This is a genomic window from Pseudocitrobacter vendiensis, from assembly GCF_943590815.1.
GTDB classification, from domain to species: Bacteria; Pseudomonadota; Gammaproteobacteria; order Enterobacterales; family Enterobacteriaceae; genus Pseudocitrobacter; species Pseudocitrobacter vendiensis.
Genome location: NZ_CALSBS010000035.1, coordinates 1 through 41,871, shown reverse-complemented (window position 1 = coordinate 41,871; position 41,871 = coordinate 1). Strand labels below are relative to the sequence as shown.

40 protein-coding genes, 1 tRNA gene, 1 pseudogene and 1 CRISPR repeat array are annotated in these 41,871 nt (G+C 51.8%); of the genes and pseudogenes, 7 read left to right on the top strand and 35 right to left on the bottom strand.

Translation table 11 applies throughout. The features are described 5' to 3' along the window. Positions 1-831: 831 nt before the first annotated feature. Positions 832-1,398: a helix-turn-helix domain-containing protein gene (locus tag NMC31_RS23170; protein ID WP_016239675.1), complete on the top strand. Its 567-nt coding sequence runs from the start codon at positions 832-834 to the stop codon at positions 1,396-1,398. An 89-nt stretch (positions 1,399-1,487) separates the two neighbouring features. Here NMC31_RS23170 and NMC31_RS23165 read toward each other — a convergent pair whose 3' ends face one another. Continuing rightward, on the bottom strand, positions 1,488-2,063 hold the full coding sequence (locus NMC31_RS23165) for a hypothetical protein (protein ID WP_253899222.1): 576 nt from the start codon (positions 2,061-2,063) through the stop codon (positions 1,488-1,490). 11 nt (positions 2,064-2,074) lie between these two features. Continuing rightward, positions 2,075-3,529: a tyrosine-type recombinase/integrase gene (locus NMC31_RS23160; protein WP_001530776.1), complete on the bottom strand. Its 1,455-nt coding sequence runs from the start codon at positions 3,527-3,529 to the stop codon at positions 2,075-2,077. Positions 3,530-3,688: 159 nt separating this feature from the next. Between NMC31_RS23160 and mutS the strand changes: the two genes are divergently transcribed. Both mutS and pphB read left to right on the top strand, forming a co-directional pair. Then, a complete protein-coding gene (gene mutS, locus NMC31_RS23155; protein WP_253899224.1) occupies positions 3,689-6,256 on the top strand; it encodes a DNA mismatch repair protein MutS in 2,568 nt (855 codons plus the stop codon). Between the two features lie 104 nt (positions 6,257-6,360). Further along, positions 6,361-7,017, top strand: a complete 657-nt coding sequence (gene pphB, locus NMC31_RS23150) for a protein-serine/threonine phosphatase (RefSeq protein ID WP_253899221.1) — start codon at positions 6,361-6,363, stop codon at positions 7,015-7,017. 42 nt (positions 7,018-7,059) lie between these two features. On the opposite strand, the gene NMC31_RS23145 is transcribed toward pphB, so the two are convergent. Genes NMC31_RS23145 through NMC31_RS23135 form a run of 3 tightly spaced genes read right to left on the bottom strand, consistent with a single transcriptional unit; the run spans position 7,060 to position 9,327 of the window. Then, complete coding sequence (locus NMC31_RS23145; protein ID WP_000562982.1) at positions 7,060-7,296, bottom strand: non-oxidative hydroxyarylic acid decarboxylases subunit D; 237 nt, start codon at positions 7,294-7,296, stop codon at positions 7,060-7,062. Between the two features lie 10 nt (positions 7,297-7,306). After that, complete coding sequence (locus tag NMC31_RS23140; RefSeq protein ID WP_253899220.1) at positions 7,307-8,734, bottom strand: non-oxidative hydroxyarylic acid decarboxylases subunit C; 1,428 nt, start codon at positions 8,732-8,734, stop codon at positions 7,307-7,309. After that, complete coding sequence (locus tag NMC31_RS23135) at positions 8,734-9,327, bottom strand: non-oxidative hydroxyarylic acid decarboxylases subunit B (RefSeq protein ID WP_253899219.1); 594 nt, start codon at positions 9,325-9,327, stop codon at positions 8,734-8,736. The genes NMC31_RS23140 and NMC31_RS23135 overlap by 1 nt, the downstream gene beginning before the upstream one ends. Positions 9,328-9,497: 170 nt before the next feature. Here NMC31_RS23135 and NMC31_RS23130 point away from each other — a divergent pair, with 170 nt between their 5' ends. Further along, positions 9,498-9,902 carry a MarR family winged helix-turn-helix transcriptional regulator gene (locus NMC31_RS23130; protein ID WP_149463412.1) on the top strand — a complete coding sequence of 135 codons (405 nt, stop codon included), beginning with the start codon at positions 9,498-9,500 and terminating at the stop codon, positions 9,900-9,902. 60 nt (positions 9,903-9,962) lie between these two features. Here the strand turns inward: NMC31_RS23130 and rpoS are convergent, their stop codons facing one another. The 13 genes from rpoS to cysG form a co-directional block, all read right to left on the bottom strand. Next, positions 9,963-10,955: an RNA polymerase sigma factor RpoS gene (gene rpoS / locus NMC31_RS23125; protein WP_015963258.1), complete on the bottom strand. Its 993-nt coding sequence runs from the start codon at positions 10,953-10,955 to the stop codon at positions 9,963-9,965. A 106-nt stretch (positions 10,956-11,061) separates the two neighbouring features. After that, the gene (nlpD, locus tag NMC31_RS23120; RefSeq protein ID WP_253899218.1) at positions 11,062-12,219 is read right to left on the bottom strand and encodes a murein hydrolase activator NlpD; all 1,158 of its coding nucleotides are present in this window, start codon (positions 12,217-12,219) and stop codon (positions 11,062-11,064) included. Positions 12,220-12,344: 125 nt separating this feature from the next. After that, positions 12,345-12,971 carry a protein-L-isoaspartate(D-aspartate) O-methyltransferase gene (locus NMC31_RS23115; protein ID WP_015963256.1) on the bottom strand — a complete coding sequence of 209 codons (627 nt, stop codon included), beginning with the start codon at positions 12,969-12,971 and terminating at the stop codon, positions 12,345-12,347. Then, positions 12,965-13,726 carry a 5'/3'-nucleotidase SurE gene (gene surE, locus NMC31_RS23110; protein ID WP_253899217.1) on the bottom strand — a complete coding sequence of 254 codons (762 nt, stop codon included), beginning with the start codon at positions 13,724-13,726 and terminating at the stop codon, positions 12,965-12,967. Before surE ends, NMC31_RS23115 begins: the two co-directional genes overlap by 7 nt. Further along, complete coding sequence (gene truD, locus NMC31_RS23105) at positions 13,707-14,756, bottom strand: tRNA pseudouridine(13) synthase TruD (protein WP_253899216.1); 1,050 nt, start codon at positions 14,754-14,756, stop codon at positions 13,707-13,709. Before truD ends, surE begins: the two co-directional genes overlap by 20 nt. Continuing rightward, complete coding sequence (ispF, locus tag NMC31_RS23100; RefSeq protein ID WP_015963253.1) at positions 14,753-15,232, bottom strand: 2-C-methyl-D-erythritol 2,4-cyclodiphosphate synthase; 480 nt, start codon at positions 15,230-15,232, stop codon at positions 14,753-14,755. The genes truD and ispF overlap by 4 nt, the downstream gene beginning before the upstream one ends. After that, the gene (gene ispD, locus NMC31_RS23095; RefSeq protein WP_253899215.1) at positions 15,232-15,942 is read right to left on the bottom strand and encodes a 2-C-methyl-D-erythritol 4-phosphate cytidylyltransferase; all 711 of its coding nucleotides are present in this window, start codon (positions 15,940-15,942) and stop codon (positions 15,232-15,234) included. Before ispD ends, ispF begins: the two co-directional genes overlap by 1 nt. 24 nt (positions 15,943-15,966) lie before the next feature. After that, the gene (gene ftsB, locus NMC31_RS23090) at positions 15,967-16,278 is read right to left on the bottom strand and encodes a cell division protein FtsB (protein WP_015963251.1); all 312 of its coding nucleotides are present in this window, start codon (positions 16,276-16,278) and stop codon (positions 15,967-15,969) included. Positions 16,279-16,441: 163 nt separating this feature from the next. Next, complete coding sequence (locus tag NMC31_RS23085; RefSeq protein WP_253899214.1) at positions 16,442-16,768, bottom strand: DUF3561 family protein; 327 nt, start codon at positions 16,766-16,768, stop codon at positions 16,442-16,444. A 43-nt stretch (positions 16,769-16,811) separates the two neighbouring features. Next, complete coding sequence (gene cysC / locus NMC31_RS23080) at positions 16,812-17,417, bottom strand: adenylyl-sulfate kinase (protein ID WP_149463406.1); 606 nt, start codon at positions 17,415-17,417, stop codon at positions 16,812-16,814. Continuing rightward, a complete protein-coding gene (gene cysN / locus NMC31_RS23075; RefSeq protein WP_253899213.1) occupies positions 17,417-18,844 on the bottom strand; it encodes a sulfate adenylyltransferase subunit CysN in 1,428 nt (475 codons plus the stop codon). Before cysN ends, cysC begins: the two co-directional genes overlap by 1 nt. 9 nt (positions 18,845-18,853) lie before the next feature. Further along, complete coding sequence (gene cysD, locus NMC31_RS23070; RefSeq protein ID WP_015963247.1) at positions 18,854-19,762, bottom strand: sulfate adenylyltransferase subunit CysD; 909 nt, start codon at positions 19,760-19,762, stop codon at positions 18,854-18,856. A gap of 9 nt (positions 19,763-19,771) precedes the next feature. Beyond that, positions 19,772-21,178, bottom strand: coding sequence for a siroheme synthase CysG (gene cysG / locus NMC31_RS23065; protein ID WP_253899223.1), 1,407 nt, complete (start codon positions 21,176-21,178; stop codon positions 19,772-19,774). Positions 21,179-21,426: 248 nt separating this feature from the next. Between cysG and NMC31_RS23060 the strand changes: the two genes are divergently transcribed. Beyond that, positions 21,427-22,470: an aminopeptidase gene (locus NMC31_RS23060; RefSeq protein WP_253899212.1), complete on the top strand. Its 1,044-nt coding sequence runs from the start codon at positions 21,427-21,429 to the stop codon at positions 22,468-22,470. A 134-nt stretch (positions 22,471-22,604) separates the two neighbouring features. Further along, positions 22,605-22,679: transfer RNA gene (locus tag NMC31_RS23055), tRNA-OTHER, on the top strand. A gap of 150 nt (positions 22,680-22,829) precedes the next feature. Further along, positions 22,830-24,567: direct repeats of the CRISPR family, unit length 29 nt; unit sequence CGGTTTATCCCCGCTGGCGCGGGGAACAC. Between the two features lie 96 nt (positions 24,568-24,663). Here NMC31_RS23055 and cas2e read toward each other — a convergent pair. The 12 genes and pseudogenes from cas2e to cysJ all read right to left on the bottom strand — a co-directional run bounded on the left by cas2e (position 24,664) and on the right by cysJ (position 38,580). After that, the gene (gene cas2e, locus NMC31_RS23050) at positions 24,664-24,957 is read right to left on the bottom strand and encodes a type I-E CRISPR-associated endoribonuclease Cas2e (protein ID WP_000063171.1); all 294 of its coding nucleotides are present in this window, start codon (positions 24,955-24,957) and stop codon (positions 24,664-24,666) included. After that, positions 24,954-25,877, bottom strand: a complete 924-nt coding sequence (gene cas1e, locus NMC31_RS23045; RefSeq protein WP_253899211.1) for a type I-E CRISPR-associated endonuclease Cas1e — start codon at positions 25,875-25,877, stop codon at positions 24,954-24,956. The genes cas2e and cas1e overlap by 4 nt, the downstream gene beginning before the upstream one ends. Further along, a complete protein-coding gene (cas6e, locus tag NMC31_RS23040; RefSeq protein WP_253899210.1) occupies positions 25,874-26,524 on the bottom strand; it encodes a type I-E CRISPR-associated protein Cas6/Cse3/CasE in 651 nt (216 codons plus the stop codon). The genes cas1e and cas6e overlap by 4 nt, the downstream gene beginning before the upstream one ends. Further along, positions 26,506-27,252 carry a type I-E CRISPR-associated protein Cas5/CasD gene (gene cas5e, locus NMC31_RS23035; protein WP_052953747.1) on the bottom strand — a complete coding sequence of 249 codons (747 nt, stop codon included), beginning with the start codon at positions 27,250-27,252 and terminating at the stop codon, positions 26,506-26,508. Before cas5e ends, cas6e begins: the two co-directional genes overlap by 19 nt. Positions 27,253-27,262: 10 nt before the next feature. Next, a complete protein-coding gene (cas7e, locus tag NMC31_RS23030) occupies positions 27,263-28,318 on the bottom strand; it encodes a type I-E CRISPR-associated protein Cas7/Cse4/CasC (protein WP_032303665.1) in 1,056 nt (351 codons plus the stop codon). A 14-nt stretch (positions 28,319-28,332) separates the two neighbouring features. Beyond that, entirely contained in the window at positions 28,333-28,869 is a 537-nt protein-coding gene (gene casB, locus NMC31_RS23025; protein WP_000029337.1) for a type I-E CRISPR-associated protein Cse2/CasB, read from the bottom strand. Then, positions 28,866-30,428: a type I-E CRISPR-associated protein Cse1/CasA gene (gene casA, locus NMC31_RS23020; protein ID WP_253899209.1), complete on the bottom strand. Its 1,563-nt coding sequence runs from the start codon at positions 30,426-30,428 to the stop codon at positions 28,866-28,868. Before casA ends, casB begins: the two co-directional genes overlap by 4 nt. 449 nt (positions 30,429-30,877) lie before the next feature. Further along, positions 30,878-33,578, bottom strand: a pseudogene (gene cas3, locus NMC31_RS23015) (CRISPR-associated helicase Cas3'). Between the two features lie 193 nt (positions 33,579-33,771). Next, complete coding sequence (locus tag NMC31_RS23010; RefSeq protein WP_000956460.1) at positions 33,772-33,924, bottom strand: Hok/Gef family protein; 153 nt, start codon at positions 33,922-33,924, stop codon at positions 33,772-33,774. 264 nt (positions 33,925-34,188) lie between these two features. Next, the gene (cysH, locus tag NMC31_RS23005; RefSeq protein WP_253899208.1) at positions 34,189-34,923 is read right to left on the bottom strand and encodes a phosphoadenosine phosphosulfate reductase; all 735 of its coding nucleotides are present in this window, start codon (positions 34,921-34,923) and stop codon (positions 34,189-34,191) included. Positions 34,924-35,059: 136 nt separating this feature from the next. Continuing rightward, complete coding sequence (gene cysI / locus NMC31_RS23000; protein ID WP_001003078.1) at positions 35,060-36,772, bottom strand: assimilatory sulfite reductase (NADPH) hemoprotein subunit; 1,713 nt, start codon at positions 36,770-36,772, stop codon at positions 35,060-35,062. After that, positions 36,772-38,580 (bottom strand): NADPH-dependent assimilatory sulfite reductase flavoprotein subunit, encoded by a 1,809-nt coding sequence (cysJ, locus tag NMC31_RS22995; protein ID WP_253899207.1) that lies wholly within the window; start codon positions 38,578-38,580, stop codon positions 36,772-36,774. The genes cysI and cysJ overlap by 1 nt, the downstream gene beginning before the upstream one ends. A gap of 303 nt (positions 38,581-38,883) precedes the next feature. Between cysJ and queD the strand changes: the two genes are divergently transcribed. After that, on the top strand, positions 38,884-39,249 hold the full coding sequence (gene queD / locus NMC31_RS22990) for a 6-carboxytetrahydropterin synthase QueD (protein ID WP_163446301.1): 366 nt from the start codon (positions 38,884-38,886) through the stop codon (positions 39,247-39,249). A gap of 53 nt (positions 39,250-39,302) precedes the next feature. Here the strand turns inward: queD and queE are convergent, their stop codons facing one another. The 5 genes from queE to NMC31_RS22965 form a co-directional block, all read right to left on the bottom strand. Next, positions 39,303-39,974, bottom strand: a complete 672-nt coding sequence (gene queE / locus NMC31_RS22985; protein WP_253899206.1) for a 7-carboxy-7-deazaguanine synthase QueE — start codon at positions 39,972-39,974, stop codon at positions 39,303-39,305. A gap of 115 nt (positions 39,975-40,089) precedes the next feature. Further along, positions 40,090-40,404: a hypothetical protein gene (locus tag NMC31_RS22980; protein ID WP_253899205.1), complete on the bottom strand. Its 315-nt coding sequence runs from the start codon at positions 40,402-40,404 to the stop codon at positions 40,090-40,092. 22 nt (positions 40,405-40,426) lie between these two features. Beyond that, the gene (locus tag NMC31_RS22975) at positions 40,427-40,762 is read right to left on the bottom strand and encodes a hypothetical protein (protein WP_253899204.1); all 336 of its coding nucleotides are present in this window, start codon (positions 40,760-40,762) and stop codon (positions 40,427-40,429) included. A gap of 4 nt (positions 40,763-40,766) precedes the next feature. Continuing rightward, a complete protein-coding gene (locus tag NMC31_RS22970) occupies positions 40,767-41,558 on the bottom strand; it encodes a DUF4225 domain-containing protein (protein ID WP_253899203.1) in 792 nt (263 codons plus the stop codon). A gap of 12 nt (positions 41,559-41,570) precedes the next feature. Next, the coding region (locus tag NMC31_RS22965) for a hypothetical protein (protein WP_253899202.1) at positions 41,571-41,871 on the bottom strand (301 nt) is incomplete at its 5' end.

The window sequence follows — 41,871 nt, the reverse complement described above, 5'->3', positions numbered from 1 at the left end:
ATTACTATTTCATATTTCAATTATCTGAGTCATTTCCATATTTCAGATAAAAAAACCACAGGAATATTTTTGAGAGCGTGCTACGCACTGGCTTACGCCCCGACTACCGATAAATGTTAATTATTTTTACCAAACCGGTGAAAACCATAATTTTGTTTCCCTGGCAGCGCCGCTGAGTGCCCACAGCACTCACTCGCTGAAGCAGAAAGGGTTTTTCCGAAGGGTCCCGGCGTGAGCCGTACTCAGCAAATGGGCAAATCATGTATCTGTGTTCGCTTTCCCGATCAACTCAGCCTCCTGATTTTTTGCGCGAAGCGTATTTGTAATGACAGTTAACCTCAGGTCTATGAACTCGTGCGCGAAGCGTATTTATACTTACAGAAAATACTGTAGTAATGTTCTGAAGCCCAATGGCGCAACACACAGTTGCGCAGGCTTCACTTAAGAAATGATATTATGTAAGAAAAACAATAATAAAAGTGTTTTCATCAGGTACACCAAGGCCTTGAGTATCGTTCTAATGCAAAACTGTGGTTTCTTATTTCTTTATCACTCTTTTATCTTGCAGAACACAATTGAAAATTAACCAATAAAATCAAATAATTAAACAAACCCTGCCGTTATTAATTTCAGAACCAAAAATCATTAATTACATAACAGGTGATGGTGAAATTTAGCACCCCTTGTTTTAAATTTGATAACCAACCATCTCCCACTAAATAACAACCGTAAAATCTCAAAGTAAATACAATTAAATAATACTACCAACCAAGTTGACAAATAAATTAAATGTGCCATATATGTAATCACAACAATAAAAAAGGAGCCATCATGTCAATCACAAGCGTTGTATTAACTAAAGAACAAAAGTCCATTATTGCAGAAGCATTAGAGGTTATGCCCGAAGATCTGGAAGAAATAAAGATTAAAGCAAATAGCTATAAAAAAACGTCATTCAGAGACGATTTCTCAATGATATTCAAAGGCAATATGGCCACACTCGCCAGGATGGATTTGACGCCCACAGCGTTTAGAATTGTGCTTTATCTCTTCTCAGTAATTGATTATGGAAATATTATCCCTGATTTTTCACAGTCACGTATAGCCAAAGATCTTGGGCTGAATAAATCAAATGTCTCACGCGCATTCAAAGAGTTATTTGAGAGAAAAATACTTATTCGTGACGCCATAGATAACCAAGTATACCTTAATTCAAACTTGTGTGTTAAAGGAATCCCTCGTCGTTTCAATGAAGATCTGATGGATAAATTTAGAAAGTCCAGACTGGAGACAGAAGACTTTGCCAATTCGTTTAACTTTTATCGTGCAGGGAGTAAAACAAAGCCGGTTAAAAATCCCAAAAGAAGATATCCTACAGACGGCATTCCATTTGATTAAAATAATAAATAATGCTGTTGAACAATTTATACTTCCGCAAATGACTATTTCCCAATATAAATTCAATTTTATATTGGGAATGAAATTAATCATAAAATATCATTAAGTATATGACGTTCTTGTTCAATTTCACATGATTTAACCATCCCACTTAGTACACTAACAAAAACGTCATTCCATTTCTGGCGCTCTCTCGAAGCATGCCAGTTCTCAAACAACACTTTCTCAAGAGAGATCCAAATAACTTCTGCGCGAGAGGTATTTAATAGCTCCTTGAATACTTCGTCAGATACAGTAAGGGCATGAGAATAAATTTTATTATCAATAGTCCAGAAAGGCTCTGGCTTGGTAAAATCAGCCAAAGAAGCAAAAGCCAACCCACGGGCCTGTGCTGCTTCCATTGTGCTGTTCACTTTATGATTATCCCGCCAGGTTTTTAAATCACCCAACAGATAATTTACGCGTTGATTTCTTGCTTTGCTATCTTCAGCCTGGTATTGGATATAAGCAGGGCCATTACCAGTCTGGCGATAACGAGCCAATGTTTTGACACTTACACCAAGGTAAAGGGCCGAAACTTCAGCACTCAGGGTTGCATCATCTGGCATACTACCAAATAGCCGCCATACTTCAGCATATTCCCTTAAAGTATCGATTGCACTCATTCCCTGTCCCCCTAATTTGTTGGCAATGGTTGATATTTCGCCGAAGCCAAAAGTGTATTATACAACTCAGGTACTGTCATCAGCATATGAAGCTCAATCCGTTGAAGTGCCTCAAAAACTCGCTCGTTATCAGGCTCAGCATATCTTTCAGTAGGGTCCGTGGTATTACGGTGGTTAAGCAATCTTTTCACCACTGCATACGAAGTTAGTTCTTCTGCAACACGGCCAAAAGTTCTTCGCAGATCGTGCATTCCCAGCTTCATTATTCCAGCTTCCTGACAGATATACTCGCGCAAGCTTTTACTGTCAGAATAATGTCCAACCTTGCTTCGTGATGAACGAGCCGGAAAAACCCATTTGCGTTTATCTGCCCGTATTTCGGTATCGTTGACGATATCTCGTCGGTCTTCCAGAATTCGCTTTGTAGCATCACAGATTGGAAGCTCATGGTCGTTACGATTTTTCGTGTCGTAAAAGCGAATAACCCGGTTTTCGAGATCGACATAGCTTGTCGTTCTGACTTCCTCTTCTGTCAGGGCCTCTCGCCAGCACAGTGTTGCTGTCTCTTCTTTCCTGGCTCCTGTCAAAATGGTCAGCAACAGATAATCACAACCCAAACGATTAAAACCTCTCTTATTGTGTAATGCAGCTAGAAACCGTCCCAAAGTATCTTTGGGGGACAATGGATTTCGTACGCCCTTGGCACGATAGCTATCTTCCAGCTCAGATCGTGTTCTGAACTTCTTCTGTACCTTTAAAATTGAAAAAGGATTATAGGACAACGAAGGTTGTCGTTGCTGGGTCTGAGCATTCCCAGCTTCAATCTCGATTGCGTGTTTTACAGCAACATTGGCCCACCTAAAAGTCTGTTCTGCTGCTGTTCTGGCTCTTGAAGCAATCTCGTCAAACTTTCGAAGGATTTCATTACCAGTAAGATCCTTGATTCGAAGGTTTTGCCATTCTTTCAACCGATTCTCAGCTTTGTCTAACACATTGAGAGTGTTTGGTTTAGCAGGTTTGGTTCTGCCAAGTAAGTGACTCCTGTATTGGGCAAAAGCTTCACTCACGGTCAATTCAGCCAGATCGAGTTCCCTTTTAATCTTGTTGGGATTTCTCTTTGTTGCAATCATTGTCTGAACCAACTGCCGAGCTGCCTCACGGGCTTGATCGATACTCGGAAAATCGGACACATTCCCAACCTTTACTTTCAAGACAGAGCTTGGCTTCTTACCCTCACTGACATTACGATCTGAAGAGGCTACTCTTCGCTGGATTACATAGGTTTTTTTCGTCAAACTGACCTTCACACCGAAGCCAACGGGTGAATCTCGATGATCGTCAAAAACTATGTAAGGTTTTTGGTCAGGGTTGGCTTCGAAAACGACTTTTCCAGAGCTACTGAGCTCAGGCTTAACATTAATACTTAACTTGTTGATAATAAAAGCCTGATTGAGAGTTGTTTTCAAAGTATCACCACCATTTGTAACCCAAAGAAGGAGTACAACCAATCTATCACGCTTTGGGCTACAAGTGAGCTACAAATTTATGGATTTATGTGGGTTTAAAGGGGTTTTACCTGGGGCCATATGAGCACTTGAAAGAATTAAAAAATGAGTAAAATCAATATGAATGAAGACATTGATAAGGACTTCTCTAGCCATACCCCCATGATGCAGCAGTATCTCAAGCTGAAAGCCCAGCATCCGGAGATCCTGCTGTTTTACCGTATGGGCGACTTTTACGAGCTGTTCTACGATGACGCCAAACGCGCGTCGCAACTGCTCGATATTTCGCTGACCAAGCGCGGCGCTTCCGCAGGCGAACCTATTCCGATGGCGGGCATTCCGCATCACGCTGTGGAAAACTATCTCGCTAAGCTAGTGAATCAGGGCGAATCGGTCGCCATTTGCGAACAAATTGGCGACCCGGCGACCAGCAAAGGCCCGGTAGAACGCAAGGTTGTGCGTATCGTTACGCCGGGCACGATCAGCGATGAAGCCCTGTTGCAGGAACGCCAGGACAATCTGCTGGCGGCTATCTGGCAGGACAGCAAAGGTTATGGCTACGCGACGCTGGATATCAGCTCCGGGCGTTTTCGTCTGAGTGAACCGGCAGACCGGGAAACGATGGCGGCAGAGCTGCAACGCACCAATCCAGCCGAGCTGCTGTATGCCGAAGATTTCGCCGAGATGGCGCTGATTGAAGGCCGTCGCGGCCTGCGCCGTCGCCCGTTGTGGGAGTTTGAAATCGACACCGCGCGTCAGCAGCTCAACCTGCAATTTGGTACACGCGATCTCATCGGTTTTGGCGTGGAAAACGCGCCGCGCGGCCTGTGCGCTGCGGGCTGCCTGTTGCAGTATGTTAAAGATACCCAGCGCACGTCACTCCCGCATATCCGCTCCATCACCATGGAGCGCCAGCAGGACAGTATCATTATGGATGCGGCCACCCGACGTAATCTGGAGATCACCCAGAATCTGGGCGGGGGCGTTGAAAACACGCTGGCATCTGTGCTCGATTGTACCGTGACGCCGATGGGTAGCCGCATGCTCAAGCGCTGGCTGCATATGCCGGTGCGCGACACCAAAACGCTGACAGAGCGCCAGCAAACTATCGGCGCTTTGCAGGATGCGACCTGCGAACTGCAACCGGTACTGCGTCAGGTGGGCGATCTCGAACGTATTCTGGCGCGCCTTGCGCTGCGTACCGCTCGCCCGCGCGACCTGGCGCGGATGCGTCATGCCTTCCAGCAATTGCCGGAACTGCGTACACAGCTTGAAAGTGTCGATAGTGCTCCGGTTCAAATGCTGCGCGAAAAAATGGGTGAGTTCACCGAACTGCGTGAACTGCTCGAACGCGCGATTATCGATGCACCGCCGGTGCTGGTTCGCGACGGCGGTGTCATCGCGCCAGGCTACAACGAAGAGCTGGATGAGTGGCGCGCGCTGGCCGATGGCGCGACCGACTACCTCGATCGTCTGGAAATTCGTGAACGCGAGCGTACCGGCCTGGATACCCTGAAAGTGGGCTTTAATGCCGTCCACGGTTATTACATTCAGATCAGCCGTGGACAAAGCCATCTGGCGCCAATCAACTACGTACGCCGCCAGACGCTAAAGAATGCTGAACGCTATATCATTCCTGAGCTGAAAGAATACGAAGATAAAGTCCTCACCTCCAAAGGCAAAGCCCTGGCGCTGGAAAAACAGCTTTACGACGAGCTGTTTGACCTGCTGCTGCCGCATCTGGCCGATCTGCAACAGAGCGCCAGCGCCCTGGCAGAGCTTGACGTGCTGGTAAACCTTGCCGAGCGCGCGTATACGCTGAACTACACCTGCCCAACCTTTATCGATAAACCGGGCATTCGCATCACCGAGGGTCGACACCCGGTGGTCGAACAGGTGCTCAACGAGCCGTTTATCGCCAACCCGCTGAATCTTTCACCACAGCGTCGCATGTTAATCATCACCGGTCCGAACATGGGCGGTAAGAGTACCTACATGCGTCAGACGGCGCTGATCGCACTGCTGGCTTACATCGGCAGCTACGTGCCTGCCCAAAGCGTGGAGATTGGCCCGATTGACCGCATCTTTACCCGCGTTGGCGCGGCCGATGATCTGGCGTCCGGGCGCTCAACCTTTATGGTGGAGATGACCGAAACCGCCAACATTTTGCATAACGCTACCGAAAATAGCCTGGTGCTGATGGATGAGATTGGTCGCGGTACGTCAACTTACGACGGCCTGTCGCTGGCGTGGGCATGCGCGGAAAATCTGGCGAATAAAATCAAAGCGTTAACGCTGTTTGCCACCCACTACTTCGAGCTGACTCAACTGCCGGAGAAAATGGAAGGCGTCGCCAACGTGCATCTCGATGCGCTGGAGCACGGCGACACGATCGCTTTTATGCACAGCGTACAGGACGGCGCGGCAAGCAAAAGCTACGGCCTGGCGGTTGCGGCGCTGGCGGGCGTGCCAAAAGAGGTGATCAAACGCGCACGGCAGAAGCTGCGTGAGCTGGAGAGCATTTCGCCGAATGCGGCGGCAACGCAGGTTGACGGCACGCAAATGTCGCTGCTGTCCGTACCAGAAGAAACTTCACCTGCGGTCGAAGCACTGGAAAATCTTGACCCGGATTCACTCACCCCGCGCCAGGCGCTGGAGTGGATTTATCGGTTGAAGAGTCTGGTGTAAACATATTCCCGATAGTCTTTTACTATCGGGAATATTAACGACGACTGACGAATCAAATAAAAATACCCTGTATAATAGGAGCGCTTATTTTACAGGGTAAAACCATGCCATCTACACGCTATCAAAAAATTGATACCAATAACTATCGCCATATATGGGTTATTGGTGACATACATGGCAATTATCAATTATTACAATCTCGCCTACATCAACTCACTTTTTGTCCTGAAACAGACTTACTTATTTCTGTCGGCGATAATATCGATCGTGGGCCGGAGAGTCTTAACGTGCTACGCCTGCTAAACCAGCCCTGGTTTACCTCCGTTAAAGGCAACCACGAAGCGATGGCACTTGATGCCTTCGCGACTGGCGATGGCAATATGTGGTTAGCCAGTGGTGGTGACTGGTTTTTCGATTTAAATGATTCAGAGCAAAAAGAAGCAATAGATCTGTTGCTGAAATTCCATCACCTTCCACATATTATTGAAATCACCAACGACATTATAAAATATGTCATCGTACATGCAGATTATCCTGGTGATGAGTATCAGTTTGGCAAAGAAATAGCGGAGAGAGAACTACTCTGGCCTATTGATCGCGTACTGAAATCGCTCACAGGCGAGTTACAGGAAATAAACGGCGCCGACTGCTTTATCTTCGGACATATGATGTTTGATAACATCCAGAGATTCGCCAACCAGGTTTATATTGATACCGGATCGCCTAAAAGCGGACGGCTGTCGTTTTATAAAATCAAATAACGTAGGCCGGGTAAGGCGTAGCCGCCACCCGGCATTGTGTGCTTAACGCTTACCTTCCGCCAGCAGCGGCGGAATGCTCGGCACCATTGGCGCGTCATCAATATCTTTCTGCGTCATGCGAAATGCTTCCGGGTAATGCTCGCGGCTGGTACGGCGTAGCGGTTCGGTATCGCGCCAGGTATAAAGGCAGTGCTGGCACTGGTAGACCGTCCAGACATCTTTTACCGGCGATTTCGCCATCACTTCAATCTGTTCATCGGCACAACGTGGACAAATCATCCTCTTCTCCTTATTGACGTGCGGCCAGCATAGCGGTCAGTTTTTCAGCCCAGGCTTTGGTTTCCGGTAAGTCCACCACCGGCTGGCTGTAGTGACCACGGTTGTCCGGGGCGACAGGCGTGGTAGCGTCGATAATCAGCTTGTCGGTGATCCCCGCCGGGCTTGAGCCTGGGTCGAGTTCCAGCACGGACATATTTGGCAGTTGCACCAAATCACCTGCCGGGTTCACTTTCGACGAGAGGGCCCACATCACCTGCGGCAGGTTGAACGGGTCAACGTCTTCATCGACCATGATCACCATCTTCACATAACCCAGACCGTGCGGCGTGGTCATCGCACGCAGGCCCACTGCGCGGGCAAAGCCGCCGTAGCGTTTTTTGGTGGAGATAATCGCCAGCAGGCCGTGGGTGTACATGGCGTTTACCGCCTGCACTTCCGGGAACTCGGCTTTCAGTTGCTGATACAGCGGCACGCAGGTGGCTGGCCCCATCAGGTAGTCGATTTCGGTCCACGGCATACCAAGATAGAGCGATTCAAAAATCGGCTTGGTGCGGTAAGAGACTTTATCGATGCGCACCACGGTCATGTTACGCCCGCCGGAGTAGTGGCCGGTAAATTCACCGAACGGCCCTTCGATTTCGCGTTTACGGCTTTCGATCACCCCTTCGAGGATCACTTCCGAGCCCCACGGCACATCAAAACCGGTCAGCGGGGCGGTGGCGATTGGGTACGGGCTTTCACGTAGCGCGCCCGCCATTTCGTATTCCGATTGATCATATTTCAGCGGGGTGGCCCCCATCAGGGTGATGATCGGATCGTTACCCAGGGTGATGGCAATCGGCAAATCTTCCCCACGTTCTTCCGCTTTATGCAGATGCAGGGCGATATCGTGCATCGGCACCGGTTGCAGGCCGAGCTTACGCTTACCCTTCACTTCCATGCGATAGATGCCGACGTTCTGCTTGCCGAAGTTATCCGGATCGAGCGGATCGCGGGAAACCACGCACGCTTTGTCGAGATAGAAACCGCCATCGCCATCGTTTAAACGAAACAGTGGCAGAATATCGAACAGGTTGATCTCGTCGCCATCAACGGTGTTCTGCGCCCAGGCAGGATTGGCGCGGCGCTCCGGGGCAATGGGAAAGTTATCCCAGCGGCGGATAAACTCATCAATCTGTTTTTTAACCGGTGTGTTCGGTGGCAGCCCAAGGGAAATCGCGTGGTTCTGCCAGGAACCGATAGTGTTCATCGCCACGCGCGCATCGGTAAAGCCGCGAATATTATCAAACCACAGCGCCGGTGCGCCGTCGCCGATGCGCCCGGTGGCGTTGGCAGCGGCAGCCAGATCCGGCTCGGCGTTCACCTCTTCGCTGATTTTCAGCAATTGCCCCTGGTCGTCGAGCGCCTGTAAAAAGCTGCGTAAATCATCAAAAGCCATTATGCATTCTCCTGTGAAAATGAGTGTGCCGACGGAAGGCCATTCCAGCGGCGGGCCTTGTCATACTTCAGGCCGAATTGGTCCAGCACGCGAGCGACAATGTGATCGACAATGTCACCCACCGATTCAGGATGGTTATAGAAGGCAGGCATCGGCGGCACCATCGCCACACCCATGCGGGAAAGCGCGAGCATATTTTCCAGATGAATGGTGCTAAGCGGCATTTCACGCGGCACCAGTACCAGCTTGCGCCCCTCTTTGAGCACGACATCCGCCGCGCGCCCTACCAGGCCGTCAGCGTACCCGGCGCGGATGCCCGCCAGCGTTTTCATGCTGCACGGGATAACAATCATGCCATCGGTCTGGAATGAGCCTGATGAGATGGTCGCCGCCTGGTCCGCCGGGCTGTGGCTGAAATCCGCTAATGCGGCAACATCACGCGCGCTGTAGGGCGTTTCCAGTTCGATAGTGGTTTTGGCCCACTTCGACATCACCAGATGTGTCTCAACCTCCGGCATTTCGCGCAACGCCTTCAGCAGCGCGACGCCAAGCGGTGCGCCCGTCGCGCCAGTCATCCCCACAATCAGTCTCATTCATCACCTCAATATTTGTTCGTGTACGAACGTTTTGTATAACCTACGTCAGAATGTCCTTACACACAATATTGTTCGTATACGATCGCACTCAAAGCTAAAAAATGAAGGATTAAAAAAGCGGCGTGTAACGGCTATCATGAGAGAACGTTTTTTATGATGGGGTTTTCATGGAGTTAAGAAACGAAGCATTTCACCTGCTGCGCCAGCTCTTTCAGCAACATACCGCACGCTGGCAGCAAGAATTGCCGGAGCTGACCAAGCCCCAGTACGCCGTCATGCGATCGATTGCCGAACATCCTGGCATTGAGCAGGTTGAACTAACGGAAGTGGCGGTAAGCACTAAGGCGACGCTTGCTGAGATGTTGAGCCGCATGGAGAGCCGCAATCTGGTCCGCCGCGAGCACGATCCCGCCGACAAACGCCGCCGTTTTGTCTTTCTCACCGAGGAAGGCGAAGCGTTACTGAACGCTAAAAAACCCATTGGTAATAACGTCGATCAGGCATTTTTAGCGCGATTAAGCGAGGAAGAGCGCGAACAGTTTACGCGGCTGGTGAGGAAAATGATGGGGTGAATGACCTGCCCAAAAAGAAAAAGGCCAGTCTCTCGACTGGCCTTTTTGACAGATGTTCACTTATTCGCGGAACAGCGCTTCGATATTCAGCCCCTGAGTCTGCAAGATCTCACGCAGACGGCGCAGGCCTTCAACCTGAATCTGACGAACGCGTTCACGAGTCAGGCCAATTTCGCGGCCCACATCTTCAAGCGTTGCAGCTTCATACCCCAGTAAACCGAAACGACGTGCCAGCACTTCACGCTGTTTGGCGTTCAGTTCGAACAGCCATTTGACGATGCTCTGTTTCATGTCATCGTCCTGCGTGGTGTCTTCCGGGCCGTTTTCCTTTTCATCAGCCAGGATGTCCAGCAGCGCTTTTTCAGAGTCTCCGCCCAGCGGCGTGTCGACTGAGGTAATGCGCTCGTTGAGACGCAGCATACGGCTTACGTCATCAACCGGTTTGTCCAGCTGTTCGGCTATCTCTTCTGCGCTTGGCTCGTGGTCCAGTTTATGGGACAACTCACGTGCCGTACGCAAATAGACGTTCAGCTCTTTGACGATGTGAATCGGCAAACGAATCGTACGGGTTTGGTTCATAATCGCCCGTTCAATCGTCTGGCGGATCCACCAGGTCGCGTAGGTTGAAAAGCGGAACCCGCGTTCCGGGTCAAACTTCTCAACAGCGCGGATAAGCCCCAGATTGCCCTCTTCAATGAGATCCAGCAATGCCAGACCACGATTGCCATAACGGCGGGCAATTTTTACCACCAGGCGCAGGTTACTCTCGATCATCCTGCGACGGGAGGCGACGTCTCCACGCAATGCACGACGTGCAAAATAGACTTCTTCTTCGGCTGTTAACAGTGGAGAATAACCGATCTCTCCAAGGTAAAGCTGAGTCGCGTCAAGCACACGCTGTGTGGCACCCTGCGATAACAGCTCTTCCTCAGCCAGGTCGTTATCACTGGGTTCCTCTTCTACTAAGGCTTTCTCATCGAAAACCTCTGCTCCGTTCTCATCAAATTCCGCGTCTTCATTTAAATCATGAACTTTCAGCGTATTCTGACTCATAAGGTGGCTCCTACCCGTGATCCCCAGGCAAAGCACCTTATCACTTCATCTTCAGACGGCGCGTTTCACACCGCCTGAATGACTCCGTGCTTAGTACTCTGCCGAATTATCGCTGCGGCAAATACTGCAGCGGGTTTACGGATTTCCCCTTGTAACGAATTTCAAAATGCAAGCGTGTCGAACTGGTTCCGGTGCTACCCATGGTAGCTATTTTTTGCCCCGCCTTGACCTCTTGTTGTTCCCGGACCAGCATTGTGTCGTTATGGGCGTAGGCGCTCAGGTAATCATCGTTATGTTTGATGATAATTAAGTTACCGTAACCTCGCAGTGCATTACCGGCATACACAACACGACCATCCGCGGTCGCGGTGATAGCCTGTCCTTTGCTACCTGCGATATCGATGCCTTTGTTGCCCCCTTCGGAACCGCCAAAGCCTTCGATGATTTTGCCGTCAGTTGGCCAGCGCCAGGACGAAATTGGCTCGCTGGTTGTCGTACTGCTGGCATTGGGTACGGAAGAGCTCGCAACCGGTGCTGTTACAGGCGCTGTGACTGTCGTCGCAGGCTTGTTATTAGGCAACATCTTGTTAGCACTTTGTTCACCTGAATCCTCAGAATACGTAATTGTTGGTTGCGACGCAACAGCCACGGTTGAATTTTGTGCAGGTTTTGCGACTGCCGTCTGAGAAGTGGTTGCCGCCTGCGTGCTGGCGATTGCAACAGGATTATTGCCGGTGATCGGCTGACCGGATGCGTTACCAACCTGCAGCACCTGACCGACATTCAGCGCGTAAGGCGCGGCGACATTGTTGCGCTGCGCAAGGTCGCGGAAGTCGTTACCAGTGACCCATGCAATATAGAAAAGCGTGTCGCCATGCTTGACGGTGTAGGTGCTTCCGCCCGCGTAACTGCCTTTCGGAATATCGCCGTATTTACGGTTATACACGATATGACCGTTCTGCATTTGCACCGGTTGCTGAGCAACAGGTTGCTGTGTGACCGGCTGAATCTGCGTCGGCTGCGTTTGGACCGGCTGCACCGGTTGGATTTGCGGCGTGGCTGGCACGCTGTTTTGCGCCGTTGCGCCTGCTTTCTGCTGCGGCGTGATGAGCATGCCGGAATTGGTGCTGCTGGAGGTGTTTCCGTTAACAGAGGTTACCGGCGCCGGCGGATTGTCAGAAGACGTACAGCCTGCCAGCCAGAGTGAAACCAGTGATAATGCCGCAACACGGCGTACGGTGATTTTTGGGCTTCCCGCGCTCATTTATCCCCCAGGAATAGTGTTAACTGCCAGTGTGTTAATAACCGTGTCGCGTCCATCGTGGACTCTTACAAAGTCTCCCCACGATACGCTGAATTGTGCCGAAAAACCTAAGAAAAATCCGGGTCTCAGGCCAGTTCTCCTTTGACTAAAGGAACAAAACGCACGGCTTCCACGGTATCAATAATGAATTCGCCTCCCCGCCGATGAACGCGTTTTAAAAACTGATGTTCATCGCCCACGGGTAAAACAAGAATGCCGCCTTCATCCAGCTGCGACATTAGCGCCACCGGAATTTCCGGCGGTGCGGCCGTGACGATAATGGCGTCGAAAGGCGCGCGCGCCTGCCAACCCTGCCAGCCATCGCCATGGCGAGTAGAGATATTATGCAAATCAAGCTGCTTCAGGCGACGTCTTGCGTGCCATTGCAAACTTTTAATGCGTTCAACCGAACACACGCGCTGCACCAGGTGCGCCAGGATTGCGGTCTGATACCCGGAACCGGTGCCGATTTCCAGCACCCGCGATTCCGGCGTCAGCTCCAGCAGTTCGGTCATCCGCGCAACCATATAAGGCTGAGAAATAGTTTGCCCCTGCCCTATCGGTAACGCGACGTTTTCCCAGGCTTTATGTTCAAATGCTTCATCAACAAACTTTTCGCGTGGAACGCGGGCAATGGCATCCAGCACCCGCTCGTCGCGAATGCCCTGTGTGCGAAGTTGTTCCAGAAGCGCCAGTACGCGTCCGCTTACCATTGCGTATCTACTCCCGCCTGTTCCAGCCAACTGCCGACGACCTCACGGGCGCTGTGCGCGGTTAAATCGACATGCAGCGGCGTGACGGAAACATACCCGGCGTCAACCGCGGCAAAATCCGTATCCGGGCCAGCGTCCTGTTTTTCACCCGGAGGGCCAATCCAGTAGAGCGTATTGCCGCGTGGATCCTGCTGAGGAATCACTTTATCCGCCGGATGACGGCTGCCGCAGCGGGTCACTCGAATGCCTTTGATGTGATCGAGCGGTAAGTCCGGCACGTTGACGTTCAGAATACGCCCGGTGCGCAGTGGTTCACGCGCCAGCGCGCGCAGTAACGTACAGGTGACCGCCGCCGCCGTGTCGTAATGCTGCGTGCCGTTCAGCGAAACCGCCAGCGCCGGAAAACCGAGGTGACGCCCCTCCATCGCCGCCGCGACGGTGCCGGAATAGATAACGTCATCGCCCAGATTCGGCCCGGCATTAATACCTGACACGACGATATCAGGACGCGGGCGCATCAGGGCATTGACGCCAAGATAGACACAGTCCGTCGGCGTGCCCATCTGCACGGCGATATCGCCGTTTTCAAACGTAAAAGTACGAAGAGAAGATTCCAGCGTCAGCGAGTTGGATGCGCCACTGCGGTTACGATCGGGTGCAACTACCTGAACCTCGGCAAACTCCCGTAAGGCTCTGGCCAGTGCCTGTATGCCTGGCGCGTGGATCCCGTCATCGTTACTCAGCAATATTCGCATATTCACCTGTTGTATTGATAAGTTCCCTTACCACGCTGGTCGCAAAGCTGCCCGCCGGGAGCCAGAAACGCAACTCGACGGTTACGTCGTCCCACCAGTTCCACTCAAGCTGTTGTGGATAGAGCAGCATCGCGCGCCGCGCGGCCTCTACTTTTTCGCGCACCAGCAGCGACTGGAGCGCGGTTTCTTCTGCAAGCTGAAGTTGTTCAAATGCGAGCGCTTCACGCTGAGTTCCCCAGTCGCCACTCCCCGGCATTGACGCGGTGATCATCAATTCGTGCGCGTCCACTCGCGTTTGCAATTCGGGCATTTCTTCAGGCGTGGCGACAAACCAGCTGCCGCGTCCCGCTAATTGTAGCGCATCGCCATCAACAACTTGATTAAATTCCGGTTTCTGTAAGCGCGCGCTCACCAACTGATTAAACAACGCACTTCGCGCTGCCGACAACCAAAAACTGCGTTTATTGCGATCGCGCACCGGCGCACCGCTTTCGGCCCAGCGTAGCGCGCCTTGCAGGTTGCTGCCGCCAATACCAAAACGCTGAGCACCAAAATAGTTCGGCACACCCTGGGCATTCATCGCCTGCAAGCGGGCGTCAACATCCTCACGATGGCTGACTTCGCGCAGAATAATCGTGAACTGATTGCCTTTCAGCGCGCCTAAACGCAGTTTACGCTTATGTCGCGCATACTCCAGCACCTGACAGCCTTCCAGCTCGAACTTACTTAAATCGGGCATTTCTTTACCCGGCACACGCGCACAAAGCCACTGCTCCGTGACAGCGTGTTTGTCTTTCTGACCGGCAAAACTCACTTCACGGGCATGAATTTTCAGGAATTTTGCCAGCGCGTCAGCCACGAAGCGGGTATTGCAGCCATTTTTAAGGATGCGCACCAGAACGTGTTCGCCTTCGCCGTCAGGCTCAAATCCTAAGTCTTCCACCACCAGGAAATCTTCCGGGTTGGCTTTCAACAGTCCGTTCCCCTGCGGCTTACCGTGCAGGTAAGTCAGGTCATCGAATGCAATCATTTGTTTGCCTTATACAACAGAGCGACCGCTTCGCAGGCGATGCCTTCACCGCGCCCGGTAAAACCGAGTTTTTCAGTGGTGGTCGCTTTTACGTTAACGTCATCCATATGGCAGCCAAGATCTTCAGCGATAAAGACACGCATTTGCGGGATGTGCGGCAGCATTTTCGGTGCCTGCGCAATGATAGTGACATCGACGTTGCTCAGGGTGTAGCCCTTCGCCTGCACGCGTTTCCAGGCTTCGCGCAGCAGTGCGCGGCTGTCTGCGCCTTTGAACGCCGGGTCGGTGTCCGGGAAAAGTTTCCCAATATCGCCCAGTGCCGCCGCGCCAAGCAGGGCATCGGTCAGCGCATGGAGCGCGACGTCGCCGTCCGAGTGGGCGAGCAGCCCTTTCTCGTAAGGGATGCGCACGCCGCCGATAATAATCGGCCCTTCGCCGCCAAACGCGTGTACATCAAAACCGTGTCCAATTCGCATTATGCTTTCTCCTGGTGTCCCGATCGGGTGAGGTAAAATTCTGCCAGCGCCAGATCTTCCGGGCGTGTCACTTTAATATTATCAGCGCGTCCGGCAACCAGCGCCGGATGGAAACCACAATATTCCAGTGCTGATGCTTCATCGGTGATGGTCGCGCCTTCGTTGAGCGCCCGGGTAAGGCAATCGAAGAGTAATTCGCGGGGGAAAAACTGCGGTGTCAGGGCGTGCCACAGATCGTTGCGGTCAACCGTATGGGCGATAGTCGGTTTGCCGGGCTCCGCGCGTTTCATGGTATCGCGCACCGGCGCGGCCAGAATACCGCCAACGCGGCTGGTTTCGCACAGCGCCAACAGACGCGCCAGATCATCATGATGCAGACAAGGGCGTGCAGCATCGTGCACCAGCACCCAGTCGGCATCCCCTGCGGCTTTCAGGCCAGAAAGCACAGAATCGGCACGTTCGGCGCCGCCGTCAACGACGGTGATTTGCGGATGCTGTGCCAGAGAGAGTTGGCTGAAGCGCTCGTCTCCGGGAGAGACGGCGATGATCACCCGCTGGACACGCGCATTTGCCAGCAGCGCATCCACCGAATGTTCGAGAATCGTTTTGTTACCGATTGAGAGATATTGTTTCGGGCAGTCCGTTTGCATGCGGCGACCAAATCCGGCCGCCGGAACCACGGCGCAAACGCCCGGAAAAGTTGCTGCCATGTGTTAACCCTGGGCTTATTTTGTTTATCGGTTTGTTTGCCCTGAACTCTGATTACGTTTCGACGCATCCGGCACCAGACGGTAGAAGGTTTCACCCGGTTTCGTCATGCTGAGTTCATTGCGTGCGCGTTCTTCGATAGCTTCCTGGCCGCCGTTAAGGTCATCAATTTCGGCGAAAAGCTGATCGTTGCGCGCTTTTAATTTGGCGTTAGTCGCCTCTTGTACTGACACGTCATCACGGACACGGCTAAAGTCATGCAGACCATTTTTGCCGAACCACAGTGAATACTGCAACCACACCAGCAAAGCCAGTAATAGCAGCGTTAATTTACCCATCCTGCCCCCTGAAAAACGGCATCATCATCCCAAAACTTGCCGTCGTACTCTACGCCGGCTGCGGACGATACCGCGTCACGCGGGCAATGTATCACATTTTGCCTGCCGATACTTATGTCTCGTTGTCGGGCGATTGTGCGGATTTTCACAAAAAACGTCAGGCTTAGCCCATCAACCATAGAAATAATAGACCGCACAATGCGGCGACGGTAAGCAACGTTGCGATAATACTGTAGCGCAATTTACTGTTCACCAGCGAGTGGATTGCCACGCCAACCACCACGGCAACGGGCATCAGCGCAAGGAAGAAAGGCCAGGTATAGAGGAAGAAGAATAGGGTGTTATTACCATACCAAAGGTAGGGAATACCCAATGCAATCAGCCAGGCGACGAAACCCACGGTGGCGCCTGACAAAGACCAGGTGGTTTCGTCATCGGGCGGGGGGATGGACTCTGAACGCGTCAGGCTGATGTTTTGAGTATTGCGCATAGTTAATCCTGTCAGGCCAGGCAACGATACGCCCGGCACTCTCTCAGGATCTGATGATATCGTCCTGTCTCAGCAGGTCTAACATTTGGTCCACTAAATTTGTTACCAATTGTTCACCATCGAGGTGGATTTCAGGACGCTCAGGGGATTCATAGACTGAATCAATACCGGTGAAATTGCGCAGTTCACCGGCACGCGCTTTCTTGTATAAGCCTTTGGGATCGCGGGCCTCGCAGGTATCAAGCGGCGTATCAACAAACACTTCGATAAAGCGCCCTTCCCCCACTCGCTCGCGCACCATCTGACGCTCAGCACGATGCGGAGAGATAAACGCCGTTAAAACTACCAGCCCGGCATCTACCATCAGGTTAGCCACTTCGCCCACCCGACGGATATTCTCTTTGCGATCGTCATCGCTAAAACCCAGATCGCTGCACAAACCGTGACGCACGTTGTCGCCATCCAGCAGATAAGTGCTGACGCCAAGCTTATGCAACGCTTCTTCCAGCGCCCCGGCAACGGTCGATTTACCCGAGCCCGAAAGCCCGGTAAACCACAGCACAACCCCACGATGACCGTGGAGTTGCTCACGCTGTTGTGCGGTGACCGGATGAGCGTGCCAGACGACGTTTTCGTCATGCACCGCCATCACTTGCCTCCCAGCAGGTCACGCGCGCCCCAGTGTGGGAAGTGTTTACGCACCAGCGCGTTGAGTTCCAGCTCAAAGGCGCTGAATTCCGAAGCCACAGCCGTAGAGGTGATATTCGGTTCGCGCACCATGCCAGCGCCCACCGTGACGTTGGTCAGACGATCAATGAAGATAAGGCCGCCGGTCACCGGGTTTTGCTGGTATTTATCCAGCACCAGCGGTTCATCAAAGGTCAGATCCACAAGGCCAATCCCGTTCAGCGGCAGGTTATCAACGTCACGCTGGGTCAGGTTATTGATATCCACCTGATACTGAATACCGTCCACGCGGGCGCGGGTTTTCTTGCCTGCGATTTTAATGTCATAGCTCTGGCCCGCCGCCAGCGGTTGCTCCGCCATCCACACCACATCCACGGATGCGCTCTGCACAGCCGGCAGCGTTTCGGTGGCATCCAGCAGCAGGTCGCCACGGCTGATGTCGATTTCGTCCTTCAGCACCAGCGTCACGGCTTCGCCGGCAAACGCCTCCTGCAAGTCGCCATCGAAGGTGACAATGCGTGCGATGGAAGATTCCACGCCTGACGGCAGCACTTTAATGCGTTGCCCAACCTGAACATGACCCGAAGCCAGCGTGCCGGAGAATCCGCGGAAATCGAGGTTCGGGCGGTTCACATACTGCACCGGGAAACGCATTGGCTGAGTGTCGACCACACGCTGAATCTGCACGGTTTCGAGCACTTCCAGCAGCGTCGGGCCGCTGTACCACGGCATTTTTTCACTCTGACTGGCAACGTTATCCCCTTCCAGCGCCGACAGCGGCACGAAGCGAATGTCCAGGTTGCCGGGTAACTGTTCGGCAAAGGTCAGATAGTCCTGACGGATCTGCTCAAACTTCTCTTCGCTGAATTCCACGAGATCCATTTTGTTGACCGCCACCACCAGATGTTTGATCCCAAGCAACGTGGAGATAAAACTGTGGCGGCGGGTTTGATCGAGCACGCCTTTACGCGCGTCGATCAGCAGGATCGCCAGGTCGCAGGTTGACGCGCCGGTCGCCATGTTACGGGTGTACTGCTCGTGCCCAGGGGTATCGGCAATAATAAATTTGCGCTTCTCAGTAGAGAAATAGCGATACGCCACATCAATGGTAATGCCCTGCTCGCGTTCAGCCTGAAGGCCATCGACCAGCAACGCCAGATCCAGACGCTCACCCTGCGTACCGTGACGTTTACTGTCATTGTGCAGCGAAGAGAGCTGATCTTCATAAATCTGACGGGTATCGTGCAGCAAACGGCCAATCAGCGTACTTTTGCCGTCATCCACGCTGCCGCAGGTCAGAAAACGCAGCAGGCTTTTGTGTTGCTGGGCGTGCAGGTACGCTTCAACGCCGCCTTCATCCGCAATTTGTTGTGCAATTGAACTGTTCATGGCGGCTCCTTAGAAATAACCCTGACGTTTTTTAAGCTCCATCGAGCCTGCCTGGTCGCGGTCAATCACGCGGCCCTGACGCTCACTGGTGGTCGAAACCAGCATCTCTTCGATGATTTCCGGCAGCGTCTGCGCATCGGATTCTACTGCGCCGGTCAGCGGCCAGCAGCCGAGGGTACGGAAGCGCACCATGCGTTTTTTAATAACCTCACCCGGCTGTAAATCGATGCGATCGTCATCGATCATCATCAGCATGCCGTCGCGCTCCAGCACCGGGCGCTCTGCCGCCAGATACAGCGGAACAATCTCGATATTTTCCAGATAGATATACTGCCAGATATCCAGCTCGGTCCAGTTGGAGAGCGGGAAGACGCGGATGCTTTCGCCTTTGTTGATCTGACCGTTGTAGTTGTGCCACAGCTCCGGGCGCTGATTTTTCGGGTCCCAGCGGTGGAAACGGTCGCGGAAAGAGTAGATACGCTCTTTGGCACGCGACTTCTCTTCATCGCGACGCGCCCCGCCGAACGCGGCGTCAAAACCGTATTTATTCAGCGCCTGTTTCAGGCCTTCGGTTTTCATGATATCGGTGTGCTTGGCGCTGCCGTGCACGAACGGGTTGATCCCCATCGCCACGCCTTCCGGGTTTTTATGCACCAGCAGCTCACAGCCATAGGCTTTCGCGGTACGGTCGCGGAACTCGTACATCTCACGGAATTTCCAGCCGGTATCTACGTGCAGCAGCGGGAACGGCAGGGTTCCCGGATAGAACGCTTTACGCGCCAGGTGCAGCATCACGCTGGAGTCCTTGCCGATCGAATACATCATGACCGGGTTGGCGAATTCGGCGGCCACCTCACGGATGATATGGATGCTTTCCGCCTCCAGTTGCCGCAGGTGAGTGAGTCGTTTTTGGTCCATAACCGTTCCTTAAGCCAGATTCACTACAGAAGAATCGAAATTTTCTGAGTCTGTTGTGTGTTGAAACCAGGTGAGCTGGTGATGCAGTTCCACCACTTCGCCGACCACCAGCAGTGCTGGCATGGGGGCCTCTTTCGCCAGGTTTTCGAGTTGTTGCAGGGTGCCTGTTTTTATCTGTTGGTCCGCACGCGTACCGCGCGAAATTACCGCCACTGGCGTTTCACTATCGCGTCCGTGTTGAATCAGTTGTTGGCTAATTTCCGCCGCTTTCATGGTGCCCATATAAATCGCCAGCGTCTGACGGCTTTGCGCCAGTTGTTTCCAGTCAAAGGGCGTGCTGTCCGCTTTGTAGTGCCCGGTGACGAAAGTGACGCTTTGCGCGTAGTCGCGGTGGGTTAGCGGGATACCCGCATATGCCGTTGCGCCTGCGGCTGCCGTCACGCCAGGGACGACCTGGAAAGGAATTCCCGCTTCTGCTGCCGCCTGAAGTTCTTCGCCGCCGCGCCCGAAAATAAACGGGTCACCCCCTTTAAGACGCACCACGTTTTTGCCTTCTCGCGCCGCGTCAACCAGCAGGCGATTGGTTTCGTGTTGAGGAACGGAGGTGGCGCCTGCGCGTTTACCCACACACACCCGCTCCGCGTCGCGGCGAATCAGTTCGAGTACGGCATCGCTGACCAGATGATCGTAGAAAACGATATCCGCCTGCTGAATAACCTGAAGCCCGCGCAGCGTCAGCAGCCCGGCATCACCCGGCCCTGCGCCCACCAGAATAATCTCGCCCACACGTCGCTGAGGCTGGGACAACTCGTCCTGTAATGCCGCTTCCGCCGCCTGCTGATTGCCGGCAAGCAACATGTTGGCAATACGACCACGGAACACGCGCTCCCAGAATCGACGGCGTTCGTCGGTGGTTTTCAGGTGCGTTTTAATCGCATGACGCCAGTAACTGGCCGCTTCAGCCAACAGGCCTAAACGCGTTGGCAACAGTGCTTCTATTTTTTCGCGCAGGATGCGCGCCAGCACCGGCGCGGTGCCTCCAGATGAGATCGCCACCAGCAGTGGCGATCTGTCGACAATGGACGGGAAAATAAAGGAGCACTGCGATGGGCTATCCACCACATTCACCAACCGCTGACGGGCATTTGCCGCATCATAAATGCGCTGATTGAGAGCAGTATTTTCAGTGGCGGCAATCACGAGGAAAACGCTATCGAGCTGTGTTTCCTGAAAAGTGTCTGCCAGCCATGCGATCTTGTTATCCGCCACCAGAGCCGCCAACTCGTCGCACAGCATTTCGCTCACGACCTGAACGTTAGCCCCCGCGCGAAGCAGAAACGTAATCTTACGAGCAGCAGTGTCATCACCGCCCACCACCAGGGCAGTGCGGTCCTTCACAGCGGCAAAAAGGGGCAGATAATCCACAGAGTTACAACTCACTAACAATCAGTCATAGGGGGACTATAGGGTGCCCCATAGTGCAAATGAAATTACGAAATGGAATGAGTAGTTCCTCAAAGGAATAACAACCTGAAAAAGCAAAGATCAAAAAGTGCTTAACACCCTCTTTTTTGGGCATTTAAGAAGAAATGAAATTGTGTATTTACCGCCTCGGTTTCATACTGGCTGCGTCTAATTTTTTGCATTGTTTAAAGGATTTCCCTATGTCTTCCGCACTGCGTCGCCGCCTCTTTGCACTGGCGCTTGGCGTATGCTCTGCCTTCCCGGTACTGGCGACAACGACGTCGCCCGGTTCTATCGCAAACACCCAGGCTCGCTATATCGCAACCTATTTCCCTGGCCGTATTACCGGCACACCGGCAGAGATGCTGTCGGCAGATTATTTGCGTCAGCAGTTTGCCAAAATGGGTTATCAAAGCGATATCCGCACGTTCCACAGCCGCTATATCTACACCGCCAAAAATAACCGTCAGAACTGGCATAACGTGATTGGCAGCACCGTTATCGCGGCGCATGAAGGTAAATCGCAGCAGCAGATTATTGTGATGGCGCATCTGGACACCTATGCGCCGCAAAACGATGGCGATGTCGAAAATAATCTCGGCGGGCTGACGCTTCAGGGTATTGATGATAACGCGATGGGATTGGGCGTGATGCTTGAGCTGGCAGAGCGTCTGAAAGACGTGCCGACGGAGTACGGCATTCGCTTCGTTGCGACCAGCGGCGAGGAAGAAGGCAAGCTGGGCGCGGAGAATCTGCTCAAACGCATGAGCGCCGCCGAGAAGAAAAATACGCTGCTGGTTATCAACCTCGATAATCTGGTCGTCGGCGATAAACTCTATTTCAATAGCGGCGTCAAAACCCCGGCGTCGGTACGAAAACTTACGCGTGACCGCGCGCTGGCAATTGCGCGCAGCAAGGGTATTTCCGCCTTTCCCAACCCAGGTTTGAATCCTGATTATCCAAAAGGTATTGGTTGCTGTAATGACGCTGAGGTGTTTGATAACGCGGGTATTCCCGTGTTGTCTGTCGAAGCCACGAACTGGTCGTTAGGGAAAAAAGATGGTTATCAGCAACGTGCCAAAACGCGCAGCTTCCCGGAAGGGAACAGCTGGCACGACGCACGGCTGGATAATCAGCAGTATCTTGATAAAGCCCTACCGGGCAGAATAGAACGCCGCAGCCGTGATGTAGTGAAGGTGATGATGCCGCTGGTGAAGGAACTGGCAAAGGCGGGGAAGGTTTAGGTTGGAGAACTGGCAAAACAGTCCGGTTCCGGACTGCTTGAGATCTATGAGGTGGATTGTCGTTAGGGAAACTTCCTTAACATATTGAAACCCAGCAGTATTGAGCGCTTCTCGTGTAATTTTTATACTCTCCGAAGCCGGTACGTTTAATGGTCAAATGGAGCCTGTTTTCACAGGCATTTATGCGGGTTCGACTCCCGTCCGGCTTACTTATCAGATTGAACCGCGCGGTGCGTCATACACGCCACTAGCGCCCTCCGAGTAACAAATTGATCAGAACGATATTCGTTAACAAGGATTCGGGTATTTGTTCGGCACGGGGAACTCGTGATTGTGCCAGGTGGACGTAACGAAAGCCTCGGTTTATTCCCGCTGGCGCGGGGAACTCGGTAATGCTTATAATTTCATACAGTTAGCTCACGGTTTATCCCCGCTGGCGCGGGGAACTCTTTTGTTGCGGCGATAACGTCGTCGCGGGAGCCGGTTTATCCCCGCTGGCGCGGGGAACTCTTTTGTTGCGGCGATAACGTCGTCGCGGGAGCCGGTTTATCCCCGCTGGCGCGGGGAACTCAAATTGCGGTTCCAGAATTTCACATCGAGCAACGGTTTATCCCCGCTGGCGCGGGGAACTCGTATTCCCAGTCGTCTGTGGATTCATCTACATCGGTTTATCCCCGCTGGCGCGGGGAACTCGGCGATACTATCTCGCGGGCAACCGGCCCCTGCGGTTTATCCCCGCTGGCGCGGGGAACTCTTCAAATGTGATGCCGGAAAGGGCGTTAAGCGCGGTTTATCCCCGCTGACGCGGGGAACTCTGCCATTCCACTCGAGACGCAGCTCAACCTGCCGGTTTATCCCCGCTGGCGCGGGGAACTCTGACGCATCAAAGCCAGTCATTTGCAATTGAACGGTTTATCCCCGCTGGCGCGGGGAACTCGCCGCTATTCCGATATATTCCGCCGCCTCCGGCCGGTTTATCCCCGCTGGCGCGGGGAACACGTGGTAATAACGTTCGGCGACGTGTGATAAATCGGTTTATCCCCGCTGGCGCGGGGAACACACGAATTGTATAGCCGCCGGTATCGGTTGGCACGGTTTATCCCCGCTGGCGCGGGGAACACTCGCGGATCCGCACATTTTGCGACTCAATGCACGGTTTATCCCCGCTGGCGCGGGGAACACATCTACACCACCAGAGGCTTTTTTATTTATTTCGGTTTATCCCCGCTGGCGCGGGGAACACGCGCCCGGCGGCTCCGTGGTTTTGCTGGTAAGCGGTTTATCCCCGCTGGCGCGGGGAACACAGCGGTTTGCCGTCGCTGCGGTTCATTCCCTGCGGTTTATCCCCGCTGGCGCGGGGAACACTTCACGCCAGGCGGAGACGACTGACTGAAATTCGGTTTATCCCCGCTGGCGCGGGGAACACTTCAGCGATAGCGCGGAAATTATCTGGATCAACGGTTTATCCCCGCTGGCGCGGGGAACACCACTTTACTGAAAGATATTTATCAGGAGTAAACGGTTTATCCCCGCTGGCGCGGGGAACACGTATGAAGTTGACCGCGATCAGTTGCAGAGATCGGTTTATCCCCGCTGGCGCGGGGAACACTGCGCCAATATCTGGCGCAACCCCCACGTATACGGTTTATCCCCGCTGGCGCGGGGAACACTCCGGGAGTTTTAATTGACCGTTACGCCACGCCGGTTTATCCCCGCTGGCGCGGGGAACACGCGCCAACGTCTGCGCACGTCGGCTTGTTCTGCGGTTTATCCCCGCTGGCGCGGGGAACACAAAGCCGAATACCTAAAAATTTATCTTCCAGGCGGTTTATCCCCGCTGGCGCGGGGAACACGCTTTATCTGCGCAAAAACCTGCTGATTACGACGGTTTATCCCCGCTGGCGCGGGGAACACTCGGGCGTCCTCATTTCCCTGATTCACGATTCCGGTTTATCCCCGCTGGCGCGGGGAACACGGATCCTCAGGCATAATAATCGACGCACGCCGCGGTTTATCCCCGCTGGCGCGGGGAACACGTTTAAGCACAAACAGGAGCTTGCAGCATGAACGGTTTATCCCCGCTGGCGCGGGGAACACACTAAGCATACGTATCTGTTTTTAAACAATTTTATTCCACATCAACAATCTACCAACTAAATTCAAACATTTCCTTATTTTTAAAGAACGGGTAACTTATTGATTCTCAACAGGAAGAAACGAAACCAACCGTAACCCATCCAAATCCACCGGAATACGTCTGTTTTCACCCCAGGTCTGAAATTCAAAACCCGACTCGGTATTGGTCGCCCAGGCCATGACCACATTTCCGCAACCTGCCAGTTGGGAGATTTGCTGCCAGATCATCTCCCGAATACGTTTGGATGTATCACCAACATAAACACCAGCACGCACTTCCAGTAGCCAGATCGCGAGCCGTCCACGTAAGCGTGGCGGGACATTTTCTGTAACAACCACGACCATGCTCATCCGCTGCGCCCCCGGTGACCACTATCACCCAGCGTTTCAGGTTCCGGGATAGCTGGCGGTAACATATCTGGCGCTGGTTGTGGTGGTTCAATTTCACCGGCGACAAGGACTTCCTCAATTAACGGAATTAATTTGCCCGTTAATTTACTACTACGGAAAATATCGCGACAAGCCAACCTGACTTCTTTATCAGGTTCTGCGGGTTGCCTCGCCGCTATTTCAAATGCCTTTGGTACAACCGAATCAAATTTAATGATATCGGCTATGTCATAAACAAATGAAAGCGGTTTGCCACCATGGATAAAACCAATAGCGGGCGCATATCCCGCGGCTAATACCGCCGCTTCAGATATACCGTACAGACATGATGTGGCAGCACTGATGCAGCGATTCACAACATCGCCTTTTTCCCAGTCTTTAGGATCGTATTTGCGACCATTCCATTTCACACCATATTGCTTCGCCAGTAATGCATAGGTCTGGCGAACACGGGATCCCTCAATTCCCCGTAACTGCTCCACTGAACGGCGAGCTGGCGGTGGTTCAGGAAAACGTAATTCATACATTTTGCGCACCACCTTCAAGCGTAAATCTTCCGTTAAAGCCAGCTTTGCCTGGTAGAGTAATTTATCAGCACACGCTCCACCGGGTTGTCCGGAGGAGTAAACGCGAACGCCCGCTTCACCGACCCAGACCAGCAGTGTTCCCACCGTGGCGGCCAGATGCACCGCCGCGTGGGAAACTCTCGTTCCTGGTTCGAGCATAATGCAAGCGACCGATCCCACCGGAATATGCGTGCGGATCCCTGTTTTGTCGATCAGCACGAAAGCCCCGTCCAGTACGTCGATTTGACCGTACTGGAGGAAGATCATGGAGGTGCGATCTTTTAACGGGATCGGACTCAGTGGTACAAACGTCACGCCTCTGCTCCGGGTTTGATTAACATCAGACCACAGCCGAACGCCCGGCTTTTGCCATACCCCAGGCAGAGACGTTGCAGAAATAACCCTGGATCGGTGACTGTAAGCATCCCTGTATAATCCACGCTACTGAACTGGATCAGTTGCCGGGAGTTTTCCCGCCGCAGTTGCTGTTGTCGGTAGGCATCGACCGAGGTATCCAGCAGTGTAAAACCGCTTCTCTCCCCCTGCGCTGCCAGCCAGTCCAGCGCCGCCTGTTGTTGATGCAACCAGACATTTCTTCCTTCCGCCTGCCCCCTCACCTGCCGTTTCGCCTCCATCAGCAGATCGTGGCGCTTACCCGCTTTACAGACTGTTGGATTCGCTCGCAGGTTGAAAAAAAGGGATTGTCCGGTACGCAGCTCCGGCGCAAATGACCGGCATTCGATGGTGAACGTTTCACTTTCCGCCGGGCGTTCCTGCGACAGGACAAAAAAGCGAAACGCGCCCAGGAGTTCTTCCCGACGATAAAGAAATTGCCTTTCTTTGCCGCCAGGAAAAAGATCCCACAGCCACTGATGCATCACATATTCACCGCGATCCACCAGATGCAGTAACTGCGCAGGCGAAAGCTGGCCGGTATGTAAGGTTATTCTTGAGAGGTACATGGTTCCTCCTTGCTGAGCCACGGCCCCTGATTGACGGTGCGTTCCCCAAACAGCCACTGCTGACGATTTAAAGGAACATCCCGGCGGCGTAATATTTTGCTCGAGACCAGGCCATCGTGCTCCCCTTCCCACCAGCATTCATCCTGAAGTTTCGGGAGTGAGACTTTCAGTTCGCGGAAACTATCCTGATACTGGTGATATGCGTTACGTAAGGCATCAGACGCGTTACCTTCAAGCAGTAACGGCGCAAGGGGTAATGCCAGCGGATGGCTTTTTCGCCCCAGATAAAGCGGAAAAACCGGATGGCGTAAACCTTCCTGCAACTGTTCGAGGCTATAAGGCGCATCAGCTGTTGTTGCCACGGCCACCATCCACCAGGCATCGGTGTAGTAGTCGCGCCGGGAGATAATCGCGCTTAGAAGATCAGGGTCGCTCAACTCTTCGCGACGGCTGAAATAACGCGCTTTACGCACCTCTTTTGGCATCTGGACCGTGTGATAATCCCGTGCCCAGCGCGGGTTACGGCTGGCGCAAACCACCAGTGAATAGTGGCGATTAAACGCGTTTAAGCATTCGGTGTCATCACGCCGTATCCCTAACCCGGCAGCCAGCAGCCCCAGCAATGCTGAACGCGAAGGCAGTTCATGGGTATGACGCACCTCACCGGGTGCATCAACGCCCCAGGATGCCATTGGCCCATGAAGCTGAAAAATCAGATATTGGCTCATAAGCCGCCCCTTACGCGCAGATAAAGTCCAGCACGTCCTTCATGCTTCCCTGTTTGTTCATCACGTCAAAACTTGCGCATTCGGTCTTCTGTTCGTAAACCGTATTCATGTTTTCGCGAAGCGTTGTAATACGCTGCACTGCCACATCTAACTGACGTGTGCCATTAATGGGTTCATAGAAAGCCGCCGCCAGAGAACGCGGTTGTTCGGTGCCTTTTTCTGCCAGCGCCCAGGAGGCGTAGGCACGGCTGGCAAAGCTGTTTTGTTTACCGGTTGGGGAAACTTTAAACGCTGCTTCCGTAAAGGCGCGCAGGGTCTGATTAGCTAATGCTTCGTCACCGCCGAGGTTTTCGACCAGCAGATCTTTATCAATGCAGATATAGGTGTAGAACAGCGCAGAACCAAACCCAGTTTCACCAAGATGCCCTGCACCAGCATCTTCAGAGGCCTGGCGCAAATCATCAACGGCGGTGAAAAAATCATCTTCGACAATCGTTTCACTGACACCAAACGCATGCGCGACCTGACAGGCGGCTTCAACATTAAACTCGGGTTTATTCGCCAGCATACGACCAAACATGGCGATATCTACCGCCATACGATCTTTACGTAACAAAGCGAGATCGTCCTCTTTTGGCGCGCGCTTTTCTTCTGCCAGTTGATGGGCCAGCGCTTTTACGGCGTCAAATTCTGCAGGGCTGATATGGACGAGCTGTTCAGTTTCAGCGTTAGTGAGCGGATCTTTTGTTTTTTTGTCTTTTTTGGCTTTACCAAGATAATCGGCAATATCTGCCGCCCATTCGATGGCTTTTTTTTCTTCGATTCCTTTCTCAATCATGATAGTTGCTGCCTCGCGCGCGATACGCCCACTACGAATACCAATATGGCCCGCCAGCGCCTGTTCAAAAAGTGCAGAAGTGCGCCACGCACGTTTCAGACTTTGCGAGGAAACGCGCAGACGCGTTGCTCCACCCAGCACCACGGTTTTCGGCGCACCGGTGTCATCACGGTTAAGGTTGGCTGCAGGGTAAGCGGTTAACAAATGGAGCTGAATAAATGTCGTCATGAGATAGTCCTTTATTAATTTTGTTCGTTATCGGCGTCGCCAGCCTGGTAATATTCCAGCGCCCAGCGGATACGGATAAATTCTGTTGGCCGCTGCTGACGGCGGTGATGGTTGAGCAGGTCGTCACTCTCCTGGCACCAGCGGAAAATATCGTCTGCCAAAGAGATAAGATTGACGGAACCGTTTAATAATTTGACCGCGCGACGTAACTGGCGCAGTAAATCATCCGGCGTTTTTACTGCCGACAGGCGCGAAAACCGCCCTTCTGACATTACTGCCGCCAGCTGCGCGGCAAAAGGCTGCCGTTCATCAATGGCTTTTACATTGGCGCTAACTGCAGCGACCAGTGCCAGTGCGGTAAAACGCCACTCTTGCGCTTCAACTTTCCACAACGTGTGGGTCTGCATTAGCAGAGAACGAAACCCTTCTGACAAACAAACATCATTAACCGTCGTACTACGCCGCAGACTGGCACGATTGCCGCGTTTTTCCTGCAATTCCTCGTGCCATTTGCGCAGCGTGGCTTTGTGCTCCTCTTTTACAATACTCATTCAGCAGCCTCCTGCTTTTTCTCCCTGGCGGCTTTAGCACTTTGCTTCTCCGCCGATGTTGTAAAATATTTCTTGCGCGCGGTCATGACGCGTTTCAAATCAACGGGCTCATAAGGATTAGTGAATACCCGCTCGTCAAAATCCTGACGCGCGAATAACCACATTTCCTTTTGCCATTTGCTGAGTAATTCATCCGGCTCCTGACCTTCTTCAATTTGACGCACTAACCTCAGGAAGCGATGCTGAGTTTTGTTCCAGAAGTCGATATCCACAAAACTGAAATCACCCCGTGCACCTTTTGGATCGGAGAACCATGCTTCTTTCAATGCACTCCGTAACAGACTTAGAATCCGTGAAGCCGTTTGCGCAGCCAGCCGCAGCTTTGGTATCTGGCCTTCTTTTTTATTGAGCAGTAGCGGGAAATGGTGTTCGTACCAACAGCGCGCTTTCATGTTGTCGAAATCATAGCCAAATCCCCACAGGCCCACTTTTGCCTGTTTCAGACTGCTGGGATTAAAGAGTTTCACCACCAGCGCGGGAAGTTCCGTATTGTTTTCTGACTTACCCGTTTCGATAAGACCTAACCAGTCGCGCCAGATTAAACCGCCCGGTTGTGGCTTGACCGAGTAAAACTCGCCGCCCTCTTTAAGTGGTACACGGTAAGGCGTTAAGGGATGCTGCCACATGGCATAATTCGCACCGTAATTTTTGGTCGTCATCAGGCTCAGGAGCGCGTCGCTCTGCTCACCGCAAATATCGCAGTTGCCGACTGTCGTGGTATTAAAATCAACACGTATGCGCCGAGGCATTCCCCAGTACGCCTGGAGTTTGTTGACCTGATCATCAGTTACCACCGCACCGGCCAGTTCACTGGTACGCGTCGGGCCAAGCCAGGGGAAAACCAGATCGTCAAATTTTTTGGGTAGCGGTAAGTCAGATTCATCCTGCGGCATCACGTTGAGCCACAGTTTGCGCCACAAGGGTGTTTGTTGATTGCCCTGATATTCCTGTAATTCAATCAGCGTCGTCATCGGCCCACCGCCGCGTAAACCGGTGCGGTAGCCTTTGCCGCCCGCTGGTGCATTCAACTGTAAAGAGAACAAGGCCAATGCTAAGCAATGGGGGCACAGGTGTTCCGTTACACCACGCTTGATAAAGTGGTCTTTATTAAACTTCGTCGTTTGAGAGCCGGGAATTTCAGGCAGTAATGAAGCTACCGGAACTTTATCTCCCGTAAGCGCCTCGAAATCCTGCATAAATGAAGGGGAATCTGGGCCAAACTGGAAAGCGTGTTCTAAAGACAGCAATGCTTCCCGTAGCTTTTCAACCTCCAGCCCGTCTTCCCAGATATCATCCCAACGACCGTGATTTTTGGGCGCGAAGCTGGTTTGTAGTAGTCCCAGCAAAAACTGCCATGCCGCCCCCTGGAGATCTGCCCGCGGCGCAGCGATATCGACAACATTTTCATCAGCCAGATCGACTGGTGCCAGCTTGCCTGTCGTTCCATCTTTATAACGAACGGGCAACCACGGGGTTGTCAGAAGTGAAAACGAGTTCATACGCATCCTCTCGTAAAAAAGACCATCCCTGGTCGGTTGTCCATCACCATATTTTCAGATTTAGTTGGAGACTTAATCTGAGTCGGATAAAAGAAAAGACGTTGAATGTGATACGAAAATCGAACTTAGTTTGTCGTTTTGAAAGCAGATTTAGCACAAGTTGAAGCAAAAAAATCGACAACATCGTAGTCCTCTTCACCGCAGCTTTTCACTGGTCACGAAAATACGCCTTGTAACGGTGTGACTCAATTCCAGTTCCGGACATTTTAGAAATTTTAGTTTCTAAATAACTCATAGAAATTACCCATCTATCATAATCACAATAGCATTGATAAAATAAATCCATTCCCTGATTCCAGGGATTAACCAAGTTAGTGAGATACTAAAATTGGTTCCCGTTCCCCGTGTCAACGGGGATAAGCCCTGGCGTCATCCGACGCCAGGGCATATCAACCAACCTTGCCAATCAATCCCTCCGTAGCCGAATACCCGCAACTTTCGTCATCGGTAACTAAAATCACATTTACCATCTCCGGATCTTGCCGCTGTTCAACGCACCACTGCCTGAACGCATCCCCTTCCAGTAAAGAAAACTCATCCCGATGTTTTTTCCACCAGCTTTGGCGCGCTCTGACAACGCTCATTTCCCATGCGTGAGCGCCAGTGGCATAAGGCTTCACCACACCGTCAATACAGGTAGCCAACCACAAGGAAACAGACTCCTCAGCCAGACGTGTCGACAGTTTTTCCGGAAGGTAATCGTTGATATTGGCGGCATAGCCGGGCCTGAAGTTCAGCACAAACTTATTAGCCATTGAACGATCGCAGTAGTATTTGCCCACTTGCTCCTGCTCGCTGCGGGCAAACCCTTCCGGCATTACCACATCCTCACCGTAGACTGATTCAATCAGAAGCCGGGCTGAGTGTGGCATCTGAATCGCGCCTTGTTCACGCAGCACACGCTGCGTCAACCAGATTCGCCCATGATCGGGATAGACAAATGCACTGTTACGCATGGCACTGCCAAACCATTCTTCACCCGGAGAGTCGTTCCAGACGGGGGCCAGAATCAGCAATACAGGAGGGTGACGCTCGTCTTTACCGTCACGCTTTAACTGACCATTAATATCGCGGATATGTCGCTGTAATCGCCCTGCTCGCTGGATCAGCAAATCAACAGGGGCAAGGTCGGAAATCATTTCGTCCAGGTCGCAGTCGACGCTCTGCTCCAGGACCTGAGTACAAATGAGGACTTTTCCGGCACGCTGTGAACAGTCTTCTTTACCAAAGCGTGCCAGCGTCTCCGTTTCAATTCGCTGGCGATCGCTAAAAGCAAAGCGGCTATGAAAAAGTGAAAGGCTGGAAGCAGGAATGACGCCGCGGGCAAGTAACTGACGATGAACCTGGATGGCGTCATCGACAGAATTCCGAATCCAGGCGATGCATTTCCCCTGACTTACCGCCGATTCGATACGCGCAATACACTCTTGTTCGCTATGAAGCCAACCCACACTCACGCTGCGCTCAACGTCTTTGCGCGTCGCTACCCGGTGCGAATGCACATCGGATTTCGTGACATGCGTCAGCCAGGGATAATCATCTTTTTCCAGCAACGGAGCTTCTTGCTGGCCCTCTGCACCACGCGCAAAGGCGGCGACGAGTTTGTCACGCTGCTGTTGAGACAACGTAGCAGAAAGCAAAATAACGCTGTTTCCGCCACGCGCCTGCCGCTCGATCAGCCCTTCAAGAATGCACGACATATAAGCGTCACAGGCGTGGATCTCATCGGCTAGCAGGATTTTGTTACTCAGCCCCAGAAGCCGCAGATTATTATGTTTGAACGGCATCACCGCCATCATCGCCTGATCCAGCGTGCCGACGCCAATTTCAGCCAGCAACGCCTTCTTGTTACTGTCGGCAAACCAGGCCGCACATCCCTGACTGAACGTTTGTTCATCCGGTTCTTCTGACCCCACAAAATCACCAGACCACAGCGATGCGTTAAAGCGATCCATTAGCGAACGAGCGCTGTGTGCCAGCACCAGGCTGGGGCGGGATTGTGGCGAATAGAAAGCAAGCCAGGTTTTGACCAACCTATCGTACATGGCATTAGCCGTTGCCATTGTTGGCAGGCCAAAAAACAAACCCTGTGCTTTCCCCGCAGACATCAACCTGTGCGCCAGGATAAGCGCCGCTTCTGTTTTACCTGCGCCAGTCACATCTTCCAGAATAAACAACTGCGGTCCTGGCTGGCTGATATCCAGATCCAGCACCTTTTGCTGTAACGGTGTTGGGTTCTCAATAAAAGGAAACAGCGTGTTAATTCCAGTGAAAGGTGCGGTTTCTGCTTTTGGAGGAAAGACGGTTAATGCGTTTTGAGCCTGAGCTAAAGCAATCTGCCAGTAATCTTTAATATCCATTGGGTGTGCGACGCGTGGAAAAAATCGCGTTGACGAACCCGCCCAGTCTGCGAGCACGACGGTTGCAGAGATATACCAGGAAAGGTGTTTTATAAGTTCAATGCCCTCGTCATCATCCCAGAATGCGGGGATCTCGATGAGCGGGAACAGTGCCTTGATTGCAAGGAGAAAATCTCGTGCAGCGGCTTTGTCTTCAGGCAGAAAATTATCCAGTTCATCCATACGATCAGGAGGCCGACCATGATGCCCGGTAGTCATGGGCATCCACATCTCTATTACCCGTTTAAGTTTGCGGGGAGAGAGTGAAGATGAGGGAAGCAACTCTTCACATTCAATTAAATAATGATGCCACAACCAGTAACCCAGCGTTGAATGAGAGATCTTTTCGTAATTCTTTCTTGCGCCTTCCGGAACCTTGAGTTGTGGGTGCAGGTAAAGTTGCTGAAATGAGCGGGCAAATTTTCCAGTATCGTGCCAGCACAACAACCAGGCGAAAAATTGTGCTGCCTGCTCCGTGTCAGCGAAACCTAATTGACGAAAATAGTCATCCAGCCCGAAGTAATTGCTTTTGACCATTAAATAGCCCATCGCGGCTACATCCAGCGAATGCCAGCAAAGAAGGTGATAATCGTCGCCACCCTCTTTCTCGCCACGTCGGGTTTTTCCCCAGAAATCAAAGAAAGTCACAATGTTTTTATCCTTCAGTAAAACTTAAAGGATATTTACGCATATATTAAAAATTATCTGTGATATATATCGTTCAATAAAATATTTACATTATGAATAACCTAATGCTTTTTATTTGAAATACAAATCAATAATAAACACAGTAAAAATTACCATATGAGCAATTAAAATTAAAAAGGGTGCCGGAGACCAAACCATCACAATCCAATATGCGGGGGTTTACCCCCGCGTGATGGCTACTTCTTCGATTCGTAAGCGAGAACTGCCTTAAACTCCATACCACGCTCTCTGATACTCAACTCACACAACGAGTCGCCTACCATCAGCGTGAATCCCAGTACTGTAAAACACAGCACTATGATTGCCACAAGGGCATATTTTGTTAGCATGTCTTGCCTCCCTGCAAAGAAGAGACTAACATCCGAATTGCAACGTTCGAACGCGAGCCTCAGGTTGATAGAAATATCGCCTGGGGCTTTTGTCCATCTGGAACCTCGCGAATGCTCAACGCCAGACAGCCTCAAGCACCCGACGCCATTCTATAACTGTTGATTTCCCCTGCTATATTCACGTTTAAATGCCGGAATGCGGCTCGCAAAATAAAAACGCCCCCATCTTTTCTGACAGAGGCGTTTATTACGCGGTGCGAAGTTTTACCCTTCGTGCAACCCACATTCCCTTTTTAAGCCAAAGAAACGCGTTTCTTCTTCCGCCATGCCGGGTTCCCATTTACGGGTTGTATGGGTATCACCAACCGATAAATATCCTTCGTCCCATAATGGGTGATATTTCAGGCCATGTTTTTGCAGGTACTGATAAATAGTTCGGTTATCCCAGTCGATAATCGGCAGCACTTTAAATACGCCACGCTGAATTGCCAGCACCGGTAAATTAGCGCGGCTGCCGGATTGTTCACGGCGCAGGCCAGCAAACCACGTTTGCGCTTTCAGTTCTTTCAACGCACGGTTCATCGGTTCGACTTTGTTGATATCGTTGTACTTTTCAATGCCTTCAACGCCCTGTTCCCACAGTTTACCGTAGCGCGCTTCCTGCCAGGCAGCGCTTTCGGTAGCGCGGTACACTTTCAGGTTGAGCTTGAGTTTGTCCGTTAACTCGTCAATAAAGCGGTAGGTTTCAGGGAACAGATAACCCGTATCGGTGAGGATCACCGGAATATCCGGGCGAACCTGATTCACCAGATGCAGGCTCACCGCCGCCTGAATGCCGAAGCTGGAAGAAAGCACATATTCACCGGGCAGATTATCCAGCGCCCAGGCGACGCGGCCTTCAGCATCCAGTTTTTCAAGCTCGGCGTTAGTTTCCGCCAGCGCCAGAATGCGATCCACCTTCGACAGTTCGTTCAGCGCATTTAGATCGAGTTTGGACATAGATTCCTCACTGTTTGCCTTGCGGGTTAAGTAGGCCGGATAAGACGTTTATGCCACATCCGGCAAAAGGTGTCACAGTGCCTGATGGCGCTTCGCTTATCAGGCCTACAAAACCGAGTTGAAGCGGCAATTCATATTAATCCCACAAATCGCGCGCCGGATCGAGCACCGGGCGAATGATGCCCGCACGCACCGTAAAGTCGCCGAAGCCTTCACCCGCTTCACGCTCTTTCGCCCAGCGCCCTATCAGTTCATCAAGCGTCGCCAGGATTTCCGGCTCGGTGATGTTTTCTTTATGCATCCGTGGGATACGTGTCCCAATGCGGTTGCCACCAAGATGCAGGTTGTAGCGACCCGGCGCTTTACCCACCAGGCCAACTTCCGCCAGCATCGCGCGACCACAACCGTTCGGGCAGCCTGTTACACGCATCACGATGTGCTCATCGCTGACACCATGTTTCGCCATTAAATTATCGATGTTATCGATAAACGACGGCAGGAAACGCTCCGCTTCCGCCATCGCCAACGGGCAAGTCGGGAATGACACGCAGGCCATTGAGTTTTCACGCTGCGGCGTGACGGCATTCATTAACCCGCTCTCTTTGGCGATCTTCTCGATCTTCGCTTTCTCACTTTCCGGCACACCGGCGATGATCAGATTCTGGTTCGCCGTAATGCGGAAATCACCTTTGTGGATCTTCGCGATCTCCAGCAGGCCGGTTTTCAGCGGACGCCCCGGATAATCAAGGATGCGACCATTTTCGATAAACAGCGTCAGGTGCCATTTGTCGTCGATCCCTTTTACCCAGCCGATACGATCGCCGCGCCCGGTAAATTCATACGGACGGATCGGTTCGAACTTGATCCCCGCGCGACGTTCCACTTCTGCTTTAAACGTCTCGACCCCCACGCGCTCCAGCGTGTATTTGGTTTTGGCATTTTTACGATCGGTTCGGTTACCCCAGTCGCGCTGAGTGGTAACGACCGCTTCCGCCACCGCCAGCGTATGCTCCAGTGGCAGATAGCCAAACTCGCTCGCCGTGCGGGCGTAGGTTTTCTTGTTGCCGTGTTCGATAGAAAGCCCACCGCCCACCAGCAGGTTGAAGCCCACCAGCTTGCCGTTTTCCGCGATCGCCACGAAGTTCATGTCGTTGGCGTGCAGATCGATATCGTTCTGCGGCGGGATCACTACCGTGGTTTTGAATTTACGCGGCAGATAGGTCTGACCGAGGATCGGTTCTTCGTCAGTGGTGGCGACTTTTTCCTGATCGAGCCAGATCTCCGCGTAGGCGCGGGTTCGCGGCAGCAGATGTTCAGAGATTTTCTTCGCCCACTCATACGCTTCCGCGTGCAACTGAGATTCAAATGGGTTCGAGGTGCAGAGTACATTACGGTTCATGTCGTTGGCGGTCGCCAGCGCATCAAGACCGACCGAATGCAGCATCTGGTGCACCGGTTTGACGTTCTTTTTCAGAATGCCGTGGAACTGGAACGTCTGGCGGTTGGTCAGGCGAATGCTGCCATAAATGGTGTTTTCACCGGCGAATTTATCAATTGCCTGCCACTGTTTAGTGGTGATCACCCCACCCGGCAGACGGCAGCGCAGCAGCATCGCATGACGCGGTTCCAGCTTCTGTTCAGCACGTTCGGCGCGGATATCGCGGTCATCCTGCTGATACATACCGTGGAAACGGATCAGCAGGAAGTTGTCGCCCTTAAAGCCGCCGGTCAGACCGTCGTTTAAATCTTCCGCAATGGTCCCGCGCAGGTAGTTGCTCTCAAGCTTCATGCGCTCGGCGTCTGTCAGTTTTCCTTCGACCACTAAAGGCCCTGGATGTTTTTCGTTCATTAGTAGACATCTCGCTGATAACGGCGCTCTACGCGCAGCTCACTTAAAAATTCATCCGCCGTTTCGGTGTCCATGCCACCAAATTCGGCAATCACTTCCAGAAGTGCCTGTTCAACGTCTTTCGCCATGCGATTAGCGTCGCCGCAGACATAAATGTGGGCACCGTCATTGATCCAGCGCCACAGCTCTGCGCCCTGTTCGCGCAGTTTGTCTTGTACGTAAATTTTTTCTTTTTGATCGCGCGACCAGGCAAGATCGATACGTGTCAGCACGCCCTCTTTGACGTAGCGCTGCCACTCCACCTGGTAGAGGAAATCTTCCGTAAAGTGTGGGTTGCCGAAGAACAGCCAGTTTTTACCCGGCGCTTCGTCAGCAGCACGTTGCTGCATAAAGGCGCGGAACGGTGCGATGCCGGTGCCTGGACCAATCATAATCACCGGCGTTTCCGGGTTTGCTGGCAGGCGGAAGTTGTCGTTATGTTCGATAAATACGCGGACTTCGCCCTCTTCTTCCACACGGTCCGCAAGGAAGCTGGAGGCACCGCCAGCACGGGCGCGGCCTTCCACGTCATAACGCACCACGCCAACGGTGACGTGTACTTCGTTCTCGACTTCCGCCTGCGAGGAGGCGATGGAGTACAGGCGCGGCGTCAGCGGGCGCAGCAAGTTAATCAGGGCTTCAGCGTCAAGCTGCGCCGGAGAGAAACGCACCATGTCGACAATCGGCGTCGTCGCGGCGTAATGCTGCAACTTCGCTTTATCGCCCACCAGCGGCAGCAGCGTTTCACTGCGGGTAAGCGTGGCGTAGTTCTCAACGATGTTGGCGGTGTTGACGGTCAGTTCGAAGTGCCACTGTAGGGCCTCGTTCAGAGGCAACGTTTTGCCCTCGACGGTGACAGGTTCATCACCTTTCAGCCACAGCAATTCGACAAGTTCTTTCACCAGGTCAGGATCGTTCTGATACCACACACCCAGCGCATCGCCCGGCTGATAGCGCAGGCCAGAATCGCCTAAATCAATTTCGATATGGCGAACATCTTTTTCTGAATCACGGCTGGTAATTTTCTGATTAACGGACAAGCTGGCCGTCAACGGCGCTTCTTTGCTGTACGGGCTGGTATAGATTTCATTCACTGCGCCAGTAGCAGCAACGGCAGCCTGCGCGGGCGTATCTTTCGGCACGCGTGCTTTTAACACGTCGACTACGCGTGCACGCCATTCACTGGCTGCCGTCTGATATTCAACATCCGCATCTACACGATCAAGCAGACGCTCGCCGCCAAGCTCCGCCAGTTTGCTGTCGAAATCTTTCCCGGCCTGGCAGAAGAATTCATATGACGTATCGCCCAGCCCCAGCACGGCAAACGCAGTGCCATCAAGTTTCGGTGCTTTTTTCGAGAACAGGAACTTATGCAGCGCCACCGCTTCTTCCGGCGGCTCACCTTCCCCTTGTGTGGAGGCAACGACAACCAGCAGTTTTTCTGACGCGATTTGTTTGAATTTATAATCCCCGGCATTCACCAGGTTCACGTTCAGCTTCGCGGCGAGTAAATCATCACGCAGCGCTTCAGCAACGCGGCGAGCGTTACCGGTTTGCGAGGCAGAGAGAAGTGTAATGGTTGGGGCTTCAACCGCAGCGGGCGTTGCAGCAACGGTTGCCGCACCAGGCTGCTGGTTGAGCACGCCCCAGAAATAGCCGGAAACCCAGGCAAGCTGGGTCGGCGTTAAGTCAGTCGTGGCCGCCTGAAGGCGTGCCAGTTGCTCCGTATTAAGCGGCAGCAGCGCGGAAGGGGGGACCTGTGTTGTCATGCTTGTTATGTTCCAGTATCAAAGCTGTTTTAAATCGGGAAAAACAAAACTGAATGTAAGGTTAACGAGCTGGATAATAACAATTAAAGAAGGGTTGGAAATATCAAATAACCAAATGGACTAACCTGATTTCCAGGTAGTTATTAGCAATAAAAGTGATTGGATAAGCTATTGATATAGATAGCAAATGAAGCATGGACACAATCCATTACGCTCTTCAGACCCATTTGTGGGTTTTAGTTAATGATAAAAAATGTGCTTTCCGGTACTATGCGGCGGTTTTTTCCGCAAGACTGAGAGTTCATGATGTCCACCACACTGTTTAAAGATTTCACTTTTGAAGCCGCTCACCATTTGCCTCACGTACCCGAAGGGCATAAATGCGGTCGCCTGCACGGCCACTCCTTTATGGTGCGCCTTGAGATTACGGGTGAAGTCGATCCGCATACCGGTTGGATCATGGATTTCGCCGAACTGAAAGCGGCGTTTAAACCGACTTACGATCGTCTGGATCACTATTATCTCAATGATATTCCGGGCCTGGAGAATCCGACCAGCGAAGTGCTGTCGCGCTGGATTTGGGAACAGGTGAAACCGGTTGTGCCGCTGCTGAGCGCGGTGATGGTGAAAGAGACCTGTACGGCGGGCTGTGTTTATCGCGGGGAGTGATTTCCTGCGAAACGATTAAGGCCCGGTAGATGCTATGTTACCGGGCCTTTTTATTAGGCAATATTCAAATACTTATGCGTCTGCATCGACAAACGCCAGTTGCGCGCGATGCAAGTATCAATGCAAAGGCGTGTGGCATCTTCTTTCTGACTGATCGGCTGCAGGGCAATCACACGCTGTTTGTCATCCGTCAGCGTCTCCAGCAGCTCGTCCAGTGCTTCAATATCGCGCACACGGCCTACCGGGTGCTTGATTTCATCAGCCCGCTCCAGCGCCTGCGATAGCACGTCATAGCCGCCGCGCATATTCACTTTCGGGGAAACCGTGACCCACGTGGTGTGTGTGCAACGTACTTCGTGAGTACCGCTGGTTTCAATCTGGCAGCTGTAACCATTTTGCTCGAGCAAGGTCGTTAGCGGGGTGAGGTCGTGAATGCAGGGTTCGCCGCCGGTGATGACAACATGCTTCGCTGTCCAGCCCTGACGGGCAATGGCGGTTAACAGATCGTCTTCCTCTGCCGCGCCCCATTTATCGCTCTCTTTGGTTTTTGCCAGGATGCTGAACAGAAACACTTCCCGATCGCTAAGTTTTTCCCAGGTATGCTTGGTATCACACCAGGCGCAGCCCACCGGGCATCCCTGTAAACGAATAAAGATAGCGGGAACGCCAGTGAAGTAACCCTCGCCTTGCAGGGTCTGGAACATTTCATTAATCGGGTACTGCATAATCATCTCTGTAAAAGGGGTATGCGGTAATTATCGCAGATTTTGAGCACCAGGTCATGCGCAGCGGTTGTACTATCGCAAGTCACGGTCTTACTTTTTTCATCAGATGGATTCATTATTTACCCATTAGTTTTATCTGAACCCTGACACTCCAGACAAGATTAATGAAAAACGGGCTAAAAAAGACGGAAACTATCACCAAAGCCAAACTGCATAGCATATAGACAAGGAAAATCTCAATACCACCCATTGTGGCAGGGAAAAGCATAGTTAATAACAATATACAGCCCCAGGCATAACCTTTCCAGGCATATAAAAGAAAAGCCTTACTGACACTAATATTTTTTCTCTTTGCAAGTTTGAGTAAGAAATAGATATCTCTTTCTTTCATTCCAGCTTGAGCAAGTATGCTCTTTACATCCTGTTCCATGACCAACTCCTTGTAATGAAATTTATAACCCTTTAAGGCTACGATAAATTTTAAAATGTGCCCAGCAACCTTTATGGAAGCGAAAGAAAAATTCAAAACCTATAAATAATAGCACAAAGAAAAACAACATGAAAATCCCATCATGATCGCCACTAATAAAGGTACTGGCAAAGAAAAATAGATAGATGCTTAGCAATATCATATCTACTCTAAATATGCGGCAATAACTTTCATAATACGCTTCTTGTAGACTCAGCCCCTCATCCTGAGCAAACCTGATCAAACGCACTGCTTTATATTCTGTTAATCCTAACGCCATCAACTTCATAATAGAACATTGATATTCCCCCTCGCTCATTAAATTAATCCTCCGACTCTAATTCAGACCAATTAGTTTCTGGTTGAGAAACCATCTGATATATAGAAAACCCACTAGAAGCATCGCCCACAAGCTCTGAGCCTATCCCCGCACCTCCCATAGCTCGCCAGCCACGAATAAAATCTTCACGAATATAGTAAAAGAGCTTTCTGGCACCATCAATACGCGTCATGCCACCTAAAGAACCAGCAGAAAGTGCCACATCAACAGATGAGAAAGCGATATCCCCAACTTTATCATCACCGCCCAATAATTTTGCTATATAGCGATAAGCTTGTCGGATAGGTACCGTAGTTGGTTCTTTATGAGTAAATAGATAATATCCATTTTCATAAGAGTTTTCTCCGCCCTGTATCATTAACGGAACACCCAACTTCCCACATGCACTGCGAATATCTTTAACGCAAAAACCAATGCCGCCAAAAATTTGAAACAAACCACTCGCAAAACCGACACCTTTTAGTGATAGTGTCGTTAATGATGTAGCATCTCGCTCTTTTTGGGCAATTACATAAAGCTTAATACCTCCCATCTGTAATTGCATAGAGTATTTTTTTAACGAAAAATAATGATCCTGTAATTTTTTTACTGCCTCCCCTAAGGTTAATTTCCCACGCCGATAATCATCAATGCAGCCGTCTGTAACCCTATTTTCCTCTGCCATAAATTTTGTTCGTAACTGGCTGTTATGTAAATAATAAAAAACGATTTCAAAAACAAGTCGATCAATTTTATCTTTTTCACGTTGTAAATTCATTAACCCATAACTACTCAAAGTAACCTCCTGTTACTTTCCGATTAACCTGATTTGAATTTTAATACTCCAAATTAGATTTATGACAAAAGACGAAAAGAAGAGAGAAATGAAAGCTGCAGCAAGGCAGAAGAGCAAGTTGGCTATCAGAAATTCAATACCATCGGGGATTGATACAAAAACAACGAGGAGAAACAAAACTCCACTCCAGGCATAATATTTCCAGGAATAAAGCAAAAATGCCCGCCCCAGGATAATGTTTTTCCTCTTGGCTAATTTAATAAGAAAAGTAGCATCCTTTTTATTCATGCCTGCTTTCAATAAAGTTTCTTCC

What these genes read in the sequence shown, in the direction of transcription:
- cysI (WP_001003078.1), bottom strand. Translation starts at nt 36,772, where the DNA reads ATGAACGAAAAACATCCAGGGCCTTTAGTGGTCGAAGGAAAACTGACA.
- queD (WP_163446301.1), top strand. Translation starts at nt 38,884, where the DNA reads ATGATGTCCACCACACTGTTTAAAGATTTCACTTTTGAAGCCGCTCAC.
- NMC31_RS23115 (WP_015963256.1), bottom strand. Translation starts at nt 12,971, where the DNA reads ATGGTAAGCGGACGCGTACTGGCGCTTCTGGAACAACTTCGCACACAG.
- ftsB (WP_015963251.1), bottom strand. Translation starts at nt 16,278, where the DNA reads ATGGGTAAATTAACGCTGCTATTACTGGCTTTGCTGGTGTGGTTGCAG.
- cysN (WP_253899213.1), bottom strand. Translation starts at nt 18,844, where the DNA reads ATGAACAGTTCAATTGCACAACAAATTGCGGATGAAGGCGGCGTTGAA.
- cas5e (WP_052953747.1), bottom strand. Translation starts at nt 27,252, where the DNA reads ATGAGCCAATATCTGATTTTTCAGCTTCATGGGCCAATGGCATCCTGG.
- mutS (WP_253899224.1), top strand. Translation starts at nt 3,689, where the DNA reads ATGAATGAAGACATTGATAAGGACTTCTCTAGCCATACCCCCATGATG.
- cas6e (WP_253899210.1), bottom strand. Translation starts at nt 26,524, where the DNA reads ATGTACCTCTCAAGAATAACCTTACATACCGGCCAGCTTTCGCCTGCG.
- NMC31_RS23010 (WP_000956460.1), bottom strand. Translation starts at nt 33,924, where the DNA reads ATGCTAACAAAATATGCCCTTGTGGCAATCATAGTGCTGTGTTTTACA.
- cysC (WP_149463406.1), bottom strand. Translation starts at nt 17,417, where the DNA reads ATGGCGGTGCATGACGAAAACGTCGTCTGGCACGCTCATCCGGTCACC.
- casB (WP_000029337.1), bottom strand. Translation starts at nt 28,869, where the DNA reads ATGAGTATTGTAAAAGAGGAGCACAAAGCCACGCTGCGCAAATGGCAC.
- cas7e (WP_032303665.1), bottom strand. Translation starts at nt 28,318, where the DNA reads ATGACGACATTTATTCAGCTCCATTTGTTAACCGCTTACCCTGCAGCC.
- NMC31_RS23145 (WP_000562982.1), bottom strand. Translation starts at nt 7,296, where the DNA reads ATGATTTGTCCACGTTGTGCCGATGAACAGATTGAAGTGATGGCGAAA.
- cysH (WP_253899208.1), bottom strand. Translation starts at nt 34,923, where the DNA reads ATGTCCAAACTCGATCTAAATGCGCTGAACGAACTGTCGAAGGTGGAT.
- pphB (WP_253899221.1), top strand. Translation starts at nt 6,361, where the DNA reads ATGCCATCTACACGCTATCAAAAAATTGATACCAATAACTATCGCCAT.
- NMC31_RS23135 (WP_253899219.1), bottom strand. Translation starts at nt 9,327, where the DNA reads ATGAGACTGATTGTGGGGATGACTGGCGCGACGGGCGCACCGCTTGGC.
- surE (WP_253899217.1), bottom strand. Translation starts at nt 13,726, where the DNA reads ATGCGAATATTGCTGAGTAACGATGACGGGATCCACGCGCCAGGCATA.
- casA (WP_253899209.1), bottom strand. Translation starts at nt 30,428, where the DNA reads ATGAACTCGTTTTCACTTCTGACAACCCCGTGGTTGCCCGTTCGTTAT.
- cas2e (WP_000063171.1), bottom strand. Translation starts at nt 24,957, where the DNA reads ATGAGCATGGTCGTGGTTGTTACAGAAAATGTCCCGCCACGCTTACGT.
- NMC31_RS23140 (WP_253899220.1), bottom strand. Translation starts at nt 8,734, where the DNA reads ATGGCTTTTGATGATTTACGCAGCTTTTTACAGGCGCTCGACGACCAG.
- NMC31_RS23170 (WP_016239675.1), top strand. Translation starts at nt 832, where the DNA reads ATGTCAATCACAAGCGTTGTATTAACTAAAGAACAAAAGTCCATTATT.
- cysD (WP_015963247.1), bottom strand. Translation starts at nt 19,762, where the DNA reads ATGGACCAAAAACGACTCACTCACCTGCGGCAACTGGAGGCGGAAAGC.
- queE (WP_253899206.1), bottom strand. Translation starts at nt 39,974, where the DNA reads ATGCAGTACCCGATTAATGAAATGTTCCAGACCCTGCAAGGCGAGGGT.
- NMC31_RS23130 (WP_149463412.1), top strand. Translation starts at nt 9,498, where the DNA reads ATGGAGTTAAGAAACGAAGCATTTCACCTGCTGCGCCAGCTCTTTCAG.
- nlpD (WP_253899218.1), bottom strand. Translation starts at nt 12,219, where the DNA reads ATGAGCGCGGGAAGCCCAAAAATCACCGTACGCCGTGTTGCGGCATTA.
- NMC31_RS23165 (WP_253899222.1), bottom strand. Translation starts at nt 2,063, where the DNA reads ATGAGTGCAATCGATACTTTAAGGGAATATGCTGAAGTATGGCGGCTA.
- NMC31_RS22980 (WP_253899205.1), bottom strand. Translation starts at nt 40,404, where the DNA reads ATGGAACAGGATGTAAAGAGCATACTTGCTCAAGCTGGAATGAAAGAA.
- ispF (WP_015963253.1), bottom strand. Translation starts at nt 15,232, where the DNA reads ATGCGAATTGGACACGGTTTTGATGTACACGCGTTTGGCGGCGAAGGG.
- cysJ (WP_253899207.1), bottom strand. Translation starts at nt 38,580, where the DNA reads ATGACAACACAGGTCCCCCCTTCCGCGCTGCTGCCGCTTAATACGGAG.
- NMC31_RS22975 (WP_253899204.1), bottom strand. Translation starts at nt 40,762, where the DNA reads ATGAGCGAGGGGGAATATCAATGTTCTATTATGAAGTTGATGGCGTTA.
- rpoS (WP_015963258.1), bottom strand. Translation starts at nt 10,955, where the DNA reads ATGAGTCAGAATACGCTGAAAGTTCATGATTTAAATGAAGACGCGGAA.
- ispD (WP_253899215.1), bottom strand. Translation starts at nt 15,942, where the DNA reads ATGGCAGCAACTTTTCCGGGCGTTTGCGCCGTGGTTCCGGCGGCCGGA.
- NMC31_RS23060 (WP_253899212.1), top strand. Translation starts at nt 21,427, where the DNA reads ATGTCTTCCGCACTGCGTCGCCGCCTCTTTGCACTGGCGCTTGGCGTA.
- NMC31_RS23085 (WP_253899214.1), bottom strand. Translation starts at nt 16,768, where the DNA reads ATGCGCAATACTCAAAACATCAGCCTGACGCGTTCAGAGTCCATCCCC.
- truD (WP_253899216.1), bottom strand. Translation starts at nt 14,756, where the DNA reads ATGATTGCATTCGATGACCTGACTTACCTGCACGGTAAGCCGCAGGGG.